We start from the raw sequence: 56,076 nt of genomic DNA on the forward strand, positions 1-56,076 counted from the left end.
TAAAAATCATTGGCCGTTAGCTATTAGATGTACTAGCTCAGACCAGATCTGACAGTTACCGGTTATTTATATAGATGTCTGTCAGATTAAATACGCTTTCAACATAATAATTAATTACAAATAAGTTTATCCAGAATCAAAAAATGAAAATAAGAGATCTAAAATCTACCGAATAATCAGCGAATATGCTAAGGATTACGCCGTGAGGCGCTTTCGCAAAAGCCCTCAACGGCGTATTTCCGCAATTTATTCACAATAAGCCAATAACGTTTTCTGGCACAGTTGAGAACGAACGCAATCCTCTTGATTGAAATGGATAACACTGACGATTTCATCATCTGAAAATCTTCCCAGTGCATCACGCAATCCTGATACGACGCCAACCGGCAAATCACATTGACTTATATCACCATTGACAATCACAGTCACATTTTCTCCAAGCCGGGTCAGAAACATTTTCATCTGATTAATCGTTACATTCTGAGCTTCATCCAGAATTACAAATGCATTTTCAAATGTTCTGCCTCGCATATAGGCAAAAGGCGCAATTTCCACTTTGCCAATTTCAGGCCGTAAGCAATATTGCAGAAATGATGCTCCCATGCGTTTTAATAAAACGTCATAAACCGGCCGGAAATAAGGGGCAAATTTTTCAGCCATATCTCCGGGCAAAAAACCGAGATCCTCATCTGCCTGTAATACAGGACGGGTGACAATGATCCTATCAATTTCCTTATTAATCAATGCATCCGCAGCCATTGCCGCACTGATAAACGTTTTACCACACCCCGCCTCCCCACTCGCAATAATCAGCTTTTTGTAATTTATTGCGCGCATATAACGCCATTGCGTTTCGGTCCGTGGCAAAATTTCCGAAGTATCCCGGTTATCACGTGCCATACCAATGGCTTCTACGCCACCGAGTTGTACCAGAGAGGTCACATTATCATCCTGATAACATTGATGATGGCGCAAATCCCTTTTCATCATCCGCTTTGCCTCTCGACGTGATTTAATCACTGCTTTCTGTCTATTCATAGCAGTATCACCTTATCGTTGTTTTCACCCATACGGTGTCATATCACCGATATAATCACTACACCCGTTATCTTTCAAGATACATCTTGAAATCCATTGGGTATACGTTATTTCAAATAGATAGGCGCCTCCTTTTCGCTTATTTAGCCCCATAGAAAAACGGTGGTAGAACCGTCACATATATTAATGACTTTGATATTCCCACAGGTTCGCATATCATCGGAACATCAATCATTAACGTTACTCACCATTATTTCTATTTAGTGAAAACTAACGAATCATTATGACAGTATAATGACAATTTCCAAGTTTTGACAAACAAGCCAGAAACTCTCGATTAAAAATAATCGACAGTATTGTTTATTTATTTTTGCGATAAGTTTAATTCATTAAATAATATGACTTAATATTTACAGTGATAAGTATTCATTAATATAAGCTAATTACTTAACACCATAGTAGCCATCATTCATTTAGCTATTATAGTATTGATATATTCAGTTACCATCCAGCAAAGAAGTCACTATCTGCAAGCGCTCTTCTCTACCGGATGGCAACAATATTATTATTGATGACAACAGAGAAAACAGTTAATTATCTGCTTTATTAAGTACTCTTACAGTTTCCAGCCAATCGAAAACCCGCATTCTTTGCTTCACCTTCTGTTTTAAAATAGACCGCGTTCTTCTCCTGAATCACCTTATAACCTGAACAATGAGAAAAATGATAGATTTTGCTGTTATTATTCCCTTTAATTAATCCTGTAGAAGAGGCTCCAGATAACCCCTGTTTTTTCTGGGTATCTGCTTGATTATTTCTTTGCCCTTTTCCCTGCTCGGTTTTGGGAATGCCCGCAGCGGAGTTTTTATGCCACAATTGCCATTTCTGCTCACCGGTAACAAAAGGATTATGATGCCCCATAATACCAGCAATGCGGTTATCTCTCTCCCGCTCCCATTTACTCGGTGGATATTGGCGATCCCAAGCGATAAATAATTGCTGTTGTTGACGAGACATGGAAAGATTGTAACGATCATGCATATAAAAATTGATCCGAGCGACCTGCCCTTTTACTTCATTTCTTGGCTCGAACGTGCGAGATTTAAAATCGACTTTACTGGTACAATGACCATAATCATTCGGCATATTTTTCGGTAACATTCCATAACTGAAATTACTACGATCGCCATTAACCTCGCCAATTGATGGAGCCAAATTATGCATATCAGATTCCATCGCCCTGAAAACAGGATCGGAAGCGACACAGTTTTTCCTCCCTCCATTTTGCCAACATTGCCGCTGATGACCAAAAACCCAGGCAGGAACAATATGTTCCCATTCAATTCGTTCAGCACGATTCTGTTGTGATCTGACTTGATAACCACACGAAGAGAGGATTGCACGTCCACCGCTCTTACCTGTCCATTGCCAATGGCAACCACAATAAAATGTCCCGGTCTCTGACTTAAATTGATCATGATAAATGCGTTTACGCAATTCAACTTTAGCTTGTTCAAAGGTAGACGGAGCGGCAAAAGAAGATAAAGGAGCAATTAAACTGAAACACCCAATATGAATTGTCCAAAAAATAACTTTACGTTTCAATGATAAACCCTACTTATGCAAAAATATCATTCTGATTTTACACTTTTATGTTGCCTCATAATCGACCTATAAGACAAATATTGTTTCTTTGCATTTCTTCTTAGCACTTCTTTTAAAAAGAAAGACTACTCAATAAACAGATCGAGATATCACAAGAGGGTAGTTATCCCATGATTGCGGAATGATTAATTGGGGATTATGAGATCGATACATAGATTATATGCTTTAAAAACGAGCGGTTATATCACTCACCACTGGCATGAAAAAATAGAGAATAATGCTGAACGTCAGCTTCCGATATTGAAGTTCAAATAAGATACAGGGCCGATACACGGCCCCGTATTACTACAATTTATTACCAAAAACGCCGGTACTCTCCATTTCTTCCTGTAATTTCTTTCGATTCAAGTTCCAGTGTGAATCTTCTGGCATTTGGACCCGAATATCTAAACGGCAAGAATCGGGAATATCACAGGATTCCCCATCTTGATAGAAGATCTTGTTGCCATTGTCATCTATAGATTTGAGTCGCCAATTTTGAAATCTCTCAGGTAAATGCGCATGTTGGCGATGGAAAGTCTTAATGACAATAGAGCCGTCAGGTTGAACCTGATCATCAACAAAAATCAGTTCGAGATTATTGTTGTCGCAGGGAACAGAAATGCCCCCATGCACCCCCCAAGCACCATCAGCGTTATAACCCAAGATATTTAATATACGATATACGCCGGTCCCTTCTTTTATCACTTCAGCACCCTTTGATTCTTCATTAGTCGAGAATGTGCCATCAGGGTAGATTTCTATTACCGGGGAAGCTGTTTTAAGATATCCGTTAGCGTCTGGTTTAGCGTTCTTATCGTCCCAAAACTTACGCGTAACTTGTCTGTTACTATGGCTATTTATGCTATCTGTACGATATGTACTGCCTTCATGCGAAAAAACTAACCGGTGACTCCATACACCATCCACTCCTTCACTTGATAAGCCATTTACATTACTAAATCTTAACTGAACTCCATACCAATCAGATGGCAATCCATATTTAGTAAGGAATGGCGAGTTGGGTCCATACCCGGCACAACCATCGTATAGATTTTCCGAACCATACAAACGAGCAAAACCCATTGAATGCATTGCATCATTAGTTGATACTGCGCCCACATCCGCCGCAGTCAAATTGATATCTCCAGTCAGCACCTTATCGTTTATTTTCCGGTTATCAGGTACTCTGGCATTAATATTTCCAAGTAATGAATTAACTATTTCTTTAATCAACTTCTGCGTCACTGCCAATGTATCACTATCGCCAATCGCATCAGTAAGTTGAACAATACCTTTTTGTGTCAATGAAGCATTGGGAATTCCTGTTATAGTTTTCTGTTCTAAAGCTTTATTTAACTGTGCGGTAAGTTTAGTTACATTACCATCATCTAAAACATCCTCACCAGATTGTGTCGCAATAAAATCAGCTACAACCGATGTTATTGTTGATGCTTGACGTAATATCTTATTCAACATGTAATTATCAATAACCTGCCTGTCTGGAAACCCACGCAGCAAATCTGGATATGCTTCATAGATTTGTTGACTGGCCACATTAGCGTTATTACTAATAGCAAAAGCTTTAAAATCATTTTTACTCATATATCTTCCCCAAATTGAATAATATTTATTCACAGTCAATAAATCGAATTATTAGAAATAATTCTCCATAATTTACATCAGTTATAGTCTAATTCTTAAAAACAATAAAATATTATTAAAAATAGAATTATTAATTATTTCATCACAATGAAGAAAAATAAAAAAACAAACAATTAACCATCAAAAAATATATTAAAACCTCTTATATTCAAAATCTAAAAATACCTTTCTTCACCCCTCCCCTCTTTTATCAGAAATAAATTTAAAATCGATAGCTAAATCAATTTTACAAATCAGAGTTCATTTTTATATGGACTTTTATACAAATTTTCCCAATCAAAGTACTGATTAAAAAACCAGTACCTTGTCGATATCTGAGGATTATAAGACTTTAATGGTATTATTCTTGCGGCTTTTCAGGCCAATCAATCTCTGGCGCCGATGAAACATCAATCCGACGCAGTAATACCAAATACTTTTTCCAATCTAGCAATAAAGTTTTTTCATCTTCCGATGCCATTTCAGTTTCAACCGCATATTGCAATACAGTGATAGCGTCATCAGCTTGCCGACGGAAAATAGCACGTTGTTGTTCTGCCTGTTCAATTTGATTGACTTTTTGAGCTTCAAAGTCCGTTACCCATTTTTCACCATCCCATTTATCAAAATCGGTGGACGGTTGCTCGAATGTTAATGTTTCTGGTAATTCACCCAGCGCAGCCACCTCTTCCTGTGCGCCCATTTGCGTGTTGTAAGCTATTTTTCCACGGTGGTCAGGAACAATTTCCCAATAACTTCCGTCCTCACTGCGACGCACAGCCATATCATCAGAATCGGGCAGATTCGGCGCATCTAAATAAGAATGCGCTGACAAACCTACGCCTTCCGCAACATATTCTAAATCAGAGCCAGAGAATTCTCTCGAATAGGGATTAGCATGGTAAACTTTTATCCAACCAGCTTGAGTCGCCAATCCGTCTTCACCTAATACAGCGGTTTTAGTCTCTAAGATATTTTCTTGTGTCATTATTATTCTGCCTTTACGATATTATTCTGCTTTTACGATATAGTTAAATGCGATATTGCGAGGACGGGTTTCATAACCGCTTGTATTGTTAGCAATTGATGATGCAGTAGTAGCAGCATCAAGGACATCGCGACCCATCGGATACACGTATCTATCTGGAGGACCTTGATAGCTAGAAAGGTATTGTCCATCTGGGAGTCCCTTCGTAAGTTGTATTCTTTTTGTGTTGTCAGCCTGTGAGCTCAAAAGAATACGACCACTATCAACACCGCGCCCATCATCCCAACCACGAATAAACTCACCCCTTAAATCAGGCAATCTACCGTCAGGATAAGCTTCTGCTAACTTCGGGTATTGTGATTTATTAAAAGCGGAACCATTACAAGTGAAATAACCGAAAGGTGGATTAGGCAACGGCCAGGGAATAGGAGCGCCAACGGGGACGTTAGAAATATTTGAAATTTTTTGTTCTAAGGCTGTGTTTAATTTTTGGTCTAAAGCTCTATTTAATTGTGCAGTAAGTTTAGCCGTATCTCCATTATCCAAAACATCCTCACCAGATTGTGTCGCAATAAAATTAGCCACAACAGACGATATTGTTGAAGATTGGCGCAAGGCCTTATTTAATACATGAGTAGAAATACTCTCTGGTGGAAAACCCGACTGTAAACTCTGACTTTCTTCATATTTCTCTTGACTCACTACATTAGCATTACCACTGATAGAAAATGCTTTAAAATCATTTCTTTGGCTCATACATCCCTCTAAAATTCAATAATATCATTCAGTAATCAATATATTAAATGGTCGTACAGGTAGCCTCTCTCAATTGGCGATAATTATAGTCTAGTTCAGTAAAATAATAATGAAATTTATTTTATAACTTATAGGGTTAATTATTTTTGTATAATTAGCAGTAATAAATCACCCAACATATTGCAATAAAACACACAGATTATTTTCATTCGTCATCTCTTATCTTTGCTATTTATAACTGCAAATTTTCATGATAATGTTTACTACCTTTATTAAAACAGATGAAAAAATAACAGTGACAAAAAAGACCACACTACAGCGTGGCCTTAAGCAAGGTAACTCACTAGTAAAACTTATTGTTTTTCAGCAAAAAATAGCCTGTAAATTCCCCCGCCAACAATCCCGCCAATAATTGGCATCACCCAGAAAAACCATAACTGCTCTAAAGCCCAGGTATTCTGGAATATAGCAACAGCCGTACTTCGTGCCGGATTGACTGACGTGTTGGTAATAGGAATGCTAATCAAATTAATTAAAACCAGCGCCAGACCAATTGCTAATGGTGCAAAACCCGGAGGTGCTCGTCTATCTGTCACACCAATAATGACGATTAAGAAAATAGCCGTTAAAACAATTTCAGCTACAATAGCTGATTGAAGTGAAAATCCACCCGGTGAATGCTCACCAAAACCATTTGATGCAAAACCACTCGCGGTCGCATCAAAACCCGCCTGCCCACTGGCAATAACATACAGTACCGCCGCAGCAAGAATACCACCGATAACTTGAGAAATAATATAAGGAATAACGTCTACTGCCCTGAAACGACCACCAACCCAAAGACCAATTGTTACAGCGGGATTAAAATGCCCACCAGAAATATGCCCAACAGCATATATCATCGTCAATACTGTTAAACCAAATGCCAAAGATACACCGACAAAACCAATCCCTAATTCAGGAAATGCAGCAGAGAATACGACACTACCACATCCCCCAAAAACCAGAACAAAAGTTCCAAGCAATTCAGCTGTTAATTTTCTTAACATATTTTGTCCTCATCCAGTTATTCAAAACGAGTTACCTTGCTGAAATTAACTATAGCCAATAAATTAAAATCATGCTTATTTTTACTATAACCGTATAAGTCTCTGATTCTTGTAGCATCTTTACTTGATATTCACTTTAAACCGGGATTTAATGCACCATCTATCCTGTTCAGATCAACTTTTCGGTGAAAAATGGATAACTTAAAATCAATTATCGCCAAAATAAGTTCAATATCCTGTTTAAAAATAGGAAAATCCGATGCAAAATACCCGCATCGGATTATCACATCAGTATTGAATAGTACAAGATCTATTAAGCGATAAGTACTATATGATAAGTACTATATGATAAGTACTACATGATAAGTACTATATGAAAGCTGTTCTTTTCACTACGGAACAAATCATTCATCTGACTACCAAAACTGAAATATTCGCATATCCGACAACTCCTGAAGCATTTGAACCTAATAAATGGGTGGAAATATTAGGCCGTCGGGAACCGACAACAATTAAATCTGCTTTAATTTCATCTGCTGTCGATAATATTTTATCCCTCGGTGATCCAAAGGCTACGGAGAAAGAGACTCGCTCTTTTGGCAAGTCTATTTTCTCCGCCACTTTTGCCAATTCCTCTTCTGATCTCGCAACAGACTTCTTAGCAAAAGAGTTGAGCAAGTCATAATGGTAACTATAACTAATTGAAAATCTTGATATATCAGGAACGGCATGGAAAAGATGTATATTAGCATCAGATAACTTTGCCAAATACTCTGCATGTGCAATCGCTTTATCGGTCAACTCATCCTCTGAAATATCCACCGGTACTAAAATCGTTTTGTACATACGCACTCCTATATTTATATACTAAACCTAACTACTTCAATGAGTATATACCCGTTATCTTTCAAGTTGCCTCTTTGTTAGCTGCACTCGCTCACCCCGGTCACATCGTTATCTATGCTCCCGGGGATTCACTCCCTTGCCGTCGCGATGCATCTTGAAATCCATTGGGTATAGAATATTCCATTATTTGTTGTGAGTTGTTTAACTAAATCAAATAAATTACGGTATAGCTCTATTTTCAATCACTCAGAGTCAAGATGCCACTTATGTAATATTCGATGAATGAAAGGTGTTACAACAAGCCCCAAAGTAATAAAGAACACACTTTCCAAAAATACCCCATATATCGCAATAAAATATTTACCGGATAAACTAACAGGAGCGGGATCTAAACCCTGCGATCCCAGCATAGATAAAGCGTTAAGCAAAGATTCAGAAAACGTATGCCCTTCTATCAGATAAAACCCCAGGACACCCGGAATTATTCCAATAAAGAAAAACGTTGCAGCAATAAGGTAAAAACGTACCACCCGCCATAAAAAATGGTCCAAACGAATCAGTTTATCAGTAAATTTTTCCATAATTATTGCATCCTCAACAACTCTACGAAATCTTATGCAATTTCAATAAAAATGAAGTCAGAGTAAATTTAATAAAAATAGAGCAACACAGCGTTAACTAAAACATATCTAGCAAGCCATCCGAAGATGGCTAGCCAATCTCTCTCATTATATTTCACCTCATCTGATAACCAAAACAGATGTTGTCGAATATTTGACAACACCTGATGCATTAGATCCTAGTAAATGCGTTGTAATATTGGGCCTTCTGGAGCCAATAACAATAAGATCAGCATTAATTTCTGTCGCTGCTGCTGTTATTTCATCTCTTGGCGACCCAAATGCAATGGAATAGGATAACCTGTCATCAGGAAAATCGATGGTATCAAGCAGCGTTTTCAAATCATCTTCGGCTTTAATTGTCGCTTTATCCTTAATTTCATCGTATCCCAACGAATATGCATTAACAATCGCTGATGAAATTGGCAGTACATGAAGAATATGGAGCCTCGCACCTGTTTTTTTTGCCAAAGACAGTGCATGCTTAACCGCTTTACTCGTTAGTTCATCTTCTGAAATATCTACCGGTACTAAAATAGTTTTGTACATACGCACGCTCCTATATTTACATACCAAACCAAATTTACATACCAAACCAAATTTACATACCAAATCAGACTACTACATTTAGTATACTCTATATCCTGTTAATTACTATGAGTTATTCAACCACATAAATGCAATGATAAAAATCAAGAAAATCACTTATATTTCATATCGATATAAAAACACCACCAATATCATTCACATAAAATTAACATTTATAAAAGTAAAAACCAATCATTATCATAATAATGAATCTATTATTGTTTGTCATCAACGCCGATTAAGTCACTTATTTGCAAAAGAAAAAGTCAATTGATACCTTTATTCAATATATCATTCTGTATATAACGATATAATAATAATTATAACTTAAGGATTTTTCACAAATCATTCCCCTTCCCGCACCTTTCTCTATAACCAGACAATTAATATCGTTTTTAATTTATTTATCTTACATCTTTAGTTTCATACACTTATACTAATTTAATGCATATAATAATATATCTTTCCAAAAAAATATTATGAAAACAAACACTGGTTATTTCAACACGTGGCAAAAGTGGGATGTACAGGGGCAATAACATTAACCCCTGAGACCTACCTCACTGCCGATATAACGTTTTTATTTGCTTAACCGTATTTTCAAATATCTTAGCCTGTTTTTCATCTGCCATTTCTGCAATAACACGCTCCAAATTCAGTACCACTTTCCCTGCATGCGCTTGCCCCATAGTTTTAAGAATAGAAGCCAACAGAACTTTCAAACATGTCACCTCTGTTGCCAGGGTTTCAGTATCGGATGAAGGAATTAAATCGATTTTATTCATAGTCGTTACCTGCTTACGTATTAATTACATTATGAAAATAATAATTATACCACATGATTCATCCCCTATTTTTATACATTTTCCAAATAGGTCCACACAAAAAAACGTTAAATTATTGTTAAGACCATTTATTTTATAAATATTTATTTAGTTATTAATTTCATCATAATCAGAATATACAGAATGTTCTTATTGCGAATAAATAATACTTGCTATCGTATAAAATAATTCTCTTTTGTCTTTGAAAGAGATAAGTATAATATTCACATTCCTGATGAACTTTTAGGATAATTTATCTATTCTATTGTTTTATATAATCTTTACTAAAAGTCAAAAAATAGACAATTGAAGTTAACTCTTCTGAAACAAATTCAATACACAAGCAATATCAATGAAGCTCATGTATGAGCATAGAGCCAGTTGGAGACACTTTTTTGATAAATGTTTTGTTAGTCGATGATCATGAGCTGATCAGAGTTGGTGTAAAGCGTATTCTTGATGACGTAAAAGGGATAACAGTAACAGGAGAAGCCAATTGTGGTGAAGATGCGATAAAGTGGTGCCGGGCTAATAAAGTAGATATCGTGTTAATGGATATGAACATGCCAGGCATTGGCGGCCTGGAGGCAACAAAAAGAATCCTGCGTTATTGTCCCGATGTCCGTGTCATTATGTTGACTATCTATACTGAAAATCCTTTGCCGATGAAGGTGATGCAAGCCGGCGCCAGAGGATATCTCAGTAAAGCTTCTACCCCTCAGGACATGATTAATGCAATTCGTGCAGTTAATGCCGGCCAGCGCTATATCGCTCCCGATATTGCTCAGCAGATGGCCCTTAGCCAGATTAGTCCACAGACAGACAATCCATTAAGTTGTCTGTCTGATCGTGAATTACAGATTATGTTGATGATCACGAAAGGACAAAAGGTGAGTGATATCTCCGAACAACTTAATCTTAGCCCAAAAACCGTCAATAGCTATCGCTACCGAATGTTTAGTAAACTAAATATCAGCGGTGATGTAGAATTAACACATATGGCAATACGTTATGGGCTATTCGACACAGAGAGTCTATTAAATAGTGACGGAACGATTTGATTCAAAAACATTTTTACAAGCAGTAACCAGTCAGCCTGGTGTTTATCGTATGTATGACGCCTCAGGTACGGTTATTTATGTCGGTAAAGCCAAAGATTTAAAAAAACGGCTTTCCAGTTACTTTCGTGCACAAGTCGCCAGTCGTAAAACCGAATCTCTGGTTAAACATATTGTTCAAATAGATGTTACTGTCACGCATACCGAAACAGAAGCGCTGTTACTGGAGCATAATTACATTAAGCTCTATCAGCCTCGATATAACGTTTTACTACGAGATGATAAATCTTATCCTTATATTTTGCTCAGCGCAGATAAACACCCACGACTGGCAATGCATCGGGGAACTAAACATTTCAAAGGCGAATATTTCGGCCCATTTCCAAACGCTCATGCGGTACGAGAATCATTAATCTTACTGCAAAAACTTTTTCCTATCCGACAATGTGAGGATAGTGTCTACCGCAATCGCTCGCGGCCATGCCTGCAATATCAAATTGGCCGCTGCCTTGGCCCCTGCGTTAAAGGACTGGTCAGTGACGAAGAGTATCAGCAACAAGTTGATTATATTCGTCTGTTCCTTTCAGGCAAAGATCAACAAGTTTTAACCAGATTAATTAATCGAATGGAACAAGCCAGCCAACAATTGAAATTTGAAGATGCAGCAAAATACCGTGATCAAATCCAGGCTGTTCGTCAGGTCACTGAAAGACAATTTGTTTCAGGAACAGACGATGACCTAGATGTTATCAGTGTTGCCTTTGAAGCAGGAATGGCTTGTCTGCACGTACTGTTTATACGTCAGGGCAAAGTACTGGGTAGCCGGAGTTACTACCCTAAAGTCCCGACTGGGACAAAGCTTGATGAGATTGTACAAACATTCCTTGGCCAATTTTATTTACAGGGCAGCCAAAATCGGACTTTGCCCTCAGAAATTTTGCTGGATTTTACTTTGCCAGAGAAAGACATTTTGTCTGATTCTTTATCTGAAATATCCGGGCGAAAAATTCATATTCAAACTCGCCCCCGCGGAGATAAGGCCCGTTATCTGAAACTTGCCCGCACAAATGCAACAACCGCCCTAACCACCCGCTTATCGCAACAATCAACTATTCACCAAAGATTAGACTCTCTCGCTCAATTAGTTAAGTTAGTAAAAATTCAGCGAATGGAATGTTTTGATATTAGCCACACGATGGGAGAACAAACTGTTGCATCCTGTGTCGTATTTGATAGCAATGGCCCACTACGTTCTGAATATCGGCGCTATAATATCAATGGTATTACTCCCGGTGATGATTACGCCGCCATGAATCAAGTACTACGCCGTCGATACGGGAAAGCATTAGATGAATCAAAAATTCCCGACATTATTTTCATTGATGGCGGTAAAGGACAACTAGCTCAGGCAATAGATGTCTTTCAGTCTCTTGATGTTGAATGGGATAAAACGCGTCCTCAATTGATAGGTGTTGCCAAAGGCAGTGATCGCAAAGCCGGGCTTGAAACACTATTTTTCACGACACAGGATAAAGGTATCGCATTACCGCCGGACTCTCCGGCCCTGCATGTGATTCAGCATATTCGTGACGAATCACATAATCATGCAATAACCGGGCACCGCCAACGTAGAGCTAAAGTTAGAAACACCAGTACGCTGGAATCTATTGAAGGAGTTGGGCCAAAACGCCGACAAATGCTACTGAAATACATGGGAGGTTTGCAGCCTTTACGTAACGCAAGTGTCGAAGAGATCGCAAAAATACCGACTATTTCCTATGCATTAGCAGAAAAAATTTATAATGCATTGAAACACTAAGTACATTGATGCACCATACTTATAAATTCCACTATAGCCAGATAGTTAAGAAGCACTATGCAATTAAATATACCAACATGGCTCACTCTATTTCGTATCGTCCTGATCCCATTTTTTGTCCTGGCATTCTATTTGCCATTTACATGGGCGCCGATGGTTTGTGCCATAATTTTCGTTGTCGCTGCGGCGACAGACTGGTTTGACGGTTTTCTCGCCCGCCTTTGGAAACAGACAACTCGCTTTGGCGCATTTCTTGATCCTGTCGCGGACAAAATCATGGTTGCTGCCGCATTAGTTCTAGTTTCCGAACATTATCATACGTGGTGGATAACCCTCCCCGCAGCAACCATGATAGCGCGTGAAATTATCATCTCCTCTCTCAGGGAATGGATGGCTGAATTAGGCAAACGCAGTAGTATTGCCGTTTCCTGGATGGGTAAGGTAAAAACGACAGCGCAGATGGCGGCGTTAGTTGCTTTATTATGGCGACCTAATTTTGAATTCGAATTGGGTGGATTCATATTACTTTATGTTGCTACAGTGATGACATTTTGGTCAATGTTTCAATATGTAAACGCGGCATGGTCTGATTTGCGTGAAGCTTGATCGAAATGACTTAAAAACCATCGAACAAACACAGCGTAACAATAATTGTGTTGACTCGATACGTGAAGTAAGTAGAATGCAACGCATCGAACGGCACATGAGATTTACGAAAACAAATAAGTAAATCAGCCAGTTCAAAGCGGTGCGGGAATAGCTCAGTTGGTAGAGCACAACCTTGCCAAGGTTGGGGTCGCGAGTTCGAGTCTCGTTTCCCGCTCCAAGTTACTAACCGGAAAGATAGTTAGTAGCTGAGTAGGGTTAGTACCTGAATGAGGTTAGTACCTGAATATAGAAAGGCGCGTTGGCAGAGTGGCCATGCAGCGGATTGCAAATCCGTCAACCTCGGTTCGACTCCGGGACGCGCCTCCAGATTCAGCCCAGGTGGTGAAATCGGTAGACACAAGGGATTTAAAATCCCTCGGCTGTAAGGCTGTGCGGGTTCAAGTCCCGCCCTGGGCACCAAATAAAATTCGCTAATAAGACAGTGAGTTAGGGAAAAGAAAAGGCCACCGCAAGGTGGCTTTTTTAATACCAGTAACCACGCTTCCTAACATGCTTTCCTAACATCATTGCTATCACAATGAATAAATATTCACTAAAAGAACTCAGTTAATACTCTGGCGCATCCGTGCGCCAAAACGTTCTACTGATGCGGTGCTTGTGAATCCCATGAGCGTAAAGCTTTAAGCATTGGCGCGGCAGCATCTTCGTGAATCAGGAAATAACGTGCATGTCGGGCAATTTTAAAAAATTCATCAAGAGTGGCGACATGGTGTTTCGAACTAAGTGACATTGAGTCTGTTACTTCACCATTTTCAATGGTGAGTAATATTTTCCCATTGAACCCTGCCCTGTTAAAGTAACAGTCCTCTAGCTTTTCAAATACATCCCACGCATTATCTGTGTCCAGCATCTTTGCATGGCGTGCTGCGCCTCGTTCTGTCCAAAGAATGAGGTGTTTTGCGCGGGGTGCAACTAAGTTACTTTGAGTAACCTTGTTCTTAAATTCCTTAAGTTCTGAAGCTTCGAGTTTGAAATAGTGTTTCCCACAAATGAAGCGATCCGCATTGCGATTAAAATTAACTTTGATGTTATTCGTTTCCGTGCCATAAAGCTGTGCTAGCAATTCAGTAGTAATTACCGGGATGCTGTTATATGTAATAATATGCAAGTTTTCTGCATTGATAGTGTTATGTGTTTTATTAATTGCTATACTCGTCATGCTTAAATTTCCCAATTTGACATTATGAGGCCCAACTGTTGCCACACAGCTAGGGCTTCAACATTCCCATCTTGATATTTGCAATGCTCCTTAATAACAGTTATTAAGTTATTAGTTTAAAAAATTAAGCTACTCGCCTAAAAATAATAGCTTAATGATAAGCAGCCAGAGCAATCATCAACTGTGTTATCGCTGAAATCAAAAGATTACACGTATAAAAGCAAGATATTAGAAGAAATTGCAAAGCCTGCCGCAAAACTTACAGTAGAACTTGAAAGAAATAAAAAATTATGTTCACGAAAATATAACCCCAGTTAACATTTTATCATTAATCTACTAACCAACTACCAACCAGCTTTTTTCTTAAGTCAATAATTAATGGGCCGCATAGCCATTTTTTTACCTTGGCTGTTCCGGCCACTCGATATCAGGTGCTTGCAGAACATCAACACGACTCAATAGCACTCTGTACTTTTTCCACTCAAGCAAAGCGGCTTCTTCTGCTTCAGTAGCAATTTCAAGGTCAACCGAGTCTTGTAGCAATGAGAGTGTTTCATTTGCTTGTCGTAACAGTTCTACTTGCCTCTGTTTTGCTTCTGCAATCTGATGGGATTTGAGAAGGTCTTTATCAACTACCCATTCTTCACCATCCCATTTATCAAAATCGGTGGGTGGTTGTTTGAAGGTTAATGTGTCAGGTAGCTCACCAATTTCGGTGATTTTAATCGGCTCTCGTGTTTGCTTGTCGTAAGCGATTTTACCGCGATAGTCCGGTACTATTTCCCAACGGCTTCTATCTTCACTGCGACGGAGCGCTTTATCATCAGAACTTGGAAGCTCCGGCGCGTCGGGATAAGCATCTGCCGACAAACTGACACCCAACATGACATATTCAATATCAGAGTTTGTGAATTCTCGTGTGATTTGATTAGTGTGATAAACCTTTATCCAGCCGGATTGAGTTGCTAATCCGTCTTCACCTAATACGGCTACTTCATGTTCTAAAGAGTATTTTTGTTCAGTCATTATACTGCTCTCACTATGTAGTTAAATGCGATATTGCGGGGGCGGGTTTCGTTTGCAGTACGCGCGACACGAGATGCATCGTATCGCACTGCATACGATACTTCGTTTTGAGTAACGTAAGACATTGCTCTCACATCACCCTCAAAAAATACGCCGCTTGTGTTGTCATGTGGTTGTGTTATCAAGCCGATGTTGTTACCACCATCAAACACTCCGCTTAATTCTTGCATTGCATCCCCTTGCCATTCCAAAACACCACGACCATTGTCAACACCACGCCCACCATCCCAGCCACGGATAAATTCACCACGTAAATCAGGAAGCCGACCAGATGGATAAGCGGTTGCTAATTTCGGATATAGAGATTTATCAAATTCTTGACCACGGCACATAAGATAATTTTTTGATGTCGGGGGATAGTTTGACGGCCACGGAATTGGTGCGCCGACCGGGTAAGTGTTTACCGCGTTAACATCATCAACTGTTGCTAATGTTCCAGATTTCAGGGGAAAATTAATAGAATGAGTTATCTCGTAATTAGTCGCATCTTGCTTATATACTTGAAGAGACGACTGATAATCATTAGAAAGATTAGCTCGAATAACAAAGATCCCACGAGAGGGCTTATCGGCGGGCGGAAAAAAATGGATGCACGGACTTGTGCCTGTAATATAAACATGACCGACTTTTCCGCGCGCAAAATTGTCATTAATCCAATCACGTTGAACTGAATTTTTCTTCAGCTCATTAATATCTGACGTTATTGCATCAATAGTCTTAAGCTGAATTGTTTCGCCAGATGGTGTTGTGATATATACAACGCTGCTTTCTGTCATCCATTTGTTTAAATTGAATAACAGCTCATCAGTATAATTTAATTGCGCTGTCACTTTTCTAGCAACATCAGAATAAGTATTCGGTACTGATGTTTGAATAAAATACTCAGCATTAGAAACAGCGTCAGGAAACTTATCGATTAAGACTAACTCCGTATCACTATTAACGTTCTTAATTGCCGATAATTTAAAGGCATTCCCGACTTTAATTAATATGGTCTGTGCGGGAGCAACACCAAACTTATTATCCTTCCAGTGTGTTCCCGCTCCCGTAGCAATATCTGAATTGGCAGCAATTGAAATTGTGCCTGTAGTGTATGAAGACATGTTTAAGTACCCGTTGAACTTTATATTATAATGTAATTAATCATATCTGGCTGTGTCTATGTATATATTCTTTCCTGAAATCCCACTAAACTGTGAATACAATGAAACATCACCAAGTGAATAATCTGAACTATAGTAACTAATAATCGTATTATTACCACTTTGTAAAGCTTGCGGCGTCCACACGGTATCAACGGGTAGCGACTGTCCTCCATGTGGCCCGCCAATTTGCAAATTATAAAAGCCAAATCCTGCAACTGTTGCCATTACTGCAACTTTGCCCGCTATTGTTTCAGAATAATTTATATAAACATAATCTGATGAATTTGAAGGGAATGTTTTCATTACCCCTTTAATTGCCAATGCTTTACTTAGATGATGCAAGATACACTTATTATGCTCTCCCCACACACAAATCCCCCATTCTCCGATTGGCGGTCTCTGTTCATCGTCTGTAAAAATATAGATTTTTAATTGATCACCTTTATTGATTCCCCCATATGCAGAAAATCCCCACTTATTGTTATCCGTTTTAAACTGATAAACGTTCGGAAGTGCAAGATTCCGCCACGCGGTCCATGCAGCGAATATTAAGCAACGCGTTGACACAGGAATATCCAAATTAACTATACCTCGGTTGTCAACATCTTTACTTTGTAATATTCGCGTTTCTCGCAAGCAGAGGGGAGTACTATTTGGTATAATCCACGGTGTTCCATCTGGAGTTGTTAGTAGTGCACTAAACATTATCTTACCTTTTTATAAAAGACTAATATTGTTTTTGGTTGATCTGATGGTATTCCAAATGGAGATTGTGTTTGCAATGCTGATATCGTACCTTTATTTATTGATATGGTATAAGTTTGTGCATTGCGCCAAGTCAAAACATTAATTTCCGCATCCAATATTGTATAATCAATCTCATATCCGGCCGGCAATACATACGTATAACTAAATGACTTCACTCCGGCAGGGACATCAATTATTCCCGCAAGAAGAAATGGAATAACACCAGTATTATTTTTATTTCCGTTTGCATCCCACGTTTCAAATCCCCACATACTAAAACACCCCCGTTATTTTTCCGATTTGCACGCGCAGAGCGCCTTTCGCATCAGCAATACTAATTGTTGTATTTGTCTGTTTCATTTTTCCCTGATTATCTACTCCAATATTTTCCATTTGTCCCGTTTTCATATTCCAATAGAATCCTGATTTTCCCGGAATGTAATTCAACGATTTAATTTCAGTGCCAACTAACAATTCCTGAATAACAGCTTTATCAATAAACCCTTCACGAATAAATAACTGTCCATTTTTCGCTGTCATAAATGGAACTAATTTTCCGTTCACTGGATTCATAAACGTGAAATTCTCAGCATTAAAGCCGATATTTGTTGTGACTATTCCATTTTTAACTTCGGCGCCGATGACCATTCCCGCGTCGTATTCTGTCCCGTTATATTTAATACCAGCTTTGACAGTATAGATAGCAGAGCCTTCTCCGTTTTTGTCAAAAACCGTTGTTGCTTTTGTATCAATTAAAGCCTTTTGTTTTTTGAATTCAGCACTTGTCTGGTTATTATATTCAGACAACGCTTTATCCGTGTTTGCAATTGCGTTCTTATTCTCTTGAATCAGCCCCTTAGCTAAAGTGATTCCATTTGCATTATCATTAACCTCCGCTTTAATTTGATTAATATCTTTTGCCGTTGATTCATTTAATTTAGATACTGATTCTTTAATATCTAATACACTTGAATTGGTATTCTTAAATTGACTAGATACCTGCTGCTGATATTCAGATAATGCTTTATCTGTATTTGCAATTGCATTTTTATTTTCTTGAATAAGTCCTTTAGCTAAAGTAATTTTATTTGTATTATCATTAACCTCCGCTTTAACCTGATTAATATCTTTTGCCGTTGACTCATTTAATTTAGACACTGATTCTTTAATGTCTAATACGCTTGAATTTGTATTCTCAAACTGACTGGATACTTGCTGCTGATAACGTGCAAGTGACTGTTGATCAGATACTTGTACTTCGCGAACTTCAACAATTTCAGCTTTTCTATCTCCATTCTCTTTCATCCAACGTTTAATATCTGCATCACGCGCGGCGGCATTTTCAAGCGCTGCTTCGGCATTTTCAAATGCTGCCTCGGTATTATCATCAATCTGAGATTGAAGCTGCTTTCCTGCTTCTGTTGTGAGAAACTTATCGCCCGCAGCGTCAATTATCCAGCTCGCATCTGAAGATGATTCACCGCGTATGAATTCAGTCCAGGGGCTTTGATTACCGGACTTGTCAACGAGACGCGCACGGAAGTAGAAAGCCACACCGGCAGCTAACCCCTGCATCGTATGTGTCCGCTGTGGGTAAGGAATATCAGTGAGTAACATCAATCCCTCACCGTCGTTGGTTTTGCTGTACTGAATTTCAGTTTTCAGTGTGTCTGACGTGTCATCACCGAAATTCCAATCAATTGTGATCCCGAAGACAATCGGCGTTGTCCTGAAATTTAGTGGTACTGGGGGATTACCTTCTTTGCCTTTCAACACAGTTTCAGGGGCATTAGCCCAAATACTGGATATTTCAGAGGCATTAATCGCTCTCACACGTGCCTGATAGTGTCCGGCATAGATATTGGGTACTTCAAAGCCCTGTGTGGAAGTTCGGGGCACTGATATCCAGTTGCCGTTATCACGTCGCCATTCAGCCTCATACGCTATAGCGTTCTCGGTTGCATCCCAGGTTACTCGCAGTGTAGTGACTGCAAGCCCCTGTGATTTTGAAGAATAAGAACTGATAGCCACATTTTTCGGCGGAGTTTGAACGCCGGGCGGGATGACCGAAATAGGACGTTCATCAATCCGTGCGCCAGTATCAATTCGGTCATATTTATCCGGGTCATGATAAACAGCATTAATTTCAAACGTGTTATCCCCTTTATCACGCACACTTGTAACTCTATATTGCTGAACAAAGAGATCATTAGCATCAATCGCCCAACCTGACTCAACCGCGGGTTTTTCTGAATAAGCTGTTGTGACAGTGACCACTTTTTCATTAACTGCCTGAATTGTCCGGCCTTCTGATTTACCAGACGGCAAATTAATTAGCAGGCGATCCCCTTCTTTGGCATCAGCAACCCGGTCTAACGTGATGTTGCGCTCTGATACCGCACTGATACGCCCGCCAATTATGCGGCCCGCCCGGTTTCTGTTGGCGACCCCAGCAATATGGCCGGGCAACGGGATTTGTCCTTCTAAACCCACACTGAATGAAACAGCACTATCTTTGCTGTTTGTCAGCAACGCCCATCTTCCGCGCCGATTAGCTTCGCTTTGACGAGTACAACCGATGGCCGTGATCTCTGTTTGATTGACACCGTAGCGTCTTACTAACTCATTATCAGACACCGGTTCAATCGCATCAGCATAGTGATTGTCAGGATCTGACCAACTCACCATTGCGTTTGTATAGCGTACCCGTTCACTGCCTGCTGAATAAACGAATTTCCCGCCAATCACATTGGATTGATTAAAGATGTAATCCATGTCGCGGGGCATGTCAGCTAACGCAACAAACTGGTTTTGCCCCCAGTACGCCATGCCACGGAATATAGCCGCGAGATCCGTTAATACAGTCCAGGCATCATTGCGAGACTGAATGTAGACATTGCATGTAAAACGAGGTTCTTTGCCATTACTGCCTCGGCCATCGGGGACCAATTGATCGCAATATTGTGCAACCCGGTATAACTCTGCTTCATTGATTTGCGTTGAATTAATTCGATTACCTAGCCCGAACAGGTCTGACAGAATAATGTCATAGAAAATCCAGGCCGGGTTATCTGAGTGTGCCCACTTAAACGTACCGTCCCATATCCCCGAATATATACGATTAACAGGATTATAGTTTGACGGTACACGGATAATACGGCCTTTAGGCTTACAACTAATTCGTGGGATATCAGGAAATTGTTTAGAATCAAATTCAATATAGAGCAATGCAGTATTCGGATAGCGGAGTTTTGCGTCGATAACTTCTGTGATCGCCTGCACTAGCATTTTATCGGCAATTCTATTGCTGCTACTGTTCGGCGTCAGCCGTCGTACACGGATTTGCCAGCCCGTTGTTGCTTTCGGTAAATCTATGCGATAGGAACGTTCATACAGTGTTGTTGTCTTACCATCGACAGCGGCTTTTAATACTTCTCTGTAAGCTCCACCGTCAGTAGCAAGATCAATCGCGTATTCAATCCGGTAACCAACCGTATCGCCGTTATCTTTTTGTCGCTGTAACTGCGGCCACCCAAAGCGCAAACGGACGGCTGATAACTTGGTGTTCGAAACAGCACGAACGAACGGATGATCGCTTTTTAGTTCTGTACCCAGTCTGATTTCATTTTCTGCCGCGGGTATTCCCTGAATGTATTCTTGTGATTGCGTGCCGGGGCGAAATTCCCATTTAACGCCTGAGGCGTTCAAACTTCCATCAGCATTTGCTATAGGGGTATCATCTAAGTAAATATTAGTGCCATCCAGCCCACCAGCAAACTCACCCTCTCCCAGCGCCAGGAGTATTTTGGCTTTGGATATTGATTGGATGCTATCCGGCGACTCAACGGGAGTTCGTTGCTTACCGCCACCGCCTTTACGCCCTTTGATTACTTTTGCCATATTTCACCCATAAAAAAACCTGCCGAAGCAGGTTGGTTAAATAAAAAAAAACCGCAATTAAGCGGCATTAAATAGTATGGTTGCTAAATTAAATCCAGTGAAATCCTTTAGCCATTAAGCCAGCTAACCCAAGGGCTACGGCAATAATCGCACCAAATAACAAGCGGAAATCTAAACGAGCGTCTCTTTTTATTTCCCGCACATCAGCTTTTACTTCGTCTATGGATTTCTTGATGTGCTCGACATCTGATTCAAGTTTTGCTACTCGTGATTCCATATCTCCACCTCCACTATTGCCGCCACCATTCTCTTTCATTCGGCTCGAAACAGGAAAATCAATATAATGTACATTATCCTTATTCATCATGATCTCCCTTTTTTTCAGCCCATGAAATAATGCGGCTTACATTGAAGTGCATTTCGTAAGCGCAGTTCTTACAAAGAATCTTATAGCTATAATTAGCAAGATTATAACAACCATCGCTATCGAGTCTATCAGTTAACGATGGAACCACGTAATCATGTGAATCCTCCTGAGACTTATCGTATACAATAGGAATAGTTACATTCCCACGCTTACATATAGGGCAAGTTAAGTGCGTGATACCTTTTTCTTTGAAAAAATCAGCAAATACATCTGGTGTTATCGTCTTCAATGCTTCTAACAACTCTGCTTCACTTTTGTACTGTTGCGTCATATTCATTACCTCAATCATAGTTATACATTAAACTATTGACTAATAAAAGAACACAACTGAATTTATTTACAGTAAGCCATTCCTAGCTTGTGATTTACTGTTGATCTTCGGTATATATTCCTGCTGAAATGATTGCCCCACCGATTTCTCGTGTTCCATATAAGACAGGAACGGGGTTACCTTGAGCCGTTGTATTGACTGGGCCGCCGAATGCATAGCTGGGTTTATTGTCAGGGGACTCACGCATTCGCAAGCCCGGCTGTTGTGGTGAAAGCATTTGGACAACACCGCCGAGGGCCATTGATGCACCTATCATTGCAGTAGTTCCCCACATCCCCCCAGCTGTAAATGCAGCAGCTATTCCCCCGGATGCAATAGCAGCAGCAGTAATTAAAGCAACACCAAGTATTGTTTGGAATAACCCTCCGCGTTTACTGCCAATAATGACAGGTAAAATATGGATATCATCGGTTCCCTTCGTCATATCCAATTCATCTTTACTAATATTTCTACCACCAACAAAAATCGCAAATGTCAGCCCTTTTTTATGAGCCTCAATCATATATTTTTCAAAGCCCGGCAATAAGCAACGCATAGCATCAATTGCTTTTTTCGCATCCAACGCTTTATATTTAAACTCTTTTCCAAAGTGTTTAATTAGAGGTCCGTGCATTCGGATTGTTCGCATCGGTACATCAATATAAGCCATACAGTTAACTCCACACAAAAACTAACAAAAGCAATTTTAATTCACTTTATATGCAATTCTTTATTTTCTGAATTCGGTCATTTATTCTATAATTAAATAATCCACTTTGATGATAAAAACTAACTTTAACTCCATTGTTCTCATCTACAATATCAACAACCTCAATCTGAGAATTAGAATACACTGTATAGCCGTTACCATAAGGTTGAATAAAAACACCTCCATATCTTGGGCTATTTTCTTGCCAACCAAACAGGATGCATTCAGCTACATCTTTTGTTTGCTGCTTTGTGGACGCGTAAACCTGGTCGGGAGAACTACTTCTCATATCTTGGATGCTTGAACAGCCTGCCAAAATAAGCGCACACAGAGTAAGAATGTTTTTTTTCTTCATTGTCATTTTCTCTAAGTCAAAAAAAGAATAAATCACAACAAGTCTTTATGACGCAATACCTTTACCGTTCTGTCTTTCCAGTAACCGCCATACGGCACGCGTTGACTCAGTTGTCCGTACATATGATGTAGTAACATATTATCAGACAGAAGAATACCCGCATGGTTCGCCACAGGGGAAGAAACTTGCATAATTGCCATATCACCGGGTTGTGGTGCGTCGCTGAACTCACGGAAGCCGCACTCATACCAGTTATCCAAATAACGGTTCTCTTTGCTACTTTCCCACCAGCAATAATCAACCCGATAATCATTCAGCTCAATGTCATGTTTTTGCTTAAAGTAGCTCATGATTAGCCCCCAGCAATCTGTGTGGCCCAATACAAACTGACGGCCAATTAAAGGAAGCTCTCCTCTGGGGTAAATGGTCCTTAAATCCCCCTCCGGCCATGACACAATTACCCACGGTAATTCAGTTGCATCGCATTGAGCTTTATCTAACTCACTGGGCTGTGTCGTTGCGTCCGGGTGACTGTGAACAATTGCCGTGATAGTGCCCCAATCTTCAGCATTGATATAATCAACAGGATCAAGATGAAACTGCTCTTTAGGGTCTGTTGCAAGATTACGACACGGGAAATACTTTTCTACACGACTTTTTTGAGCAATCACCCCGCAACACTCTTTCGGGTATTCCGATTTGGCATGAGTCATGATTGCTTGCAATGTACTATCACGCATTGTCACCGCCTGATTAACGCCGAACCGGGGAAACCGCCGAAAGGTAATGGCTCATCTTTACCAAATCGTTCCTGACACGCAGGTAACAACCCGGAACATTTATCTTTGCTTGGGTCATCTACGGGATTATCATTCTCATCAAAATACCGGGTACCGGCATAGTCACACCCCTTGCCGGTTCGGTACCAGCCCCTTGCACACCACTCACATAAGCTATGAATCTGCCGTGTTGGGATCTTCAATCCCTGCAAGTCAGCGGGACTGGCAAGCTCAAACTTTATCGCTTCATCATCTTCTGATTCTTTTCTGTCAATATAGAAAACTTGCACTCGCTCTTGTTCAGGATCTGCGGTTGGATTGCCATCTTTGAAATTAGTGGCATCAAGATAATGAGCAAAGGTATCGTGAATTGTGACCTTTGCCTGAACCATATCATCAAATCTCAGGCATAGCGCTGTGATTAACCCGTCAATATTAGCAACCGTCAGCTTGGGACGCGCTGATTGTCCATCAGTTGACATGTCTAAGCCCTCAATATTAACAGGCCACGGCCCGTACTCTTTTCCCTGCCAGAAAAGTGATTTCTTCGGCAGTTTATCGGTTTTTAACTCTTCGGAAGTATAGGGGATAGTCTCATTATGAAACCGTAAAATATCAGCACCGAACGCCGTCCCGTCAACTTCATACAACCGGATCGTATTACCAGGCTCTAGTTTTTGAACGTCAGCATTTATCATTATCATGTTTCCTGAATTATGGGTGATAGGCTTGGGTGAAACTGGCAGACAGCGAGTAATTCCCGCCGCCGAGGGCTATCGTCTTGTACGCGTCACAGCGATAAAGCCCGACATCAGCCAGTAAAGGGGTCCACTGAAATGACTTATAACCGCTGTGACGATCAAAGAAATCAACAATCGCGCGGATATACGTCTCGTTACCCACAAATGACAGTTCCCACTTTTGAGTTCTTGGGTGAAGTCCATCCCCGGCCACTTGTGTATAACCATCCCCGAATTGGGCTTTTCTGACTCGAAAATTCACATCAACAGCCGCTTGAACACGGGGTGACCACGTAAATATTTCAATCATTTATCTTCTCCACAACGGGCCTCCGGGACGTAAATCTCTGTCTCTGAGTTCGCGATAACGGCTATCAACAAAAGTTGCTATCTGAGATCCAAACGCTTCCAACCCTGCTGGGGCTTGTGAGGAAGCATTTCCATTACCATCGATTTGTATAAAGACTTGCGGCGCGGCGCTGGCTGCTTGTGCATTGTGGCTGGAAGCTCTAACACCTAATGAACCGTCTGGGCCGCGTTTCAACGGTAAAATTGCCTCTGGCCCGGCTTCACCCATTAAGCCCGTTGCACCTTTGGAAAACGCAAAAAGTGTCGGGCTGCTGACTATTTGTCCGCTGTAAGCACTTAGGCTTGGAGAGGAATAAACGCCTCCTTTAGCGTTCAACTTTGGCGGCATTGGTACAAGCTGACCATTGGCTTTTGTAACTTCTCCACTAGCGCCGGAAAATCCGCCGAATAAGCCCGAAACCGCATTGGTTATCATGGCTTGCATAGCAATGCGAATCAGATCTTGAATGATGGACTGTGCCAGTGAAGCAGTAAGTTCTTTCAGAGAGTCAGAGAAACTCTTTGTTCCCATGAGCATCCCTGTTAGCGCATTTCCTGTCCGCTGCTCAACTGCATCTAACAGATTCATCTGCATTTTCTGAAAGCTTCCCTGGCTTGCATACAACTCTTTTGCTGCGGTGAGTTGAGATTCCTTTGATTTATTAGTTGCAGAAGTTACCAGTTGTTCATAGCGCTCCTTACTGATAATGCCATCTTCATAATAGGCCGTATAAAGAGCCTTCTGCTGTTCAAGCTGATTTTGCAATTGAATGATGGGATCGACCTCACCGGCCATATCAACATGCGGGGCGGACGCCGCTTTAGCCTGTTCAGCTAATCTTTCTTTCGTTGCTTCTTGATTGAGAACCAACCTAGCCGTGAGGTATTCACGTTCAGTCAGTAATCTCGCATCAAAAATCGCCTTAAGTTCTTTGCTAGCATCGGACTCTTGACGAATTATAGCTTTAGCAGGTGCGTACTTTTCCGCTAATGCCATGCGCTCACGCTGATAATTTTCTTCATTCAATACAAGTAACTTGCTAACTTCCGACTGAGAGGCTCCGGCCTTTTTTGCTAATGCAAGAATTTTCTGATGAGTTTCATTCTCACTCGTACCTATCCGCGTCAGGCTATCAGCATGTGCACTTTCTATTTCACGACGCAATTGTTGATATTGACTCAACGTCTGCTGCCTTTTTGATCCCCCTGCATTTGAGCCATTGCCCGTCCAAGGGCTGGCTGGTTTTTCTTCTTGTGGTTTTGTTTCTTGTGGTTTTACTTCGAACTTACCACCCGCTAATACCTTTTTTCCATTAGCAATATTTTCATTTATTTTCTGCTCGGCAGTTTTAAGGTCTTCTAATTTGCTCTCTATTTGTTTCTTTTCTTTTTCTAGCCTCTTGGGATCATCATATAAAAACCCCAGTACCCCTTCCCGGCGAGATTTTGAGATATTAATTCGGGTATCAGAATATCGTCCCAATTGGCTTTCTAACTGATTCTTCTCTTTTTTTATATTTTCTAAGTCATCCTGCCATCCATCCATTTTTAATTCTATTTTGACTTTAGATAATTGTTGAAGCACCTCAACTGTTTCGATGGTTGCGTCTTTTAAATTGAGTATCTCTTTTCTTGACTCTACGCTTCTGTTATACAGATACACCAATGCTGAACCCGCCAACATTGCTGCACCGAAAGGCCCACCGAGCAGAGACAAGGCACCACTTGCTAACCCTGCCGAAACCGACAGCGCACGGGTCGAAAAAGATAATTGCCTATTTGCGGCAGCCAGTTTATTTTTTGCAGCCGCCTCACTGAGATTAGCTTCCCGAATTTGGCGACTGAGTGCGACATGTTCCTTTTGGTAACTAACATTAATACCATTTTGACGATTAATAACAGATTGTGTAGCCAGCCAACGCGCTTGTTCCCCCGCCTGATCGCGCATGGCTCGTGCTGCATCAATAGTTTGCCTTGCAATTTCCGCCTGTTGTTTTGCAGCGGATCGAGTAGCTTTTTCTGTGCCACGCCAGGCACTGATATTCTCCCGCAATCCCGCTGTAAGTTTGGTTCCCAGTGCAGGGATCAAAGTATAGAGAGCAATATTAGCTACTGCATTAAAATTATCAGATAAGCTGTTAACTGCCTCTGTTGCGGCTTTAACACCGGACCGCAAAGGCCCATCGGTGCTTTGACCGATTTTAATTGCCATTCCTTCGAATGCACTGGATAAACTGAGTAAATCGCCATTCAAGTTATTTACCCTGATCGCGGCCTGGTCATAGGCTGTTCGTGTTCCAGTCAGTGCAACAGTCAACTCATCAAGTTTATTTTTACTTTGAACCAGAATTGAAGCCGCATTGATGTTTTCTAAGCCAAATAACTTCACTGCTTCTTTTGTCGATAAATTCTTTTTTGATAAGTTCTCCAGTGCAGTAGACAGCCCGACAACTGAGGGCTTCAACTTTTTATCTGTTCCCTTTTCAAGATGCAAGATTACGTTACGCAGTGCGGTGCCAGCTTCACCACCTTTAACTTCACGTTCAGCAAGTACTTGAATAGCGGCATTAAGTTCTTCAAAACTGACTTTTGCTTGAGCGGCAGCTACCCCCCCGTTTTTAATTGCTGCGGCTGTATCTGTAATTTCTGATGAGCCGTGTTTTGCGCCCGCTGCCAGCACGTTAATATAGCGATCTGCTTCGGCAGCACTAACACCGAACTGATTGAGTGATAACGCAAGTGTTCTTGTTGCATCGGGCAAAGTCGTGCCGCCAGCTTGCGCCAAGATTAACGCTGAATTTGTTACCTTAATCAGCCCGTCGTTGGTTTTCATGAGTTCAGGTTTAGCGCTAGCCATCAATTTTAATGCTGCGGCGGCCTGGCTTGCGCTGTATTCAGTCGTGCGCCCCATGTGTTGCGCCGCATCATCAAATTGCTTCAATTGCGCACCTGTCGCACCGGTGATGGCAGACAGATCAGATAACGCTTGACTATATTGACGAGTTGTGCTGATAATACCGCCAAGAGAAAGACCGGTACCTCCAATTAAAGCCAGCTTCCCTGCCAATCCTGAAACTGCTTTCCCAACAGTCAAATAAGCCTGCTCTGCTTTCTTTGCATCATCTTGCACTTTTCTTGCAAAACGACTCGACTCACGGCCAGCTGAATCATACGCTTTAAACAAACTGGTTTTAAATTCTGTGCTGTTGAGTAATAACCCAACAGACAGCGTTGCTAAATTTGCCATTGTGTGAGTCCTTACAATAAAGCACGTATAACCGCTACACACTGCTCTTCTATTGAATCATCTTGCGGCGCAGCATTGGAATAAGATTGGGGAGTATTTACGGGCTTATCGTCATCGTGTTTGTTCCGAAGTTTGTAAAAAGCCTGCCAGTGGAGCAGAATGTCGGCCGGGAGGGCCGCTATTTTTCGTGGATCTGTCTCGCCGTGATGATCTGCCATACTAAAGATGAAGTTCAACAACGGCGAGTTGATTAGTTTTTTTCTGCTTCCTCTAGCGTGCCGATTGAATGCCTCTTAACTTTTGCAATTGCATCAAGCAAGGCCACGTTATCATGCGCCATCAAAAGTTCGTCAGCTGTTGGAACCTCATCAACAGGCAACTTTTTACCTGTTTTATCAACAAGGCAATCAATAATAAGCTGGATGTTAAGCAGTGATGCTTTTCGAATATCACCTTCATCGCTTGCTTTTTGTACCGCCTCCTCTTGATCAAGTAGTTCAGCTGCACTTAAACGACGTAAATTAACTTTAGTTTCAAACAGTTCAACTTCCATGACGGTATTTTTGGTCTTCAACAGTGAAGCTTTTATGCTCATTATTTATTGCCTCCAGTTTGTGTTGGTGTTGGTTTAGTGGAAACCACGCCCCAGGTTAAATTGTTCTGCTTGCCCTTAACAGTGATCTGAATCACTTCACTCGCTGGAGCGGTAATTTCGCTCATTTCCCAGCCTGATAGCGCAAGAATCATTGTTGCCGTGCGTTTATTAGGCAGTTCAACATAGAGCTGCACGGTTTCGCGAGCTTGTGCGGCGTTAAGAAACGCTGCAAAATTGACATTTTCAGGATCATCAATGAACCCCAGCGTTTTTTCTGGTCCCTCTGGCATATCAGAAATAAATTGTTTGTTGGTATCAATGAGAGTTGTACAGTCAATAAAGCTGCCCGTTAACCCTGTGGCTCCCAGTGCTTTACAGTTAACAAGTGATTTTAAAACATCAACGGCTTCACCTGGTTTACCAAATTTAACGATGGTACCTGCGGGCAGCATTGCATACTCTGGCGAAGATTTATCAGCCATAATAATTACTCCAAGATATTAATTTATTTGCTATAAGTGGACAGTGCGTCGCGGATTTCCGCAGTGAGCGTTTTTAATACTGCGGACTTGTTATAGTCAAGTGCGGGTCGAATGAACGGGTTCGGTACCTGTTTAATGGTTCCTATTTCCTGTGCTAATGCTTTCATGTAGTGTTGTTTGGTCGGACCTACAGTGATCATTACCTCCTGATATTTTTTAGCCCGACTGCTGCGGATTTTAATATCATCACGCATATGTGGTCCGGGGCTGTTTTTGTCATACCCGGCATGCCGTTGCATATCTTCTTTGACGACTTCCATTGCGGCTTTACCCGCTGAACGTAGAATTTTGGTCTGTAGTTCAGCGTCTAGCTCATTGAGTTTTCGCCCCAGTTCTGCCAGTCCCTTAACTTCAACCCTCATCATGTAAATTCTCCGAATAGCAGATAATAAAATCACGGGTGATACGGTATTGCACCCGGCCTTTTGTCAGATCGGTTTTATCCTGATGTACATTGCCTCTTGTGACTGTTTGAACAGGATATTGCCCGATATAACCATGAGTGATATTTTCCCATGTCCTTATGACGGTCTTGTCTAGTTCAAGCAGACGGGCATAGTCATCAATGAGATAAATCGATATCTGAAACCGAGCGCTGACTAACGAAGTGACCGCCAGACCGGTGTCAAATTTCGGGTCGCTAATCCGCTGGTATGTCACGCCGTCTTGAATATTGTCAGGGAGTAACAAAGGGTAAGCGGGTAATCCGGTGATTTCTTCCAATGAGGCTTTAATATCATATTCGATCATGCCGCGTATCTGCCTCCGCTGTGATGAGAAGTTTGTCGGGTTTTGTGCGGTCTGCTGCACGAACGGTAAATACCCGCTCTTTCCATGCTATTTGCCAGTCAATATCAACATCTTTTCTCGGACGCAGAGTAAACAACAGCGTTTCAACAACCTGTTTCTGATCAAGTGTCCTGATTTTCCGGTTAGATATCGGTTCAATACCAGACCAAACGGTAGCGATTAACTCAGAAACTGTCTTTTCTGCCCCCGTTTTTGGATCGCGTATTGTTGTGACACGATGCAAACCGACGCGGAAACGTAGCTTGCCTGTTTCAATCATATTTTTCACTCATAATGGAATAAATCGGTAGGGTTCTAATAAGTTTTTGAATCCCGTGGGGAGGACTTTAGGCTCCCGGTTTTCATACCAAAACCCGACTGCCAGCATGATCGCTAATTTAATATCATCCGTGATCACCAGCCCTTCACTTACATCATCAGGCACCCGTTCATCAAAAAGGGAGCGGTTAATAAAATTTTCCGCGCGTTGACGAGCGGCTTTGGCATACGTTGTCAGTAAGTTATCTTCTTCATCCGTATCGATACGGCATTGAGCTCTGAGCTCTTCAATTGTCGGTACCATAATCATCCGGGCCCGTAACCTGTTGCCAGATTACAGGCACAAAAAAACCGCATCAGCGGCTGTTATAGAAAGGGTGCGGAATTTTTAAGCTGTACTTTTACCGGCACCGATCAACGCCTTGATAGCTGCGATATCTTCCAGAATGCAGTCAAAACGATGGAAAGCCAAAAATGCCGTTTGGTCAAAATCTGCGTAACGCTCAACCAAACGTTTCAGGGCCATGTATGTTACACGGCGAAGGATGAAGCGATCAAAGTCACCGCAAAACATGTACTTATTGCCCGCGCCGATGTCCGCAATGGCTTGATCGATTACGTACTGCATCCCAAGGACTGATGCCGGCGCAACACCAGCGATATCTGGCAGCCACAACGGGCGTTTATTACCGTCCACCATTTCCGCAAAGGTCTTTAATGTGGAATCGTTGAAAGCTAGCCGGAATTTAGGCGCATTTCGGTAAGCAGGATCAATGCTATGTTTCAGAGCATTAATATCTGTCCAATCCGGTATAGCCGATTTTGCTGTAACAGTACCCTTTACGGATAATTCTAAACCCTTCGGTTGCAGCGGTGTACCTGCGCCGGTTCCTTTCACAAGATACTTAGCTTCACCGCGCGCGATTCGTTGAGCAATGCGAGTTGCCAGATAAGCTTCAATATCTATTCCACTGTCTTGCAACAACTCATTAGACACCCGAATGATTTTAGATGAGAGCTTTTTCGCCCCCAACGAATCGGCGCCGAACTCTGTATCTTCTTCACTCGCGGCGGTGTTTTCACCCAACAACTCTCCTTCTTCTGCCGTGCCGTCTGCCGTTGCCCATCCGATGGTTTGCCCGTTTGAAGTACTGAGGATTTGTGCCACACTGGCAATGCCGCCGTAGGCTTTCATGACTTCAACCACCTTATTTAACATCTGGATGGGTATTGTATAACCACCTTTCTCATCCGGTGTTGTCCCTTGTGCACGTAGTTCCTTCAATGCTTGACGTTCTTCGGCATTCATTTCACCAATGCCATAACGAAGAAACTTATCAAAAGCCGCAGTGCGTTTTTCTTGCTGCTGTTTTTCTGGATCATTGTTCAAATGCTGACGTTGTTCTTCCTGCTTCTCTTCAACAAATTGCTGATCGATATCCCGAAGTTCTTCTTCGCGTGAAATCTGATCATCCAGTTTTTGTAACACCTCTTTGGCTTTATTCCATTCTGTACGCTGTTCATCCGTCCAGTTGTTATCGCCAATTTTGTCATGCAAAGCACGCATATCAGTAGCAACAGTGTTACGCTTTTGTTTTAAATCATGTAATTTCATCGTGGTATTTTCTCAATCTAAATATTTAATAAAGTCAGCAAGCGCTCACGCGCCATTTTTTGGTTAATGGCTTTCTGTAGCGCACCGTTGTTGCGTGCTTCCTGCCAAGCTTTCATTGAACGGACACCTGAATCAGCCTCTTGATACGCCGGATATGTCACCGGGCTAACATCAAATAAGCGCGAAAACTTATTGATTTCTCTGATAATAATTCCTTCATCATCTTCGTACCACTCCTCTCCATCTCTGGCGACACGGAATGAAAAAGAGGACTGGTTAATGTCACCCCGCTGCATGGGGGCCAGCACCAGATCACGAATGGTCTGAGTGTCCGGCGCTTGAATGTTGTATTGTAGTCCCCGTTCATCGACACTCAGAGCCAGTGTGCCAGAAGTACTACGACCTAAGATGAAATTAGGGTCATGGTTGAAAAGTCCGCGCACGTCATCATTCAAAACATCATCAAATGCCCCCGGTTTGATGATTTCGCGAAAGCCCCAGAGCGGCTCCGACCGGCTGTTAAACACTGAGCCATAACCGACAATTCGCGCTGGCTGGTTCTCCTGTGTTTCAGCACGGACTTCACCGCTGTAACAGCGCATTTCTCTGTCACTCATTCGGTTTTTCCTCTTTATTTTGGTCTGTATTAACAGAATTGGCCGCATTAACGCTGACAAGCATCTCATCCAGCCCGTCGACAGGGTTCATATCTTCAAGAGCGCGGACCTCGTTTCGACTCATCCAGCCGTCAGTAATAGCAAAATGGTAAAATTGGGCGCGTTCTTGCGGCGTACCCCGGAGCAATCCGGCAAGATTAAAGCGAACGTAATAACCTGCCTTGCGCTCCACGAGAGTAAATAAGCGACGGTTTAATTCTTGCTCCCAGTTTGTGACCCACGGCATGATCGTATAGCGGACAAATTGAATCGCTTGCTGGGTAATGTTAGAGAACGTGGCCTTTTCCAGATCATTAATCATGTGCGCCGGGACGTTAAAAATCCCGGCAATCTGTGACCTATTCAGTTTCATTAAATCAATTAGCTGAGCATCGACTGGGGAGACAGTCAGTGCTTTATAATCAAGATCGGCGGGGAGCAGTAACGTTTTATTTTCCTGATTTCGAAGAGCCTGCGCCGCTTTCCGCCAAACATCTTTCAGCCGTTCCCATGAGTCTTTTTTTAGCTCTCCTTTTACTGAGACAATCCCGGCCGGACGCGCATTACCACCAAAGAAGTTACTGGTGTATTGCTGCCCACTCATCCCCATGCCAATAGTTTCTGCATGCTGCAAAATGGGGCTTAAACCCATTTTTTGGTTATTACCCAGTGCCCGGATATGGATCATGTCGTGTGGACTGACTGCAAAGCTACCGTCTTCGTTATACACTCCGTATGTATAACGACCACCCGTATTAATCAGTGTTGTTTGCCACGGCATACAGGCATCAAGTTCAATAACTTCACCTTTTCGGTTTCGCTTCACCCACGTGTAACCATTTCCCCAACCTAAGATATGGCGCTGCTTAAGCTCACGCCACTTATAACTAGTTTGCCAATCATTCGGCTCATCATGCACCAAGTAAAAAACCGAGTGATCCCGTGCTTGTTCTACTGTGTCTCCTATTTTCCGCATCACATGCAACGGCATCTGAGCAACGTTAGATGACAATACATAGATACAGGCGTAGACCGCCGATAATTTCATTGAGGTTTCTGGACTGACATAAACATCACCAGACAGTAGCTCGTCATTATCGATACTTTCCGCCGTGATTGGCGTTGCCGGGTTTTCAAGTGGCTCGCTGCGAAAAATAGCATCAAGTAACACGCTTATTCCTCCATGCTGCTATCAGTGCAAATGCTAACAGTCCACCGCCTCCAGCTTGTAGCGCTATAGCCGTGCCGTATTGCAGGTAAAGCCCGAACATGAGCAAGCCGAAGCCTGTGAGCCCTAACAGGTCTATAATCAGTAGTTTCATAGCATTAATAATTCTTCATCAGGATCGAGAGAGGACAAGAAGTCCGAAGGCTCATTCAACATGGCCCGGCCAATTGCCATCATCAGGGCCACTGCACCGTCGATTTTGTTTTCGGATTGCTCTTTAATGGGGCGAACTACATCGTCGTTACCCGGTAGATATTTACCAACCACGTTACCTATACACCATGTCATAACGGGATTCCCATCATGATGGAAGCGCCCGGCTTCAATAGCAGCCTCCAATTCTTTCATGGGATCTGACATATTGGTGTAATTTTGGATAATAGTTATTGGGTTTAACCCTTCATCAGCTAATTGATGCGACAGATTAGTGGCACCGTGCGGATCAATGGGGCTTTCATCAATCGGGTTATTCATGTTATCCGCTTTGGCATCTTCCAAAATAACGCGATAATCAATTTCAGCCCCTTCTGTCACAGTAAGATGCCCGGTATTCACCCACTTTTGATAACGTTCCGCCGTGCGCTGCTGGTCCGTGTCCGTGCTATATACCGTGTCATACGGCACATAAAACTTGGGCGCAATACAGTAATAGTGCCTTTTCCCCGCCATTTCACGATAAAAAAGTTTGACCTTTGAATTCATATCCAACTTTCTCGCTAAGTCAAAAGAGAGAATGCAAGGCTGCCCTTCGAACTGTTCTAACGTCAGTGTCTTATCTTCACATTCTCGCCAACTGACTAAATTGAAGTAAGCCGCTCTGGCGGATACCCAAATGTTCAAGTGCTTAGTTTTAAAGGTGTTAGCCAGACGTGCGTTATTCTTTGCTCTGTTTTGCTGACTCAGGAGAAAATCAGCATAGACAGAAACCCCCATGTTTGGGTTGGCTTTTCTGAGTGTTTCCGGGTCTGTCCAATCATCCCCCTCATCAACGGTATAGATCACACCGAATAACTCATCATTAGGTACGGTACCGTTAAGCATTTCAATCACTTCACGCCGCTTGTCATAGCACGGTCCCTCTATGTTGTAACCCGCCGTTGTGATTGCCCACATTAGCGGCTGACGCCTTGATCCCATCCCCGTAAGCATCGTTGTATAAAGCGCATCAGTATCATGCTCGTGGTACTCGTCAACAATAGCGCAATGCGGACTGGCTCCGTCACCAGGATTACCAATCAGAGGTTCAAACCGGGCGCCATCTTCCGGGCGATTCATGTTTTTGGCATTCACTTCAATACCGAACGCTTCCGTTAATAAAGGAGTGCGTTTACACATTAATCTAGCTGGCCTGAATACTTCCCAAGCTTGTTTTTCTGTTGTTGCACCGGAATACACTTCCGCGCCAAATTCATCATCACAAGTAAAACAAAATAAGGCGACACCGGCTGAAATCGCTGATTTTCCGTTCTTACGGGGAATTTCTGTATAAACCTCACGAAAGCGACGCAGCTTTGTGCCTTTATGAACCCATCCGAACGCCGAACATACAATAAATAACTGCCACGGTTCCAGGGTGATCGGCATACGTTTAAACGCCCATTCGCCCTTTGTATGCGGGAGAAGCTGGATAAACCGCGCGGCTTTTTCCGCCAGGTCTTTGTCGAACCGGTACCTGAACTTTTTGCTTTTCTCCTGTGATAAATCCTCGATATGCCGCTGACAGGCATCAATAACATATTGACAGGCCGCAATCTTCCCGCGAACGATATCACGAGCATATTGATTTGCCGCGTTAACATTGGGATAAGATTTGCGACTCATGAAGTGATGATCCTGATGAATGGGTTTTCAACTTTAGCCTTACCTGCTACCCCAATTAACCGCTGCCGACTGCTGGGATCTAAACCCAACATGGAGCCGGTAGTACTCATTTCTGATTCTTGTTCTTTCTTCGCTGTTAACTCAGGATTTTTTATCGGGCCACCTGTCGCACCAGTTACCGTATTACCCTGCCTGGCAATATTCACAACAGCACGGCGCCAGAATTCATAGGCGACACACCAGCGCTCTAATACAGCAAGATCGGTAACGCACAAAATTCCCTGTCCACACAGTTCTTTAACTGTGAGTTCCCACATTGTGATCGCAAGATTTAATTCGTTCTCTTGAAACCAATCCGGGGGAAGAACGCCCTTTAATGGCATAAAAACCGGTTCATCTTTATTCAGAGCGCGTTTACCGGGATTGCCAGCCAATTCCTTACGTGCAGTAGGCTTAGCCCGACGTCCGGATCGGCCAGCCGTTCCTGCCATAATATAAAAATCTCCAAAAATGAAATAAAAACTGAAAATGCAGAGGAAAATTAACGCTTAAATTGGCTTATTTATCTCCCGGATTAAATTTCATTTTTCGCGGGCATAAAAATTCGACTGAGGCGGCGGTCCCATAAAGCGAGAGGGGTGGGGATTTGACCCGCCCCTCCCCCTACGAATAGTTCCATTTATGCTGGTTTCTTTTTGAAATTAAATATAAATATCAGGTGCATCATCGGTCATCTCATTCTCTCCGTTGCTGTCTTGCGTCTATGGCAAGGCCAGCATAGTGATTGCAGATTACTGTCATCATCAGTGCCGCCGCGGGCTTTGGGAATGATGTGGTCAACTGTAGTCGCAGTAACAGCTCTGCCATTACGTAAACAATCTTTACGTAAACAATCTTGGCACAAGTAGTTATCACGCTTCAGTATCCGCGTGCGTATGACATCCCACTTATTACCATAGCCGCGTTCGTGCCTACTCTTACCGCGTTGGTGGTTCTCCCACCCTGTATTCTGATGAGCAGTACAATAGCCGCTACGGTCTGTTGTTGTATGCGCACATCCCCGTTTACGACAAGCGCGTGGGATTCTAACTGGCATATCATCACCACTTTGAAAGCCGACCGCCGACTTGGGTCTCACGCATGACCCACTTATGGATCTCGTCTTGAACTATTCCCCGTATTACTTCACTGAGATGCTCATTATGTTTATTTATATTTGCCTTTGTCGTAGTTGCATTTTTAATAATTGCATTAGAATTTAATTGAACGATTTCAGTAATACGTTCAAGCTGTTCTTCTGTTTTATCCAACTCACTTCTATCTACATTAACGACAATATTTACTGTATATGTTTCAGCATTTACTGATTTATCTTTCATTTTCATTCCTCTGAATTTCGCCGGCTATTGGCCTACATCAAATAAAAATGCCACCAGCCCACACTCAGAATGAGCAAGGGCGTAATGGCATGAATTATCAGTATTGTCGTAGCCACTATTGAAATGACTACTGCAATACAGGCCGTCTCTCCGGCTGTCACATCGCTTCGCCTACCTACAGTTGATGTTACTGATATATGCCCGCTCCGGGGGTATTGGTTATTTTTGACTCTGCTGTACACTCGATAGAAAAGGAGGCTATGTCATGGTTAATACAAACAGACTGCGATAACCAGCGCCGAATTGTTTCCGAATTGGAAATAGTTAGATTCAGAGTTTCCTGCTAAAAAGTCGGTGGGCGCCCGCTGAGCAGACATAAAGAAATAACTACTATCAAGCACTCTTGCAGTAGAATGCTCTGAATTAGTTACTTGTCGTGTTTGAATATTGTGAATATAAAAAACAACTAGTAGATGATTGGTTTTTTACTGGATCGATAGTGGTCTAAGCATTGTTCCATACTGTCCCTGTTTCATGCCATGAGCAACAACAGCAAAATAACCCTGCATTCGATAACCGCCAGTTTCCCAATAAAGGTGATGTTTGAAATCATCACATATTTGTATATAAAGAGATGTAGAATTTAAAGCATTCAGAGATTCTCCTTTTGTCACCTGCTTAAAGTTATCAATCCATATTGTCATTGTTGCAGATACATTAAATGGAGGCTCTGCGGGAAATTCAGCATAGTCGACATCATCGCTGTTAAAATAAATGTTAATATAAACTCGCCTATGTATAGAATCTTGAAGAAAATTATTAAAGTCACAAGATTCCTTTGTCAATTGCCTCACGTAGCATGTCGTCTTGTGTGCATTCTTTTTGGGAAAGGTCAGCTCCTTGGATACAGAATATGCTTTCCATGCGTAATATGCAGCGACCCCACCAACAATAAGACTCACGATTGCTATACAATTACTCATTTGTTTAGTATCCGTAACTAGAAACTACCTAATTATACAGTATTGCCTTTGAATCGAGAATCACCTCAAGCCTGTAATGTCACTTACGGCCTTCATCATTGATGATTTTATTGACGTAATCTTGTAATCCCTCTAATTGTGCCTGCATCGTTGTTACTCTTTCGGTGAGAGTGAAATAATCCCTGATAGCGGGGTCTTCCAATCTGGGGCTGGCTGCATCATCCAGGCGGGAGGATGAATTGGCTTTGCCTTGATGACAGGTGGCCGCGATACGCAACCGGCGACGACCAGCGGCAACATCATCACGAAGGCCATCAATTTCAGATTTCGCATGAGCAAGTTCCTTTGTATGCTTAATATCCAGTTCAGACAGGCGCTTTATCCGCTCCTGCTGATTAACGATTTCATTCTGCTGCTCCAGCAGCTCACTCTGTAGCTTAACTGTCGTATCAAGCTGTTTGGTATACTTACCGTAATAGTGGTAAGCCAGAAGCGAGACAAGCGCTAGTGCAATAACAGTATAACCATGAGAGTTAAACTTCATAATATCGCTCTACAAAAGTAAAAAGGCTTTATCAATGACCGCATTGCTATAAGGTTGACTACCGTTTTCCATGGTAATAACCGACTTAATAAGCTTTGCCATAAATACCTTATTAAATACATCAACAACCTGATCACCAGTCACCTCCGTGTCCTTACATACGTGGTTAATATAGGCATCAGTATTATTTTCATTATGGGGAGCCCATCGTGAAATGATACCTTTCACTGTTTTAAGGCCATGTTTCCGATTGTAATTATGCAAAATTTTAATCATTGCCCGAATACCATATTCAGGGCTGACAAACTGACAGAAAGATTGGTCGGTACGTTGTGATTCCGGTACCAAGCCTTGCCAATCATCACCCCAACGAATGTTGCCAGGGTTATTATTCCGAATACCTCTGCTCATTTGTCATCACCAATGCGTTTGTTAATAGCACGGATAGCCATCTCTCTGATTTTATCAACACCGATAAATCCCACAGCCCCACCTATCATGGGGGATACATCAGATGAAATACCGAATGCTTCAATACCGCTGGATATCGCCCATGACAGAACGCCACATAACAGGCACTCAGCCCATTTGTTTTTACATTCCACTCCGTCATAAATAAGACGTCCCCAACAAATTAATATTGCTGCCGCCGTGCCAGACACTTGCGGCCACGAATGTTTCATGCCGTTTATTAATTCAGCCCATAAATCAGGATTATTTTTCATCTTCATATTCCACCCCCAACCGGGGAAATTAAACCCCGGTAGCGGCGGGTTGTGAATAAGATAACGAGTGAAGTAAACAACGAATAATGTTGAAAAGTCACTGAGCGCCAAATACGAAAAAACCCCAGCAGATTGCTGAGGTTCAAAACAGAAAAACCCGCACATTTGGCGGGTTCTGTTGTTTACGCTTACATATGTCGCAACATATATTGAAATGCTATGCCATCATGCCAAATCTGTCAACGACCTAATTACACATTTTTTATCTACTGATTTATTTTCTATTTTTTGTAGTTCATTAATCACATGTTGATAAATGAAAAACTCAGCGCGTTTGAAAATACTTTTAACTTCACGTAAGCATGTTCTATATGATGGCTTTCTATAATCTGACTGACCGGCACGAGTCGGCATAATACGCGGTTTTACTTTTACTCTGTATCCAGAAGCAATTTTATTATCTGATAAACAAAATGCGTACCGTGCAACAATTAGATGAAAAGCAATCTCATCTACCAATTTTAATAAATTGATAACCGCATTGATCAACAATCCCTGATCATCATTGCATTTTTCTCTCGATGGATAGCTAAATGGTTTTACTTTACTTATATATTCAGCAATCACACTGCTCTGTCTTTTCTCTATACGCTCCGTATAAATCCATGCTCCCCACTTATTTAACCAAGCCTGTAACCAAATTTCTTGCTCTTGAGTCAGACTCGACATATGCGCATCTCCTGAACTTCATTTTTAACTTGAGCAAGCAATTCCAGTTCTGTTCCGTGTATCTTTTGCCAAGTCCTAGGTGCAGCATGAAAACCGGTTGAATAACACGCTCTATGATGTGGAATGCAAAGAGGTAAAACAGAAAAATTATCAGCTCGTTGTGCTATCCCCTGCCCCGTTCTCACATGATGGATTTCAGCGAACGATGCTCCCAGCCCCATATTCCGACAACAGATACAACCCAGTGATGCTACGTCAGAAAGCCACTGTTTTTCACTTTTTGTCATTGGTCTTGCCTCTAATTAACAAAGTCAAATAATTGAGCAGCAGCATTTTCAGCCCCTGCTCTGGTCGGAAAAGTTCTGTATAAAATGAAATTCCAAAGCACGTTTAAAGTGGCTTGGTAGAGATCGTGAAATTCCAGTTCATCCATCTTTGCGAAACTAATAGAGCGAGGTTCGCGGTAAAGGCTACCATCTGGCATTTCGTAAGTGTCATAATGCCCAGACTCGACAGTGACCCATCGACGAAAAGCATCAAATGATTTTGTTGCGGATATGTTCTGTACCCGGTCCTTCGATATGCCTGCTAAATATTCATCAGCAGCAGACTGCAAAGCATCTTCACTGCCAGCAAAATGAGCCAGAAACTTAACATAGCCTCTGATAAGTGATTTTTCTTCGGAGGATATTGTCCCTCCAGTGGGTTCCCAGTATTCATAACCTAGGTTCAGGAGTGCAAAGTATTTACGATGGAAACGCGGGTTACGGGTTTTCTTAAAGTCAGCAGAAAGTACATCACCACACTTAACTTTGAAGTGTAGATACTCCCTAGCTGCCTGTGTCGCAGGAGCCAGAGTATCGTTCGATATTTTGATAAAACTATACTGCGCCATTACTGATCCTCATATGTAATAGCACAGCAGCTAGATTTAGGTTATCGGGTGTTCATGCCGATGAAATAATGATAACTTTTTATAGCTCATTAAGCTACTTGCAGTTAGTGTAAATGTTAAACATCTAACTTCAGCTCATGCCATCCCAGAGTATTCCAACACTCAGTTTCACCAAAAAAGCAACATTCAAAAATTGGCAAAGATTCCCTACACTTGCAACAATGGCGTTTTTGTAATTCAGCTATTTTACAATTCAATGACCGGTCATCAATTCTAATCAACATAGTGAGATATTCAACGACATCATAAGGCTTTCTGCCTGGACGCCGGAGCACGCAATTCCGTTTCAACATCTCCATCTCTTGATCATCCACCAGCAATTCTATTTTTGTAAAACCAGCTTCCTGCTGGCGTTTACGTTGGGCGGCTTTACGTTCTGCTGGAGATTTAGCCATTGTTAAACTTCCTGATTTTATAAACCGAATTACGGGTTCTTATATAACCATCAGAATAAAAGGAATGGATATTTTGAACAGATGACGTAATTATTTCAGCACCATCACTAAACCGCTTTTCAGCATCATTGTAAATACGACTGCTAGCCCGAATATCAGTGATGTCATAGGGGATAAATCCAATAAGATCTATTTCAGCTGTATATGTAATACCTAGTGGACCTTTTGATACCTTGTTGTCATCACATTCGAGTACTTGAAGCGCAACAGCGACAATCTGTATGATATTTTTTCTTGCCGCCTCAGCTAAATTTCCATCAAATTCACTCCACATCATTGATGACGTAGCCTTGCCTATTTCCTCAAGAGACATCACTCCCCACAAGAAAGGATTGTGATGACTTCCCCACTTTTGATCTTGTCTCTCCATTTCTGTAATAACATCAGCCATAGCTTTAGTATTTAAATGCTTCATTGGTCTTGCCCCTTATAACTTCATTGCTTCGCGCCAATAATTTAAGCGCATTCTAAAAAATTCCCGGTTGTTATCTGGAGTTTTTTCAATTTCAACTAATACAATTGTCCGGCTTATCTTCTCCCGTTTTAATTGTTTAATTAACCGACTGGCCTTTAAATCCAAGTTTTCCAGATCACGATATTCTTGTTGCCATAATCCGCGGTTGTATGGCAACCCTGCGGGTAGATAATCAGATTGTGTACCCATGATTACGCCTTGGATTCAGCCGCCAGACGTTTCATGATCTCTTTTTCTATGGGTTTCGGTGCTGCCATTACCTGTTTATAAACGGCTTTCTTCATCGAGCTATTACATGACATGACATGCTGAACACGATCTAATGGCATTTTGAGCATGATAGCGATACTTTCGGTACTGCGCCCAAGACGAGATAACTCATAGATCCCTCTAACAATTTTTCGCCCGTAATTAATACGCTCGCCTATTTTGACTATGGGTGCTGATTCTCGTACTGGAACCACTACTTGGATTAATTTAGGTTTCGGTTGATATGGTGCCCCAGTCCTAGCTCTTGCTGACTGATTAAGTTGATATAAAATAGATGCTGTATAATCACAGCCATCATCGTAAATACCCCGATTATCTAAAATCAGTTTTTCATTTTTGGTCATGGTCTGCCTCTTCTGGTCTTTTGTTAAAATGCTTTTTCTGCGTATCTGCGTTCTTTTTGCTTAGCCTGCTGCTGCATTCGACATACTTCCGCAGCAACAATCTGATCTGTTGGTAAATAATGCCCGTTTTTGAATTCTTGATAGACAGTGCCAACTTCGCCGTGTCGATTCTTATCAAGAATGATTTCAGCGTAATTTTTTGCTGGACTCAGTGGGTTATAAACAACATCCCGATAAGTAAAAATAATTCGGTCTGCATCTTGCTCTAAACTACCGGAGTCGCGTAAATCAGCCGCAACAGGACGGCGCTGATGTATAGGCCGTTTATCAACGTCTCTTGATAACTGACTCAATGCCGTAACGGGTGTATGCAATCGCTTAGCTAGTCCCTTGAGGGCCCTAGATATTTGAGCGATAGCTAGGTCATTACGCTCGGCTTTGGGCTTTTCTATCAATCCCAGATAATCAACAAAAATCCCTTTTAGATTCGGATGACTGCGCTTATGTGTTTCACTGATAGCACATATCTGCTCAACGCTTAATTCACTAGCATCAAGAATATGAATATCCCTGTCTATCAGCTCGCCAAGTGCATTAGATATACGAGCCCAGTCTTCATCATAAAATTCACCACTTCTCAATTTTGAAACTGATAGCTGAGCAGAACCGGCAACAATTCGTTCAGTAATTTGTTGTGCTGCCATTTCCATCGAAAATAGCAATGCCCCGCCCCCGTTCCTAGTCATACCTTCGATCATACAAAGTGCCAGTTCCGTTTTACCCATGCCGGGGCGACCACCAACAAGAATCAAATCAGTTGGGTTAAGTCCTCCAGTCAACGAATCAAGTGGCTCAATACCCGTCATAACCATGCTACGACTGGCTTCACCTGCGTTACGTTTCTCCAGTGTGTCAATGTACCCTTCAATCAAAGTCTTGATGTGCACTGGAACCAGGTTACCAGTATCTCGTATTAACTCTCCCATAGTTGACATAAAGCCCGCTATGACATGTTGTGCTTGAGTATGATTTTTAGTTTCCAGTAATGCCTGTTGGCCGGCGTTGATCACTGATGTAACCCGCCGAACATACCAATATTCACTAACTTTATTGGCATAACCTTTCAAGTTTGCATTCCAAACAGGGCTCTTACTCAACTCCAGGATATTAGCTAATGTATTACCATCTCCACTCATCATAGCCTCAGCGATGAATATCGGATCAATAAGAGAACTACTAAGAGCCTGTTTTTTTATCTCAACGTAGACACGGCGCAAAAAACACGAACTGAATGCCTCTTCTGGTAACGCTGCAAGAACATCATAGGCATCCTGAGTTGCACCACCTGACAACAACCCGCTTATCACTGCGTGTTCAAGATCGCGCTCATTCATATTATTCAGTTCTCCGGTAACTACTCCAATCAAAAGCAAGTACCACCCCGCCATGTGACATACGGTCTATAACCCGCTCACCTAATAGGTCAGACAGCTCGGAAAGTGATAAATTACTAATCAAAATTGTCGGCAGTAAATCCTCATAACGGTTGTTCATCACTTCAAACAAGATGTTACGTTCACTATCTGTTCCGTACTGCACTCCAATTTCATCGATGACCAGCAAGTCTAGTTCACTGTAAAACCGCAGGGTTTCAAACTCTGTCTGTTCGGACTCATGATTCCATGAGCGGCGAAAGGCTCGGATGATGCGTGATGCCGTGGTCATGAATGCACACGCCTGTTTTTCTGTCACTACCACTCGACAGATAGCCACAGCTAAATGAGTTTTTCCTGTTCCAGGACGGCCACACAAAACGAGTCCTTCCCCTGCCTTTTTCCGTTTTTCCCAACTATTTGCGTAGTTCTGGCAAATACCGAAATTGTGTTTTGCAGCTACCGTTTTGGGTTGATAGTTTTCGAAAGTAGCCAGTTCAAAGCGTGGCGCGATATTAACAGCACGGAGTAAATCAACCTGGGTCATCACTGGTCTCCCTGCTCGATGTTTTTCGACCAATACGCATCAATGGATTCATAATGCTTGTTTTCAAAACCTGTATGCGTATTGGGGCGCGGCTGGCGATCATGCTGAAGCTTTCTAGGAAACAGACCTTGCCACCCATTAGCAATGGAAGTACAGATCACTTCATCGGCATTATGACAATCTGCCAGTTTCTTGGCCTGCTGCCTGCACATTGTTTCTGTCAGCGGTTTTTTAATCTCTCGCCTGAACTTAACCCAGTCAACCCACACATCAGAACTAACGTTACTTGGCTTAGCATTGATGGGATCGAACTTTTGTTTACTCGTCCGTTTTTCCCCTTGGGGGGTAAGGGGGGATCTATTCAATACTTGTTTAATATTCAGTTCTTGTTTTAATTCATTACTTATTAGGGGGGGATTATCCGGCAACGGCTCAGCCGTTAACGGTTCATCCGGCGACGGATAATCCGTCTCTGGTGAAAAGCCGCCAGATTCACAAACAACATATGACATGCCATCAAAATTACCGCTATTTCCGCGTTTTTTTTCAGATTGCAGATAACCTGTGTTTGCCAACTCTTTCAATAACGCCCTTACAGCATCACGCCCTGATGGTTTCATTGAGTCTTGCGTTTGATTTATCAAATTCGCAACAGACACTTCCCAGTTATCCGGTTTTCCCAGCAAATAAATTAGTAAGCCTCTCGCCCCCCATGAGAGTTTAGTATCTTCACTAATTGATTTATCCAGCGTGTAAAATTTTGAATCGGGCCTTGGTGCTCTTCTGATAGCCATGTTATACCCCCAAAGCTTTAGCAATCTGTCTACAAGCTAACTGGTACTGTTCAGAAGTGAGCAATCTCTCCCGCAATTTAGCTTTTTGCTTTTCGTATTGTTCCCAAACACTAAGCGCTGCTTCCCTGCGCCCTTCATAAATTTCTGAGATTTGTTCCATACTGGCTGGCTTACCGTTAATACGAAAGCCATTCCGGTAAGTAATCATATCGATTGATCTAAGCATTGGTCTTGCCTCAAAATTTAATGTACGTTGGTCAGACGTGGTTCCATTGCATTCAACGCAGATATCGCTACTGCTATACGGTGTGACATATCACGACCTCCTAATAGTGTTTCACTCATTGCGGCGGCAAATTCCTTGATTGCGATGGATGCTAGGTAGTTCAAATTATCTGCGCTCATCAACCTCGCCCGCCGTTCGGCGGGTAATGCTGCTTCAATGGCTGGTAAAAGTTCCGAAATCTTGCGTCGCGCCGCATTTGAATCACTGCGTAACCACCTGAAAATCTGCTGCCTGTTGTTATTAATGGCTTTCCAATCAGCATTACCACTTTCATCTTCAATCAAATGTAACCTTGATTGTGAAAACGAATCATTAAGCAGGAAATACATTCGGCTAATTTCAATCGCTACATATTCCTGCCCCCTCTCTGCTGCCCAAGCCTCAACTTCGGCTTTAATGGCGTTAATGTTTGGTTTCACTACTTGCGTCTCCTGTAGCAATATTGATTATTGAGAATCAGATCTTAACTCTGATATCGTCTACACTTCAGGTAATCCATCTTTAGGATTGGGATATAGATCTGGACGTAACTCATGTGGAGTTACCCCAGTTAATTTATAAATAGGTATAACTCTATGCGGAGGAACAATCCCGCGTGAGCGATGTACCCAATAGCTAATAGTCATTTGTGAAACGTTTAATTCTTCAGCTAAAGCTTTTGCTGAGCCAGCAATTTCAATCGCGCGTTTTAATGCAGTCACTATTTTTTCTCCTAAGCTGCTTATATGCATTTATTAAACAATTAGTTGATGAAAATGTCAACAAATAGTTTATTTATATATATAAACAATCCGTTTATAATGTCAAGATGAAAAGCAATTTAAAAAACAATGTCGCCGTACTAGCGAGACTTAATGAACTCATGGATCAACAGGGTATATCTAAAGCAGATATGGCCCGTATCGCTGGCGTCAGTCCACAAGCGGTTAATAATTGGTTCAACAGAGGCGATATAGGTAAACGCTCAGCTCAAAAACTAGCTCAATATGTTGGTGTTTCAGTAGATTGGATATTAGGAGATAACGAGGCAAATGGGCCAAGTGATAATGTACAAGAACGACCACTTTCACAACAGGAAAAAATTTTACTGGAACTCTTTAATGAATTACCAGCTAGTGAAGCTGATAAATTCATTAAAGCTCTCGAAGATAAAAAACGGTATTATGATACTTTACTAGATGAATTATTACATAAAAGACAAAATAAGAAATCATAACCTATTATATTTAATAGAATTTAATCCAACCATCTCAAAATAACCTTTCAGATAGTAGATATTGTTACATCATACAAACGATTAATGATCCTTCAAAAGGTCCGTACTAACAAGGCTACCTAAGTAGCCTTGTTAACCTCATTCCCAATAAATAACTACCTTAAATTTCTCCTATCCAAAAAACAAACAAATCAAAATATCAACTATTGGTTGATATTTGCATTGACAAAAATATCAACTTATTGTTTAATTCAAAACATCACAGCAAACAGGCAGGACGCCCACGCAGTAGCCGCCCGGAGCATACGAAGTCCGGGATGATTTGCTAAGAACGGCAGCACAGCAGCAGTTTAGGTTAAGTGTTCAAAAATTCAATTGTTCAGATGATGGGAGAACCGCAGCTCTCAACGTGACCTGCAATGATTACCCAATCTGAACAATAGTAGAAGAGGCAAGACCAACACCAGGGTTCCCCGGCCAGCGGTGGGAACGGTACGAAAAACACTGGCAGTTGATGCGCTACGGTTCTCCTTGCCGGGTTTCTAAACGAAATTGCGTGAATCAACGGACTGCGGGGAAAGACCCGCAATTAATTAGTAACAGACGTAAAAAAACCCACCGAAGTGGGCTCTTTTACCCCAGTTCGCCGACCAAAGCTAACCGGGAGTTTCTACTAACGAGGACCAACTCGCTAGAAGAGGCAAGACCAATGATTGCTCACTGATCAAAATTATTCTATAGGAGTTGCTATGAAAGCACAACAGGAAACGCTTAAAGTAAAACTTTATGTTCATGCTATCGAAAATAGAATTACGCGACAAATGAACATCACTGTCTTACAACATGACGCTAGTAAAAATGGGAGTACAGAAATATTTGGTACAGTTGTCGCTGTTCATAATATAGAAATCCCGTATCCAGATATTAACAATTCAGAATTTATAAATTCACAAATTGAAGAGCTTAAAAAAGAAAAAGATAAAGTTCTGGCGGAAGCTCATGCTAAAACGGCTGAAATCGAAGATCGCATTTATAGATTGGGTGGACTGTCATGAGTTAATTAAATATGAGGATTAGACAATGAAATCAAAAATAAAATTTGCAACTGAGTGTAAAGCTGAACAATCTCGCTATTTATCCGAAGCAAAAATCTATCGTCGCGGCTCTGAAATACGAAAAATGTATGTCTCTCTCGCTTGGATAAATAGAAATAACGCACGTCAGTGGCTGTCTGTTGATTAAATAGAAGGTAAATAATGCAATGGTAAAAATACGAGAAACTTATAGTTTTGAAATATTATGTAAAGATGTACAAATTACGTCTTCTGAAATGGAAGGAATCTCAGTTGAGATATTTGATGTAAACGAAGATGATTTACAAAGAATGATTAATGAATTTGATTCTGAGGATATATTAAAAATAATTGATGAGGAAGATATTGTTAATTATTTAGAGGCCAAAAGTTACGTCGTAATTAAAAGAGAGGAGGAAGAATAATATGACTAAACACGTACACGCTGAATTAATGTTGCAATATGCACAAGATGCTTTTAAAACGGATGAACCGTGGAAAATGTGGGAAATAAAAAAACCAGGTATGGCGTGGGCTAGTTTGATTCGTAACCCCTCATGGGTACAATTCTGTCAATATCGTCGCAAGTCAGAAATGATAACAATTGGAAAAGTCAGTTTTCCCAAGCCAATAGACTATGAGTTAAAAAATGGTGATGGATATTTCACAATGACCACATTAGATAATGTAAATACGTTTACTTGGTGCTCTGATAATGTTGATTACTATTACTTGCGATCTGGTCTTATTCACTTAACAGAAGAATCAGCTAAACAACATCGTGACGCACTAATTAAAATAAATAATGGTGAATTTTAATTGAAAGTCGTGAAAACAATCGAGGCAAGACCAATGACTACTTATGTTTGTGTATTTGAGCCAACAAAAAATGCTCAAAAAAATGGCGCAGTACCATTAGCAATCGCTCTTGAAGCTAATTCTGAAAAAATGGCCAAAGCTATGGCTATCGTTTATCTGGGGGAAGAATACCCAGATAATATTGATAGTTTCAATACTTCAAAACCCATTATCTGTGAAGATATGCAGGGCTCGCCGCGCCCGCCAATTGGCAAGTTTGATGAAAAATTTGCAACCGAATACGAGTTCAACGGTACAACATGGCAAGTCAAAGCCATTAAACCAGAACCAGATAATAGTAACGAACTAGTTAACTTTAGCAAAGTTGCTACCGTTGTTCGCATAGCTGCGATTATGTTATTTGGCACAACCGAATTAACAAAAGGCCATATTCGTGACGCAATCACTTTTGTACACAATGATACTTCACAACCCAAGTTACGCGATATTGCAAAAGGCTTAGCTAAAATTAACGAAGTTGCTCTGATGGATGCTCCCAGGACACAAAAAATCATTCATATTGTTCTGGAACACTTTACAGAATATGTCGATTATGATTCTGAACAGGTTACCCAGTTTGCCATAAAATGGTTATCTCAACCGGAGAAGCCTACGTTTCATGAACGAGAGTTCGGCCACACCTACTCAACATTAGATATTGAAATTGCTCTTGCTCTACTTGATGATAATTTTGAATGTTGGTCAATTAGCTCTGCACACTTAAAAGCAGCAAAGGAATTGATTGCTACAGATAACGAAGCGTGGCGGCGTTGGTCTGTAGAATTTCGTATCAGAACAGATGCATTGTCTATTCCACGAGAAACCATTTTTAATGTTATTCGTAAAAGTAAGCAACACCCTGAATATCTAACTGATGCTCAGTCAAGACGGAAATATCTTGATAATGTACTGGGTAAAGCCCCCGACTCAAAACTAAACAATGAGCCAAAATCAGAACCACAGACTACCTCCGTTACAGAGCAGGTTGACTTAGAAACAGAAGGAAGTGAAACAAAACCAAAAACTCGTAGAAAACGGAAAACCAAACAAGAGGAACAAACGGAAAAACCTCAGATTAACACCTCATTACAGGATGAAAAACAGGAAGTAACTGTTATATGTCACAACACTGCTAATAGTAATGACTTTCAAGATCGTGCAAACATTCTTGATGAAACAATCAAAACCCGTGACGCCGAACAACAAACCAACTTACGCATATGGAAAACGGTTCAGCGCACCGATCCCCGCTTTACAAAACCAATCGAGGGTATGGGATTCATCGGTACAAGCATCAACAGTAATTACATGTTCATGCGTGCAACTGAGATATTTGGGCCGGTTGGTGAAGGTTGGGGTTATCAAGTTCTGGAAGAAAAAATGATCAATGGTGCCCCACTTTCTGAACCCATTTACGACAGCCAAAATAAACAGATTGGTATTCGTATATTGCGTGATGGTGACGGTACGTTGATCTGTGAACAGAATCATTCCATCAAAATTTTATTTTGGTATCTGGCTGAAGGAGATATCCGGGGAGAAATCGAAAGTTACGGTGCAACCCCTTACCTTTATAAAAGCAGATACGGCATCAAGGCTGATAGTGAAGTAATAAAGAAATCATTAACTGATGCCATCAAGAAAGCATTGTCTATGCTCGGATTCAGCGCCGATGTATTTATGGGAATGTACGATAACCCCGAATACCTAGCTGATAATAAAATTGAATTCGAAATTAAGGCTGCCAGTGATAAGGCCGAGGATCTAGTCAGATTACGCAAGGAACTAGACGATAAGTTCACTCGTAATACAGAAACAATGCGCACCGCTGTCAGTAAGAATGAAATTCGCGGTATAGCATCTACTCTTACACGTGAATTAGGTATTCATTTAGATAACGCCAAGACCAAAGCTGACAAAGATTATGAAAAATATTTGTCTGGCCGCCTGCGCCGTCTGACCGAAATTGAAAAAGAATGTTTAACTAAACTTGAAGAAGAGGCAAACCAATGACCACTGCAATTGCATTAGCAGCAGATTACGAAAAACTACAACAATTGGTAGAAACCGGCGAGTTCTCGCCAGAAGATATCGCCGATACACTTGAAAGTATCGAATGTGCTATCGGTGATAAGCTTGATGCTATCATGATCCATGTTCGCAATATAGAAGGTCAAGCCAAGACTCTTGCTGATGAGTCTAAACGACTTACTGACCGTAAAAAATCATTCGAAGGACAAGTAAAAAACTTAAAAAAATATGCACTGGATTGTTTACTGAAAGCTGGAATGGATTCATTAAGAACCACAAAAAACACGTTCACAGCCAGAAAGGGTATTGCCAATGTCATTATCGATGATGAATCAAAATTACCAGATGAATTAGTTGATGTACAAACAATTACAGCACCAGATAAAAAGGCCATTAAAGAAGCTATTGAAAACGGTATCGATGTACCTGGTGCGCATATTGAAATCGGTGAGAAAAGCCTGCAAGTACGTTAATATTAATTATGCCCCATTAATATCGGGGCAATAATATGAGGTGATTTATGGCAGCACGATTAGAAATTATTATATCGTTTGATGAAGATCTAAATAAATGTCACGTTGAGTGGACTACAGGAGAAAGCCTTGATATAGCAAGCGAAGAAAAGCAAGTTATTTCTCAATTGAAAAATAAGTTGTTATGCTCGATAGAAAATGAATTTATTAGCATAAACCAACATTATATTCATTAATAAAATACAAAGGTAATTATCATGAATAACAGTACAGAATCTTTAATATCAGCATGTCACGAGTTAGCAAGAACAGCTAAATGTGACGATTATTTAATTTTAAATGAGATTGCAGATAAATTGAAATCTCTTCAAAAAGAAAGTAATGATTACAACCAAATGTTTATTGATTCATGCGCTGGTCTTGCTGATATAGCTTGTGCCGTTGGTATTAAAGAAGAATGTGATACTGGTTCAGCAAAACAAGTAATTTTGAAAATTAAATTATTAAAAAAGAAAATTAGAATTTTTGAGCTTGGATTTTGTGCGCTCGAACCTATGATTTCATTAGCGCAATCTCTACAAGAACAAGAATCAAAGAAAAATGAATGAGTAACATTCAATGCAAAATAAATCAAAAGAGGTAAGACCAATGCTTAAACACTCTCACAGTAAAAATGATGCTGTAAAGCTTACAAATTGCAATAAGAACAAGGAAGCAAGAAGATGATATATGGCCTATTTCTACTTGTATGTTCTTCTATAGACTGCCAGTACCTGCCGTACGGCTATATTTATCCTGATGAAAAAAGCTGTATAGTAGATATGGAAATGCAAGGTCTTGGTACTTTTGAGTGTTTACCTGTTGAGGCCATCATTCACACTCAAAATTGATTAAGCTTAATCAGAAAATAATAGAAGTATCAAATAGCATGATAGCGAATTTCACCTACGGAACAGCTATCATGCAACTACAACCCTGGCAACCAGGACAACAGCTATTAACAAACTTCGATGTAAAATTAGGCAAACTAGCAGCAAGTGCAAAAAAGATATCTCACAATGACAGTGACGTTACCAGGGCATGTGCTGCTGCCGATTTGATTATTATATTGATGATGAGGCAAGACCATGAAAAACAACATCATTACACATGAAGAAATGGTGGAATTAACTGGGTATGAAAAACCATCTAAGCAGTGCGAAGCTTTAGAAAATGCTGGCATATTCTTTATACGCCGGCTGGATGGTTACCCAAAAACTACCTGGGAACATTTCAATAATCCACTTGGTAAACGTAATAAAACTACCCAAGAAGAACCCAATTTTGAGGCTATGTAATATGGCTGGTAAACGGAAAAATCCGGCTGACTCAGCATTACCAATAAGAGTATATCGAGGAAAAACAAAATATGAATTTCACCCTGCGGCGGGTGGTTCTATTTCACTTTGTCGTCTTGATGCTCCTTTATCTGTTGTCTATGCAGAGTATGAAAAGATTAATCGTGACATGTCACATGATGTTTTTTCTTTACAAATGTTAGTTGATAAATATATAAAATCGGCAAATTTCAGAGAACTATCAAAAGAAACGCAAAAAGACTATCACAAATACGCGAATAAGCTCATGCCTGTATTCGGAAAAATGACACCCGATAATGTCAAACCTGAACATATCAGAAAGTATATGGATAAGAGAGGACTTAAAAGCAGAACGCAGGCAAACAGAGAAAAAACTTTCTTATCCAGTGTTTATAGATGGGGTTATGAGCGTGGGCTTGTTAAAAGAAACCCATGCAAAGGCGTGCGTCAATTTAAAGAAAAAGTGCGAGATCGATATATTACAGATGATGAATATAATGCACTCTACTCTATTTCCCCTCCTGTCGTTAAAGTAGCAATGGAACTTGCATATTTATGTTGTGCCAGACAAGCCGATGTTTTAGCTATGACATATGCCCAAATAAGCGACGCAGGAATATTTATTAAACAAGGTAAGACAGCGGTTGCACAAATTAAAGGATGGACAGAGCGGCTAAATAACGTTATTGAAATGAGTAAATCGTTACCACTGGCTAGCGGAATTAGTAGTATATATGTAGTTCATCAACGTAAAGGCTCCCGATATACACGTGATGGATTTAACAGTCGCTGGCGCAAAGCGCATGAAGAAGCTGTCAAAAAATTTCCAGAACTGGATTTTGATTTTACGTTTCACGATCTAAAGGCTAAGGGTATTTCTGACCTGGAAGGTTCTTTAGCAGAAAAACAAAAAATTTCAGGCCATAAAAATATAACTCAAACTGCTAGATATGATAGAAAAATTGGAATCGTCCCAGTTGTCGGTGGACAAAAGGAATAATGCATTATTTTCAATAATTTTATTCCTAAGATATAAGATGCTTACTACATATCTTATTGATTTTAATCAGCGATAAGTTAGAGTTATGTTAGGAAAATATCATATAATTTATTGTTTTATAATAAAAAAACATCTGATTTAAAATCCCTCGGCTGTAAGGCTGTGCGGGTTCAAGTCCCGCCCTGGGCACCAAATAAAATTCGCTAATAAGACAGTGAGTTAGGAAAAAGAAAAGGCCACCGCAAGGTGGCTTTTTTGATTTCTGCGATGAGATGAAAATTGAAAAGTGGCGGCAGAATGGCTGCGCTTTGGCATTACTGTATAAATACACACCATCCATTTCAAACAATCTATCCCCTCTTGAAGCATCATCAGAAAAATATTCTTCACATAAAAAAAGTTAAGTCATGATTGCTTCATTACTGTGAAACCTGTTTATACCCGTTATCTTTCAAGTTGCCTCTTTGTTGGCTGCACTCGCCCACCCCGGTCACATAGTTATCTATGCTCCCGGGGATTCGCTCCCTTGCCGTCGCGATGCATCTTGAAATCCATAGGGTATATTGGCAGAATTCGCAGAAAATTATTATCTTTTTATATAGTTCATGAGCTTTTGTAGGAACGATTTTTTTATTTCAGGTTGATTTGATTTACTCCATGACGGATTTTCTAAATCGGTTGGAAGTAAGTACAGACGATCATCGTCATCAACAACTTTTGCATTAAGTTTTTCGGCTATCTGTAGCATCTTACAATATAGGGCTGTATCGGGGTGTTTTGTACGTATGTTCCCCTCAAACCAAGCCAGCCAAGGTTCTTCATCGACGCTTTTTCCTGTCCATATAGCATGAAACTGACCACTTCTTTCATCAATGAATAATTCGTCATCTTCAGCCACTAATGCGAGCCATTCATCACTACTAATTTGGCAATCTTCATTCATTGAGAAGCATTCAGCTCTTGTTATATGAAGCTCCCACCCCATAATTACTCCTTAATTATTTGAAAAATACAAAAATAAAAGGCCACAGCAAGGTTAATACCGATCCTTAAACGATCGGCATTAACCGCAAGGTAACTTTTTCTCGTGATGGAAATCACTATCCACTATACCCTTTCACTATACTTTTTACCTCGGCTGTTCTGGCCATTCAATATCGAGAGCCAGTGAAATATTTACTCTACTGAGCATTACCCTGTATTTCTTCCATTCCAACAGAGCGGCTTTCTCTGCTACGGTAGCGATATCTAAATCAGCAGCATCTTGCAGTAATGCAATGGATTCATTCGCCTGTCGCAACAGAGTTACACGCCGCTGCTCCGCTTGTTCAACCTGATTTGCTTTTAGGGCTATATTATCAGTGACCCATTGTGTGCCATCCCATTTATCAAAATCGGTGACAGGTTGCTTGAAGGTCAGAGTTTCAGGTAATTCACCCAATTCAGTAATTTCCTGTTGAGTTCGTGTTAACGTGTCATAAGCGACTTTTCCGCGATAATCAGGTACTATTTCCCAGCGCTTACCGTCTTCACTGCGACAAACAGCCACATCATCAGAATCGCAAAAGTTTGGTGCATCTAAATAAGAATGCGCTGACAAACCGACGCCGAGCATAACATATTCAACATCAGAGTCAGTAAATTCTCTTGTTATTTGATTCGTGCGATAAACCTTTATCCAGCCAGGTTGAATTGCTAATCCGTCCTCACCCAATACGGCTGTTTCATGTTCCAAAGAGTATTTTTGTTCTGTCGTTATGCTGAATGCTGCTGCTCTCACTATGTAGTTAAAGGCTATGTTACGGGGCCTTGATACCCCGATAAATGCTGAATTCGCAGTCCAGTCTGTCTGAGCTTGATAATATACAGCTTTTACCGAAATATTGTTATTTCGAGGAGTATCCCATTGTAATTTTGTGCGCTCATTGCGCGAAGGAGTAATAATAAAATTACTAGCCCGATCAACATTCTGTACTAAATAAGCCCCTTCTTGCCATGACAATATTGAACGAAATGGATCCACATTTCGACCACTGTCCCAACCACGGATAAACTCTCCCCTTAAATCAGGCAATCTACCGTCAGGATAAGCTTCTGCTAACTTTGGGTACTGCAATTTATTGAAAAA

Annotated in this window: 72 protein-coding genes, 3 tRNA genes and 1 pseudogene (1 of these 76 only partly in view); 18 read left to right on the forward strand and 58 right to left on the reverse strand. The window is 41.1% G+C overall.

Annotation, left to right across the window (positions count from 1 at the left end; genetic code table 11):
* Window positions 1–246: 246 nt before the first annotated feature.
* The 10 genes from phoH to OO184_RS14875 all read right to left on the reverse strand — a co-directional run bounded on the left by phoH (window position 247) and on the right by OO184_RS14875 (window position 9,958).
* The gene (gene phoH / locus OO184_RS14830; protein WP_265379852.1) at window positions 247–1,038 is read right to left on the reverse strand and encodes a phosphate starvation-inducible protein PhoH; all 792 of its coding nucleotides are present in this window, start codon (window positions 1,036–1,038) and stop codon (window positions 247–249) included.
* A gap of 606 nt (window positions 1,039–1,644) precedes the next feature.
* Window positions 1,645–2,628 carry an endonuclease gene (locus tag OO184_RS14835; RefSeq protein ID WP_376712564.1) on the reverse strand — a complete coding sequence of 328 codons (984 nt, stop codon included), beginning with the start codon at window positions 2,626–2,628 and terminating at the stop codon, window positions 1,645–1,647.
* Between the two features lie 360 nt (window positions 2,629–2,988).
* The gene (locus OO184_RS14840) at window positions 2,989–4,287 is read right to left on the reverse strand and encodes a phage tail protein (RefSeq protein WP_265379854.1); all 1,299 of its coding nucleotides are present in this window, start codon (window positions 4,285–4,287) and stop codon (window positions 2,989–2,991) included.
* Window positions 4,288–4,687: 400 nt separating this feature from the next.
* Complete coding sequence (locus tag OO184_RS14845; RefSeq protein WP_265379855.1) at window positions 4,688–5,314, reverse strand: tail fiber assembly protein; 627 nt, start codon at window positions 5,312–5,314, stop codon at window positions 4,688–4,690.
* Between the two features lie 21 nt (window positions 5,315–5,335).
* Window positions 5,336–6,070, reverse strand: coding sequence for a phage tail protein (locus OO184_RS14850; protein WP_265379856.1), 735 nt, complete (start codon window positions 6,068–6,070; stop codon window positions 5,336–5,338).
* A 353-nt stretch (window positions 6,071–6,423) separates the two neighbouring features.
* Window positions 6,424–7,119 (reverse strand): aquaporin Z, encoded by a 696-nt coding sequence (gene aqpZ / locus OO184_RS14855; RefSeq protein WP_088371696.1) that lies wholly within the window; start codon window positions 7,117–7,119, stop codon window positions 6,424–6,426.
* A gap of 408 nt (window positions 7,120–7,527) precedes the next feature.
* Window positions 7,528–7,965 (reverse strand): universal stress protein, encoded by a 438-nt coding sequence (locus OO184_RS14860; RefSeq protein ID WP_265379857.1) that lies wholly within the window; start codon window positions 7,963–7,965, stop codon window positions 7,528–7,530.
* Window positions 7,966–8,207: 242 nt separating this feature from the next.
* Window positions 8,208–8,546 carry a hypothetical protein gene (locus OO184_RS14865; RefSeq protein ID WP_036807688.1) on the reverse strand — a complete coding sequence of 113 codons (339 nt, stop codon included), beginning with the start codon at window positions 8,544–8,546 and terminating at the stop codon, window positions 8,208–8,210.
* Window positions 8,547–8,705: 159 nt separating this feature from the next.
* Window positions 8,706–9,134, reverse strand: a complete 429-nt coding sequence (locus OO184_RS14870) for a universal stress protein (protein ID WP_036775411.1) — start codon at window positions 9,132–9,134, stop codon at window positions 8,706–8,708.
* A 599-nt stretch (window positions 9,135–9,733) separates the two neighbouring features.
* Complete coding sequence (locus OO184_RS14875) at window positions 9,734–9,958, reverse strand: DUF2594 family protein (RefSeq protein WP_265379858.1); 225 nt, start codon at window positions 9,956–9,958, stop codon at window positions 9,734–9,736.
* Window positions 9,959–10,392: 434 nt separating this feature from the next.
* Between OO184_RS14875 and uvrY the strand changes: the two genes are divergently transcribed.
* The 6 genes from uvrY (at window position 10,393) to OO184_RS14905 (ending at window position 13,942) form a co-directional block, all read left to right on the forward strand.
* A complete protein-coding gene (gene uvrY / locus OO184_RS14880) occupies window positions 10,393–11,058 on the forward strand; it encodes a UvrY/SirA/GacA family response regulator transcription factor (protein ID WP_265379905.1) in 666 nt (221 codons plus the stop codon).
* Entirely contained in the window at window positions 11,042–12,874 is a 1,833-nt protein-coding gene (gene uvrC, locus OO184_RS14885; RefSeq protein WP_265379859.1) for an excinuclease ABC subunit UvrC, read from the forward strand. The genes uvrY and uvrC overlap by 17 nt, the downstream gene beginning before the upstream one ends.
* A 57-nt stretch (window positions 12,875–12,931) precedes the next feature.
* Window positions 12,932–13,480, forward strand: coding sequence for a CDP-diacylglycerol--glycerol-3-phosphate 3-phosphatidyltransferase (gene pgsA / locus OO184_RS14890; RefSeq protein WP_265379860.1), 549 nt, complete (start codon window positions 12,932–12,934; stop codon window positions 13,478–13,480).
* Window positions 13,481–13,624: 144 nt separating this feature from the next.
* A tRNA-Gly gene (locus OO184_RS14895) sits at window positions 13,625–13,700 on the forward strand.
* 75 nt (window positions 13,701–13,775) lie between these two features.
* Window positions 13,776–13,849, forward strand: a tRNA-Cys gene (locus OO184_RS14900).
* Window positions 13,850–13,855: 6 nt separating this feature from the next.
* Window positions 13,856–13,942, forward strand: a tRNA-Leu gene (locus OO184_RS14905).
* 181 nt (window positions 13,943–14,123) lie between these two features.
* Here OO184_RS14905 and OO184_RS14910 read toward each other — a convergent pair.
* The 45 genes from OO184_RS14910 to OO184_RS15130 form a co-directional block, all read right to left on the reverse strand.
* Window positions 14,124–14,702: an ORF6N domain-containing protein gene (locus tag OO184_RS14910; RefSeq protein ID WP_088371684.1), complete on the reverse strand. Its 579-nt coding sequence runs from the start codon at window positions 14,700–14,702 to the stop codon at window positions 14,124–14,126.
* Window positions 14,703–15,101: 399 nt separating this feature from the next.
* The gene (locus tag OO184_RS14915) at window positions 15,102–15,728 is read right to left on the reverse strand and encodes a tail fiber assembly protein (protein WP_265379861.1); all 627 of its coding nucleotides are present in this window, start codon (window positions 15,726–15,728) and stop codon (window positions 15,102–15,104) included.
* On the reverse strand, window positions 15,728–16,891 hold the full coding sequence (locus OO184_RS14920; protein ID WP_265379862.1) for a phage tail protein: 1,164 nt from the start codon (window positions 16,889–16,891) through the stop codon (window positions 15,728–15,730). Before OO184_RS14920 ends, OO184_RS14915 begins: the two co-directional genes overlap by 1 nt.
* A 36-nt stretch (window positions 16,892–16,927) precedes the next feature.
* Window positions 16,928–17,638 carry a hypothetical protein gene (locus OO184_RS14925; RefSeq protein WP_265379863.1) on the reverse strand — a complete coding sequence of 237 codons (711 nt, stop codon included), beginning with the start codon at window positions 17,636–17,638 and terminating at the stop codon, window positions 16,928–16,930.
* Entirely contained in the window at window positions 17,638–17,952 is a 315-nt protein-coding gene (locus tag OO184_RS14930) for a hypothetical protein (protein ID WP_265379864.1), read from the reverse strand. The genes OO184_RS14925 and OO184_RS14930 overlap by 1 nt, the downstream gene beginning before the upstream one ends.
* Before the next feature lies 1 nt (window position 17,953).
* The gene (locus OO184_RS14935) at window positions 17,954–21,580 is read right to left on the reverse strand and encodes a TipJ family phage tail tip protein (protein WP_265379865.1); all 3,627 of its coding nucleotides are present in this window, start codon (window positions 21,578–21,580) and stop codon (window positions 17,954–17,956) included.
* A gap of 88 nt (window positions 21,581–21,668) precedes the next feature.
* Entirely contained in the window at window positions 21,669–21,947 is a 279-nt protein-coding gene (locus OO184_RS14940; protein ID WP_240042979.1) for a hypothetical protein, read from the reverse strand.
* Complete coding sequence (locus OO184_RS14945) at window positions 21,937–22,278, reverse strand: hypothetical protein (protein ID WP_088371606.1); 342 nt, start codon at window positions 22,276–22,278, stop codon at window positions 21,937–21,939. The genes OO184_RS14940 and OO184_RS14945 overlap by 11 nt, the downstream gene beginning before the upstream one ends.
* Before the next feature lie 94 nt (window positions 22,279–22,372).
* Window positions 22,373–22,966 carry a tail assembly protein gene (locus OO184_RS14950; RefSeq protein WP_376712565.1) on the reverse strand — a complete coding sequence of 198 codons (594 nt, stop codon included), beginning with the start codon at window positions 22,964–22,966 and terminating at the stop codon, window positions 22,373–22,375.
* Window positions 22,967–23,033: 67 nt separating this feature from the next.
* The gene (locus OO184_RS14955) at window positions 23,034–23,381 is read right to left on the reverse strand and encodes a hypothetical protein (protein WP_265379867.1); all 348 of its coding nucleotides are present in this window, start codon (window positions 23,379–23,381) and stop codon (window positions 23,034–23,036) included.
* A gap of 32 nt (window positions 23,382–23,413) precedes the next feature.
* Window positions 23,414–24,121: a C40 family peptidase gene (locus OO184_RS14960; protein WP_265379868.1), complete on the reverse strand. Its 708-nt coding sequence runs from the start codon at window positions 24,119–24,121 to the stop codon at window positions 23,414–23,416.
* A 2-nt stretch (window positions 24,122–24,123) separates the two neighbouring features.
* Window positions 24,124–24,861: a phage minor tail protein L gene (locus OO184_RS14965; RefSeq protein ID WP_198672723.1), complete on the reverse strand. Its 738-nt coding sequence runs from the start codon at window positions 24,859–24,861 to the stop codon at window positions 24,124–24,126.
* A gap of 13 nt (window positions 24,862–24,874) precedes the next feature.
* A complete protein-coding gene (locus OO184_RS14970; protein WP_118984372.1) occupies window positions 24,875–25,210 on the reverse strand; it encodes a phage tail protein in 336 nt (111 codons plus the stop codon).
* The gene (locus OO184_RS14975) at window positions 25,211–28,495 is read right to left on the reverse strand and encodes a phage tail tape measure protein (RefSeq protein WP_265379869.1); all 3,285 of its coding nucleotides are present in this window, start codon (window positions 28,493–28,495) and stop codon (window positions 25,211–25,213) included. It lies immediately after the preceding gene.
* Between the two features lie 11 nt (window positions 28,496–28,506).
* Window positions 28,507–28,713: a hypothetical protein gene (locus tag OO184_RS14980; protein WP_265379870.1), complete on the reverse strand. Its 207-nt coding sequence runs from the start codon at window positions 28,711–28,713 to the stop codon at window positions 28,507–28,509.
* A gap of 32 nt (window positions 28,714–28,745) precedes the next feature.
* The gene (locus OO184_RS14985; RefSeq protein ID WP_265379871.1) at window positions 28,746–29,090 is read right to left on the reverse strand and encodes a phage tail protein; all 345 of its coding nucleotides are present in this window, start codon (window positions 29,088–29,090) and stop codon (window positions 28,746–28,748) included.
* The gene (locus OO184_RS14990) at window positions 29,090–29,572 is read right to left on the reverse strand and encodes a phage tail protein (RefSeq protein ID WP_088371150.1); all 483 of its coding nucleotides are present in this window, start codon (window positions 29,570–29,572) and stop codon (window positions 29,090–29,092) included. Before OO184_RS14990 ends, OO184_RS14985 begins: the two co-directional genes overlap by 1 nt.
* Before the next feature lie 23 nt (window positions 29,573–29,595).
* Complete coding sequence (locus OO184_RS14995; protein WP_265379872.1) at window positions 29,596–29,997, reverse strand: HK97-gp10 family putative phage morphogenesis protein; 402 nt, start codon at window positions 29,995–29,997, stop codon at window positions 29,596–29,598.
* Complete coding sequence (locus OO184_RS15000) at window positions 29,984–30,382, reverse strand: hypothetical protein (RefSeq protein ID WP_265379873.1); 399 nt, start codon at window positions 30,380–30,382, stop codon at window positions 29,984–29,986. Before OO184_RS15000 ends, OO184_RS14995 begins: the two co-directional genes overlap by 14 nt.
* A complete protein-coding gene (locus tag OO184_RS15005; RefSeq protein ID WP_265379874.1) occupies window positions 30,369–30,701 on the reverse strand; it encodes a head-tail adaptor protein in 333 nt (110 codons plus the stop codon). The genes OO184_RS15000 and OO184_RS15005 overlap by 14 nt, the downstream gene beginning before the upstream one ends.
* A 9-nt stretch (window positions 30,702–30,710) precedes the next feature.
* Entirely contained in the window at window positions 30,711–31,004 is a 294-nt protein-coding gene (locus OO184_RS15010; protein ID WP_265379875.1) for a head-tail connector protein, read from the reverse strand.
* An 84-nt stretch (window positions 31,005–31,088) separates the two neighbouring features.
* Complete coding sequence (locus tag OO184_RS15015) at window positions 31,089–32,315, reverse strand: phage major capsid protein (RefSeq protein ID WP_265379876.1); 1,227 nt, start codon at window positions 32,313–32,315, stop codon at window positions 31,089–31,091.
* A gap of 17 nt (window positions 32,316–32,332) precedes the next feature.
* Window positions 32,333–32,932 (reverse strand): HK97 family phage prohead protease, encoded by a 600-nt coding sequence (locus OO184_RS15020; protein ID WP_132346797.1) that lies wholly within the window; start codon window positions 32,930–32,932, stop codon window positions 32,333–32,335.
* The gene (locus tag OO184_RS15025) at window positions 32,925–34,142 is read right to left on the reverse strand and encodes a phage portal protein (RefSeq protein WP_265379877.1); all 1,218 of its coding nucleotides are present in this window, start codon (window positions 34,140–34,142) and stop codon (window positions 32,925–32,927) included. Before OO184_RS15025 ends, OO184_RS15020 begins: the two co-directional genes overlap by 8 nt.
* Before the next feature lie 147 nt (window positions 34,143–34,289).
* Complete coding sequence (locus tag OO184_RS15030) at window positions 34,290–36,020, reverse strand: terminase large subunit (RefSeq protein WP_265379878.1); 1,731 nt, start codon at window positions 36,018–36,020, stop codon at window positions 34,290–34,292.
* The gene (locus OO184_RS15035; protein ID WP_265379879.1) at window positions 36,017–36,511 is read right to left on the reverse strand and encodes a phage terminase small subunit P27 family; all 495 of its coding nucleotides are present in this window, start codon (window positions 36,509–36,511) and stop codon (window positions 36,017–36,019) included. Before OO184_RS15035 ends, OO184_RS15030 begins: the two co-directional genes overlap by 4 nt.
* A 239-nt stretch (window positions 36,512–36,750) precedes the next feature.
* Entirely contained in the window at window positions 36,751–37,116 is a 366-nt protein-coding gene (locus tag OO184_RS15040) for an HNH endonuclease (protein ID WP_265379880.1), read from the reverse strand.
* 4 nt (window positions 37,117–37,120) lie between these two features.
* Complete coding sequence (locus tag OO184_RS15045; RefSeq protein WP_265379881.1) at window positions 37,121–37,399, reverse strand: hypothetical protein; 279 nt, start codon at window positions 37,397–37,399, stop codon at window positions 37,121–37,123.
* Between the two features lie 485 nt (window positions 37,400–37,884).
* Window positions 37,885–38,382 carry a hypothetical protein gene (locus OO184_RS15050; protein WP_265379882.1) on the reverse strand — a complete coding sequence of 166 codons (498 nt, stop codon included), beginning with the start codon at window positions 38,380–38,382 and terminating at the stop codon, window positions 37,885–37,887.
* Window positions 38,383–38,461: 79 nt separating this feature from the next.
* Window positions 38,462–38,926 carry a lysis protein gene (locus OO184_RS15055; protein WP_265379883.1) on the reverse strand — a complete coding sequence of 155 codons (465 nt, stop codon included), beginning with the start codon at window positions 38,924–38,926 and terminating at the stop codon, window positions 38,462–38,464.
* Window positions 38,927–38,935: 9 nt separating this feature from the next.
* The gene (locus tag OO184_RS15060; protein ID WP_265379884.1) at window positions 38,936–39,337 is read right to left on the reverse strand and encodes a structural protein; all 402 of its coding nucleotides are present in this window, start codon (window positions 39,335–39,337) and stop codon (window positions 38,936–38,938) included.
* Complete coding sequence (locus OO184_RS15065; RefSeq protein ID WP_265379885.1) at window positions 39,334–39,651, reverse strand: phage holin, lambda family; 318 nt, start codon at window positions 39,649–39,651, stop codon at window positions 39,334–39,336. Before OO184_RS15065 ends, OO184_RS15060 begins: the two co-directional genes overlap by 4 nt.
* A gap of 225 nt (window positions 39,652–39,876) precedes the next feature.
* The gene (locus OO184_RS15070) at window positions 39,877–40,380 is read right to left on the reverse strand and encodes an antiterminator Q family protein (RefSeq protein ID WP_265379886.1); all 504 of its coding nucleotides are present in this window, start codon (window positions 40,378–40,380) and stop codon (window positions 39,877–39,879) included.
* On the reverse strand, window positions 40,368–40,667 hold the full coding sequence (locus OO184_RS15075) for a Ref family recombination enhancement nuclease (RefSeq protein WP_265379887.1): 300 nt from the start codon (window positions 40,665–40,667) through the stop codon (window positions 40,368–40,370). The genes OO184_RS15070 and OO184_RS15075 overlap by 13 nt, the downstream gene beginning before the upstream one ends.
* 11 nt (window positions 40,668–40,678) lie before the next feature.
* Window positions 40,679–41,275: a DUF1367 family protein gene (locus OO184_RS15080; RefSeq protein WP_265379888.1), complete on the reverse strand. Its 597-nt coding sequence runs from the start codon at window positions 41,273–41,275 to the stop codon at window positions 40,679–40,681.
* 116 nt (window positions 41,276–41,391) lie between these two features.
* Complete coding sequence (locus tag OO184_RS15085) at window positions 41,392–41,730, reverse strand: hypothetical protein (protein WP_265379889.1); 339 nt, start codon at window positions 41,728–41,730, stop codon at window positions 41,392–41,394.
* Entirely contained in the window at window positions 41,723–42,205 is a 483-nt protein-coding gene (locus OO184_RS15090) for a hypothetical protein (protein ID WP_265379890.1), read from the reverse strand. The genes OO184_RS15085 and OO184_RS15090 overlap by 8 nt, the downstream gene beginning before the upstream one ends.
* A gap of 12 nt (window positions 42,206–42,217) precedes the next feature.
* A complete protein-coding gene (locus OO184_RS15095) occupies window positions 42,218–42,454 on the reverse strand; it encodes a hypothetical protein (RefSeq protein WP_265379891.1) in 237 nt (78 codons plus the stop codon).
* A gap of 2 nt (window positions 42,455–42,456) precedes the next feature.
* Complete coding sequence (locus tag OO184_RS15100; RefSeq protein ID WP_265379892.1) at window positions 42,457–42,879, reverse strand: hypothetical protein; 423 nt, start codon at window positions 42,877–42,879, stop codon at window positions 42,457–42,459.
* 23 nt (window positions 42,880–42,902) lie between these two features.
* Window positions 42,903–44,273 (reverse strand): replicative DNA helicase, encoded by a 1,371-nt coding sequence (locus tag OO184_RS15105; RefSeq protein WP_265379893.1) that lies wholly within the window; start codon window positions 44,271–44,273, stop codon window positions 42,903–42,905.
* A 1-nt stretch (window position 44,274) separates the two neighbouring features.
* Complete coding sequence (locus tag OO184_RS15110) at window positions 44,275–44,859, reverse strand: ATP-binding protein (RefSeq protein ID WP_265379894.1); 585 nt, start codon at window positions 44,857–44,859, stop codon at window positions 44,275–44,277.
* Window positions 44,859–45,653 (reverse strand): phage replication initiator YdaU family protein, encoded by a 795-nt coding sequence (locus tag OO184_RS15115; RefSeq protein ID WP_088371765.1) that lies wholly within the window; start codon window positions 45,651–45,653, stop codon window positions 44,859–44,861. The genes OO184_RS15110 and OO184_RS15115 overlap by 1 nt, the downstream gene beginning before the upstream one ends.
* Before the next feature lies 1 nt (window position 45,654).
* Window positions 45,655–45,879, reverse strand: coding sequence for a hypothetical protein (locus OO184_RS15120; RefSeq protein ID WP_088371767.1), 225 nt, complete (start codon window positions 45,877–45,879; stop codon window positions 45,655–45,657).
* 17 nt (window positions 45,880–45,896) lie between these two features.
* A complete protein-coding gene (locus tag OO184_RS15125) occupies window positions 45,897–46,358 on the reverse strand; it encodes a toxin YdaT family protein (RefSeq protein WP_265379895.1) in 462 nt (153 codons plus the stop codon).
* A 60-nt stretch (window positions 46,359–46,418) separates the two neighbouring features.
* Window positions 46,419–46,640: a transcriptional regulator gene (locus OO184_RS15130; RefSeq protein WP_265379896.1), complete on the reverse strand. Its 222-nt coding sequence runs from the start codon at window positions 46,638–46,640 to the stop codon at window positions 46,419–46,421.
* Between the two features lie 107 nt (window positions 46,641–46,747).
* Between OO184_RS15130 and OO184_RS15135 the strand changes: the two genes are divergently transcribed.
* From OO184_RS15135 to OO184_RS15190, 12 genes are all read left to right on the forward strand, one after another.
* Window positions 46,748–47,155, forward strand: a complete 408-nt coding sequence (locus OO184_RS15135) for a helix-turn-helix domain-containing protein (protein ID WP_265379897.1) — start codon at window positions 46,748–46,750, stop codon at window positions 47,153–47,155.
* Between the two features lie 749 nt (window positions 47,156–47,904).
* Complete coding sequence (locus tag OO184_RS15140; RefSeq protein WP_265379898.1) at window positions 47,905–48,210, forward strand: hypothetical protein; 306 nt, start codon at window positions 47,905–47,907, stop codon at window positions 48,208–48,210.
* 25 nt (window positions 48,211–48,235) lie between these two features.
* Window positions 48,236–48,397, forward strand: a complete 162-nt coding sequence (locus tag OO184_RS15145; RefSeq protein ID WP_265379899.1) for a hypothetical protein — start codon at window positions 48,236–48,238, stop codon at window positions 48,395–48,397.
* A 19-nt stretch (window positions 48,398–48,416) separates the two neighbouring features.
* Window positions 48,417–48,653 carry a hypothetical protein gene (locus OO184_RS15150; RefSeq protein ID WP_265379900.1) on the forward strand — a complete coding sequence of 79 codons (237 nt, stop codon included), beginning with the start codon at window positions 48,417–48,419 and terminating at the stop codon, window positions 48,651–48,653.
* Between the two features lies 1 nt (window position 48,654).
* Window positions 48,655–49,047 carry a hypothetical protein gene (locus OO184_RS15155; RefSeq protein WP_265379901.1) on the forward strand — a complete coding sequence of 131 codons (393 nt, stop codon included), beginning with the start codon at window positions 48,655–48,657 and terminating at the stop codon, window positions 49,045–49,047.
* A 33-nt stretch (window positions 49,048–49,080) separates the two neighbouring features.
* A complete protein-coding gene (locus tag OO184_RS15160; protein ID WP_265379906.1) occupies window positions 49,081–51,099 on the forward strand; it encodes a phage-associated endonuclease in 2,019 nt (672 codons plus the stop codon).
* Window positions 51,096–51,590, forward strand: coding sequence for a siphovirus Gp157 family protein (locus tag OO184_RS15165; protein ID WP_088371783.1), 495 nt, complete (start codon window positions 51,096–51,098; stop codon window positions 51,588–51,590). Before OO184_RS15160 ends, OO184_RS15165 begins: the two co-directional genes overlap by 4 nt.
* 47 nt (window positions 51,591–51,637) lie before the next feature.
* Complete coding sequence (locus tag OO184_RS15170) at window positions 51,638–51,826, forward strand: hypothetical protein (protein ID WP_088371785.1); 189 nt, start codon at window positions 51,638–51,640, stop codon at window positions 51,824–51,826.
* Window positions 51,827–51,847: 21 nt separating this feature from the next.
* Window positions 51,848–52,198, forward strand: a complete 351-nt coding sequence (locus tag OO184_RS15175; RefSeq protein WP_088371787.1) for a glutamyl-tRNA amidotransferase — start codon at window positions 51,848–51,850, stop codon at window positions 52,196–52,198.
* Window positions 52,199–52,551: 353 nt separating this feature from the next.
* The gene (locus OO184_RS15180; protein WP_088371789.1) at window positions 52,552–52,743 is read left to right on the forward strand and encodes a hypothetical protein; all 192 of its coding nucleotides are present in this window, start codon (window positions 52,552–52,554) and stop codon (window positions 52,741–52,743) included.
* Window positions 52,718–52,927 (forward strand): DUF4224 domain-containing protein, encoded by a 210-nt coding sequence (locus OO184_RS15185; RefSeq protein WP_265379902.1) that lies wholly within the window; start codon window positions 52,718–52,720, stop codon window positions 52,925–52,927. Before OO184_RS15180 ends, OO184_RS15185 begins: the two co-directional genes overlap by 26 nt.
* 1 nt (window position 52,928) lies before the next feature.
* Window positions 52,929–53,948 (forward strand): tyrosine-type recombinase/integrase, encoded by a 1,020-nt coding sequence (locus OO184_RS15190; RefSeq protein WP_265379903.1) that lies wholly within the window; start codon window positions 52,929–52,931, stop codon window positions 53,946–53,948.
* 586 nt (window positions 53,949–54,534) lie between these two features.
* On the opposite strand, the gene OO184_RS15195 is transcribed toward OO184_RS15190, so the two are convergent.
* The 3 genes and pseudogenes from OO184_RS15195 to OO184_RS15205 all read right to left on the reverse strand — a co-directional run.
* Window positions 54,535–54,933, reverse strand: coding sequence for a hypothetical protein (locus OO184_RS15195; protein WP_132344924.1), 399 nt, complete (start codon window positions 54,931–54,933; stop codon window positions 54,535–54,537).
* A gap of 144 nt (window positions 54,934–55,077) precedes the next feature.
* A complete protein-coding gene (locus OO184_RS15200; RefSeq protein ID WP_265379907.1) occupies window positions 55,078–55,707 on the reverse strand; it encodes a tail fiber assembly protein in 630 nt (209 codons plus the stop codon).
* A 222-nt stretch (window positions 55,708–55,929) separates the two neighbouring features.
* Window positions 55,930–56,076 (reverse strand): annotated as a pseudogene (locus OO184_RS15205) (tail fiber protein); its annotated part runs 483 nt beyond the window's last position; the annotation flags it as partial.

The sequence above is a fragment of the Photorhabdus aballayi genome (genome assembly GCF_026153155.1).
Classification (GTDB): domain Bacteria; phylum Pseudomonadota; class Gammaproteobacteria; order Enterobacterales; family Enterobacteriaceae; genus Photorhabdus; species Photorhabdus luminescens.

Bases quoted from the DNA above. Each gene is read 5' to 3' on its own strand.
- phoH (WP_265379852.1), bottom strand. From the start codon at position 1,038: ATGAATAGACAGAAAGCAGTGATTAAATCACGTCGAGAGGCAAAGCGG.
- OO184_RS14840 (WP_265379854.1), bottom strand. From the start codon at position 4,287: ATGAGTAAAAATGATTTTAAAGCTTTTGCTATTAGTAATAACGCTAAT.
- OO184_RS14845 (WP_265379855.1), bottom strand. From the start codon at position 5,314: ATGACACAAGAAAATATCTTAGAGACTAAAACCGCTGTATTAGGTGAA.
- OO184_RS14850 (WP_265379856.1), bottom strand. From the start codon at position 6,070: ATGAGCCAAAGAAATGATTTTAAAGCATTTTCTATCAGTGGTAATGCT.
- aqpZ (WP_088371696.1), bottom strand. From the start codon at position 7,119: ATGTTAAGAAAATTAACAGCTGAATTGCTTGGAACTTTTGTTCTGGTT.
- OO184_RS14860 (WP_265379857.1), bottom strand. From the start codon at position 7,965: ATGTACAAAACGATTTTAGTACCGGTGGATATTTCAGAGGATGAGTTG.
- OO184_RS14865 (WP_036807688.1), bottom strand. From the start codon at position 8,546: ATGGAAAAATTTACTGATAAACTGATTCGTTTGGACCATTTTTTATGG.
- OO184_RS14870 (WP_036775411.1), bottom strand. From the start codon at position 9,134: ATGTACAAAACTATTTTAGTACCGGTAGATATTTCAGAAGATGAACTA.
- OO184_RS14875 (WP_265379858.1), bottom strand. From the start codon at position 9,958: ATGAATAAAATCGATTTAATTCCTTCATCCGATACTGAAACCCTGGCA.
- pgsA (WP_265379860.1), top strand. From the start codon at position 12,932: ATGCAATTAAATATACCAACATGGCTCACTCTATTTCGTATCGTCCTG.
- OO184_RS14910 (WP_088371684.1), bottom strand. From the start codon at position 14,702: ATGACGAGTATAGCAATTAATAAAACACATAACACTATCAATGCAGAA.
- OO184_RS14915 (WP_265379861.1), bottom strand. From the start codon at position 15,728: ATGACTGAACAAAAATACTCTTTAGAACATGAAGTAGCCGTATTAGGT.
- OO184_RS14920 (WP_265379862.1), bottom strand. From the start codon at position 16,891: ATGTCTTCATACACTACAGGCACAATTTCAATTGCTGCCAATTCAGAT.
- OO184_RS14925 (WP_265379863.1), bottom strand. From the start codon at position 17,638: ATGTTTAGTGCACTACTAACAACTCCAGATGGAACACCGTGGATTATA.
- OO184_RS14930 (WP_265379864.1), bottom strand. From the start codon at position 17,952: ATGTGGGGATTTGAAACGTGGGATGCAAACGGAAATAAAAATAATACT.
- OO184_RS14935 (WP_265379865.1), bottom strand. From the start codon at position 21,580: ATGGCAAAAGTAATCAAAGGGCGTAAAGGCGGTGGCGGTAAGCAACGA.
- OO184_RS14940 (WP_240042979.1), bottom strand. From the start codon at position 21,947: ATGATGAATAAGGATAATGTACATTATATTGATTTTCCTGTTTCGAGC.
- OO184_RS14945 (WP_088371606.1), bottom strand. From the start codon at position 22,278: ATGACGCAACAGTACAAAAGTGAAGCAGAGTTGTTAGAAGCATTGAAG.
- OO184_RS14950 (WP_376712565.1), bottom strand. From the start codon at position 22,966: ATGCGAACAATCCGAATGCACGGACCTCTAATTAAACACTTTGGAAAA.
- OO184_RS14955 (WP_265379867.1), bottom strand. From the start codon at position 23,381: ATGAAGAAAAAAAACATTCTTACTCTGTGTGCGCTTATTTTGGCAGGC.
- OO184_RS14960 (WP_265379868.1), bottom strand. From the start codon at position 24,121: ATGCGTGATAGTACATTGCAAGCAATCATGACTCATGCCAAATCGGAA.
- OO184_RS14970 (WP_118984372.1), bottom strand. From the start codon at position 25,210: ATGATTGAAATATTTACGTGGTCACCCCGTGTTCAAGCGGCTGTTGAT.
- OO184_RS14975 (WP_265379869.1), bottom strand. From the start codon at position 28,495: ATGGCAAATTTAGCAACGCTGTCTGTTGGGTTATTACTCAACAGCACA.
- OO184_RS14980 (WP_265379870.1), bottom strand. From the start codon at position 28,713: ATGGCAGATCATCACGGCGAGACAGATCCACGAAAAATAGCGGCCCTC.
- OO184_RS14985 (WP_265379871.1), bottom strand. From the start codon at position 29,090: ATGAGCATAAAAGCTTCACTGTTGAAGACCAAAAATACCGTCATGGAA.
- OO184_RS14990 (WP_088371150.1), bottom strand. From the start codon at position 29,572: ATGGCTGATAAATCTTCGCCAGAGTATGCAATGCTGCCCGCAGGTACC.
- OO184_RS14995 (WP_265379872.1), bottom strand. From the start codon at position 29,997: ATGATGAGGGTTGAAGTTAAGGGACTGGCAGAACTGGGGCGAAAACTC.
- OO184_RS15000 (WP_265379873.1), bottom strand. From the start codon at position 30,382: ATGATCGAATATGATATTAAAGCCTCATTGGAAGAAATCACCGGATTA.
- OO184_RS15005 (WP_265379874.1), bottom strand. From the start codon at position 30,701: ATGATTGAAACAGGCAAGCTACGTTTCCGCGTCGGTTTGCATCGTGTC.
- OO184_RS15010 (WP_265379875.1), bottom strand. From the start codon at position 31,004: ATGGTACCGACAATTGAAGAGCTCAGAGCTCAATGCCGTATCGATACG.
- OO184_RS15015 (WP_265379876.1), bottom strand. From the start codon at position 32,315: ATGAAATTACATGATTTAAAACAAAAGCGTAACACTGTTGCTACTGAT.
- OO184_RS15020 (WP_132346797.1), bottom strand. From the start codon at position 32,932: ATGAGTGACAGAGAAATGCGCTGTTACAGCGGTGAAGTCCGTGCTGAA.
- OO184_RS15030 (WP_265379878.1), bottom strand. From the start codon at position 36,020: ATGAGTCGCAAATCTTATCCCAATGTTAACGCGGCAAATCAATATGCT.
- OO184_RS15035 (WP_265379879.1), bottom strand. From the start codon at position 36,511: ATGGCAGGAACGGCTGGCCGATCCGGACGTCGGGCTAAGCCTACTGCA.
- OO184_RS15040 (WP_265379880.1), bottom strand. From the start codon at position 37,116: ATGCCAGTTAGAATCCCACGCGCTTGTCGTAAACGGGGATGTGCGCAT.
- OO184_RS15045 (WP_265379881.1), bottom strand. From the start codon at position 37,399: ATGAAAGATAAATCAGTAAATGCTGAAACATATACAGTAAATATTGTC.
- OO184_RS15050 (WP_265379882.1), bottom strand. From the start codon at position 38,382: ATGAGTAATTGTATAGCAATCGTGAGTCTTATTGTTGGTGGGGTCGCT.
- OO184_RS15055 (WP_265379883.1), bottom strand. From the start codon at position 38,926: ATGAAGTTTAACTCTCATGGTTATACTGTTATTGCACTAGCGCTTGTC.
- OO184_RS15060 (WP_265379884.1), bottom strand. From the start codon at position 39,337: ATGAGCAGAGGTATTCGGAATAATAACCCTGGCAACATTCGTTGGGGT.
- OO184_RS15065 (WP_265379885.1), bottom strand. From the start codon at position 39,651: ATGAAAAATAATCCTGATTTATGGGCTGAATTAATAAACGGCATGAAA.
- OO184_RS15070 (WP_265379886.1), bottom strand. From the start codon at position 40,380: ATGTCGAGTCTGACTCAAGAGCAAGAAATTTGGTTACAGGCTTGGTTA.
- OO184_RS15075 (WP_265379887.1), bottom strand. From the start codon at position 40,667: ATGACAAAAAGTGAAAAACAGTGGCTTTCTGACGTAGCATCACTGGGT.
- OO184_RS15080 (WP_265379888.1), bottom strand. From the start codon at position 41,275: ATGGCGCAGTATAGTTTTATCAAAATATCGAACGATACTCTGGCTCCT.
- OO184_RS15085 (WP_265379889.1), bottom strand. From the start codon at position 41,730: ATGGCTAAATCTCCAGCAGAACGTAAAGCCGCCCAACGTAAACGCCAG.
- OO184_RS15090 (WP_265379890.1), bottom strand. From the start codon at position 42,205: ATGAAGCATTTAAATACTAAAGCTATGGCTGATGTTATTACAGAAATG.
- OO184_RS15095 (WP_265379891.1), bottom strand. From the start codon at position 42,454: ATGGGTACACAATCTGATTATCTACCCGCAGGGTTGCCATACAACCGC.
- OO184_RS15100 (WP_265379892.1), bottom strand. From the start codon at position 42,879: ATGACCAAAAATGAAAAACTGATTTTAGATAATCGGGGTATTTACGAT.
- OO184_RS15105 (WP_265379893.1), bottom strand. From the start codon at position 44,273: ATGAATGAGCGCGATCTTGAACACGCAGTGATAAGCGGGTTGTTGTCA.
- OO184_RS15110 (WP_265379894.1), bottom strand. From the start codon at position 44,859: ATGACCCAGGTTGATTTACTCCGTGCTGTTAATATCGCGCCACGCTTT.
- OO184_RS15115 (WP_088371765.1), bottom strand. From the start codon at position 45,653: ATGGCTATCAGAAGAGCACCAAGGCCCGATTCAAAATTTTACACGCTG.
- OO184_RS15120 (WP_088371767.1), bottom strand. From the start codon at position 45,879: ATGCTTAGATCAATCGATATGATTACTTACCGGAATGGCTTTCGTATT.
- OO184_RS15135 (WP_265379897.1), top strand. From the start codon at position 46,748: ATGAAAAGCAATTTAAAAAACAATGTCGCCGTACTAGCGAGACTTAAT.
- OO184_RS15140 (WP_265379898.1), top strand. From the start codon at position 47,905: ATGAAAGCACAACAGGAAACGCTTAAAGTAAAACTTTATGTTCATGCT.
- OO184_RS15145 (WP_265379899.1), top strand. From the start codon at position 48,236: ATGAAATCAAAAATAAAATTTGCAACTGAGTGTAAAGCTGAACAATCT.
- OO184_RS15150 (WP_265379900.1), top strand. From the start codon at position 48,417: ATGGTAAAAATACGAGAAACTTATAGTTTTGAAATATTATGTAAAGAT.
- OO184_RS15155 (WP_265379901.1), top strand. From the start codon at position 48,655: ATGACTAAACACGTACACGCTGAATTAATGTTGCAATATGCACAAGAT.
- OO184_RS15160 (WP_265379906.1), top strand. From the start codon at position 49,081: ATGACTACTTATGTTTGTGTATTTGAGCCAACAAAAAATGCTCAAAAA.
- OO184_RS15165 (WP_088371783.1), top strand. From the start codon at position 51,096: ATGACCACTGCAATTGCATTAGCAGCAGATTACGAAAAACTACAACAA.
- OO184_RS15170 (WP_088371785.1), top strand. From the start codon at position 51,638: ATGGCAGCACGATTAGAAATTATTATATCGTTTGATGAAGATCTAAAT.
- OO184_RS15175 (WP_088371787.1), top strand. From the start codon at position 51,848: ATGAATAACAGTACAGAATCTTTAATATCAGCATGTCACGAGTTAGCA.
- OO184_RS15180 (WP_088371789.1), top strand. From the start codon at position 52,552: ATGCAACTACAACCCTGGCAACCAGGACAACAGCTATTAACAAACTTC.
- OO184_RS15185 (WP_265379902.1), top strand. From the start codon at position 52,718: ATGAAAAACAACATCATTACACATGAAGAAATGGTGGAATTAACTGGG.
- OO184_RS15190 (WP_265379903.1), top strand. From the start codon at position 52,929: ATGGCTGGTAAACGGAAAAATCCGGCTGACTCAGCATTACCAATAAGA.
- OO184_RS15195 (WP_132344924.1), bottom strand. From the start codon at position 54,933: ATGGGGTGGGAGCTTCATATAACAAGAGCTGAATGCTTCTCAATGAAT.